49 protein-coding genes (2 of these 49 only partly in view) are annotated in these 57,671 nt (G+C 61.4%); 25 read left to right on the top strand and 24 right to left on the bottom strand.

Going from position 1 to position 57,671, the window contains the following annotated elements:
• The 7 genes from ACQZ6J_RS23920 to ACQZ6J_RS23890 form a co-directional block, all read left to right on the top strand.
• Window positions 1-491, top strand: partial view of a 2Fe-2S iron-sulfur cluster-binding protein gene (locus tag ACQZ6J_RS23920; protein ID WP_449085882.1) — the 3' end only. 2,317 nt of this gene lie to the left of the window's left edge; 491 of the gene's 2,808 nt are visible here — the last part of the coding sequence; its start codon lies off the left edge, out of view; its stop codon occupies window positions 489-491.
• A complete protein-coding gene (locus ACQZ6J_RS23915; protein WP_449085881.1) occupies window positions 484-1,032 on the top strand; it encodes a hypothetical protein in 549 nt (182 codons plus the stop codon). Before ACQZ6J_RS23920 ends, ACQZ6J_RS23915 begins: the two co-directional genes overlap by 8 nt.
• Window positions 1,033-1,091: 59 nt before the next feature.
• Entirely contained in the window at window positions 1,092-2,207 is a 1,116-nt protein-coding gene (locus ACQZ6J_RS23910; protein WP_163989004.1) for a branched-chain amino acid ABC transporter substrate-binding protein, read from the top strand.
• Between the two features lie 242 nt (window positions 2,208-2,449).
• Window positions 2,450-2,797: a hypothetical protein gene (locus ACQZ6J_RS23905; RefSeq protein WP_163989007.1), complete on the top strand. Its 348-nt coding sequence runs from the start codon at window positions 2,450-2,452 to the stop codon at window positions 2,795-2,797.
• A 317-nt stretch (window positions 2,798-3,114) separates the two neighbouring features.
• On the top strand, window positions 3,115-4,629 hold the full coding sequence (locus ACQZ6J_RS23900; protein ID WP_449085880.1) for a sensor histidine kinase: 1,515 nt from the start codon (window positions 3,115-3,117) through the stop codon (window positions 4,627-4,629).
• Window positions 4,626-5,207 (top strand): response regulator transcription factor, encoded by a 582-nt coding sequence (locus ACQZ6J_RS23895; protein WP_449085879.1) that lies wholly within the window; start codon window positions 4,626-4,628, stop codon window positions 5,205-5,207. Before ACQZ6J_RS23900 ends, ACQZ6J_RS23895 begins: the two co-directional genes overlap by 4 nt.
• Before the next feature lie 97 nt (window positions 5,208-5,304).
• A complete protein-coding gene (locus ACQZ6J_RS23890; protein WP_449085878.1) occupies window positions 5,305-5,793 on the top strand; it encodes a GlcG/HbpS family heme-binding protein in 489 nt (162 codons plus the stop codon).
• Between the two features lie 62 nt (window positions 5,794-5,855).
• Here ACQZ6J_RS23890 and ACQZ6J_RS23885 read toward each other — a convergent pair whose 3' ends face one another.
• From ACQZ6J_RS23885 to ACQZ6J_RS23835, 11 genes are all read right to left on the bottom strand, one after another.
• Window positions 5,856-8,042, bottom strand: coding sequence for a malate synthase G (locus ACQZ6J_RS23885; RefSeq protein WP_449085877.1), 2,187 nt, complete (start codon window positions 8,040-8,042; stop codon window positions 5,856-5,858).
• 641 nt (window positions 8,043-8,683) lie between these two features.
• Window positions 8,684-9,391 carry a GntR family transcriptional regulator gene (locus ACQZ6J_RS23880; protein WP_449085876.1) on the bottom strand — a complete coding sequence of 236 codons (708 nt, stop codon included), beginning with the start codon at window positions 9,389-9,391 and terminating at the stop codon, window positions 8,684-8,686.
• Between the two features lie 683 nt (window positions 9,392-10,074).
• Window positions 10,075-11,451, bottom strand: coding sequence for a serine hydrolase domain-containing protein (locus tag ACQZ6J_RS23875; protein ID WP_449085875.1), 1,377 nt, complete (start codon window positions 11,449-11,451; stop codon window positions 10,075-10,077).
• Between the two features lie 114 nt (window positions 11,452-11,565).
• On the bottom strand, window positions 11,566-12,888 hold the full coding sequence (locus ACQZ6J_RS23870; protein ID WP_449085874.1) for an amidase family protein: 1,323 nt from the start codon (window positions 12,886-12,888) through the stop codon (window positions 11,566-11,568).
• A gap of 279 nt (window positions 12,889-13,167) precedes the next feature.
• Window positions 13,168-14,106: a transporter substrate-binding domain-containing protein gene (locus tag ACQZ6J_RS23865; protein WP_449085873.1), complete on the bottom strand. Its 939-nt coding sequence runs from the start codon at window positions 14,104-14,106 to the stop codon at window positions 13,168-13,170.
• Between the two features lie 22 nt (window positions 14,107-14,128).
• Window positions 14,129-14,896, bottom strand: a complete 768-nt coding sequence (locus ACQZ6J_RS23860) for an amino acid ABC transporter ATP-binding protein (RefSeq protein ID WP_449085872.1) — start codon at window positions 14,894-14,896, stop codon at window positions 14,129-14,131.
• Window positions 14,897-14,898: 2 nt separating this feature from the next.
• On the bottom strand, window positions 14,899-15,864 hold the full coding sequence (locus tag ACQZ6J_RS23855) for an amino acid ABC transporter permease (protein WP_163989027.1): 966 nt from the start codon (window positions 15,862-15,864) through the stop codon (window positions 14,899-14,901).
• A 273-nt stretch (window positions 15,865-16,137) separates the two neighbouring features.
• The gene (locus tag ACQZ6J_RS23850) at window positions 16,138-16,665 is read right to left on the bottom strand and encodes a 2-oxo-4-hydroxy-4-carboxy-5-ureidoimidazoline decarboxylase (RefSeq protein WP_449085871.1); all 528 of its coding nucleotides are present in this window, start codon (window positions 16,663-16,665) and stop codon (window positions 16,138-16,140) included.
• A 253-nt stretch (window positions 16,666-16,918) separates the two neighbouring features.
• Complete coding sequence (gene hydA, locus ACQZ6J_RS23845; RefSeq protein WP_449085870.1) at window positions 16,919-18,379, bottom strand: dihydropyrimidinase; 1,461 nt, start codon at window positions 18,377-18,379, stop codon at window positions 16,919-16,921.
• Between the two features lie 7 nt (window positions 18,380-18,386).
• Entirely contained in the window at window positions 18,387-19,160 is a 774-nt protein-coding gene (locus ACQZ6J_RS23840; protein ID WP_449085869.1) for a GntR family transcriptional regulator, read from the bottom strand.
• Window positions 19,161-19,189: 29 nt separating this feature from the next.
• A complete protein-coding gene (locus ACQZ6J_RS23835) occupies window positions 19,190-20,260 on the bottom strand; it encodes an NAD/NADP octopine/nopaline dehydrogenase family protein (RefSeq protein ID WP_449085868.1) in 1,071 nt (356 codons plus the stop codon).
• A 522-nt stretch (window positions 20,261-20,782) separates the two neighbouring features.
• Here ACQZ6J_RS23835 and ACQZ6J_RS23830 point away from each other — a divergent pair.
• The 10 genes from ACQZ6J_RS23830 to ACQZ6J_RS23785 all read left to right on the top strand — a co-directional run bounded on the left by ACQZ6J_RS23830 (window position 20,783) and on the right by ACQZ6J_RS23785 (window position 33,499).
• Window positions 20,783-21,709, top strand: coding sequence for a transporter substrate-binding domain-containing protein (locus ACQZ6J_RS23830; protein ID WP_449085867.1), 927 nt, complete (start codon window positions 20,783-20,785; stop codon window positions 21,707-21,709).
• A gap of 87 nt (window positions 21,710-21,796) precedes the next feature.
• Window positions 21,797-22,663: an ABC transporter substrate-binding protein gene (locus ACQZ6J_RS23825; protein WP_449085866.1), complete on the top strand. Its 867-nt coding sequence runs from the start codon at window positions 21,797-21,799 to the stop codon at window positions 22,661-22,663.
• A gap of 81 nt (window positions 22,664-22,744) precedes the next feature.
• Complete coding sequence (locus tag ACQZ6J_RS23820; RefSeq protein WP_449085865.1) at window positions 22,745-24,088, top strand: serine hydrolase domain-containing protein; 1,344 nt, start codon at window positions 22,745-22,747, stop codon at window positions 24,086-24,088.
• A 426-nt stretch (window positions 24,089-24,514) separates the two neighbouring features.
• Window positions 24,515-26,239: a peptidoglycan D,D-transpeptidase FtsI family protein gene (locus tag ACQZ6J_RS23815; RefSeq protein ID WP_163989042.1), complete on the top strand. Its 1,725-nt coding sequence runs from the start codon at window positions 24,515-24,517 to the stop codon at window positions 26,237-26,239.
• Between the two features lie 249 nt (window positions 26,240-26,488).
• Entirely contained in the window at window positions 26,489-27,487 is a 999-nt protein-coding gene (locus tag ACQZ6J_RS23810; RefSeq protein ID WP_449085864.1) for a LacI family DNA-binding transcriptional regulator, read from the top strand.
• Window positions 27,488-27,529: 42 nt separating this feature from the next.
• On the top strand, window positions 27,530-28,822 hold the full coding sequence (locus tag ACQZ6J_RS23805) for an ABC transporter substrate-binding protein (protein WP_449085863.1): 1,293 nt from the start codon (window positions 27,530-27,532) through the stop codon (window positions 28,820-28,822).
• Window positions 28,823-28,902: 80 nt separating this feature from the next.
• Complete coding sequence (locus ACQZ6J_RS23800; RefSeq protein ID WP_163989048.1) at window positions 28,903-29,835, top strand: carbohydrate ABC transporter permease; 933 nt, start codon at window positions 28,903-28,905, stop codon at window positions 29,833-29,835.
• On the top strand, window positions 29,828-30,712 hold the full coding sequence (locus ACQZ6J_RS23795; RefSeq protein WP_449085862.1) for a carbohydrate ABC transporter permease: 885 nt from the start codon (window positions 29,828-29,830) through the stop codon (window positions 30,710-30,712). The genes ACQZ6J_RS23800 and ACQZ6J_RS23795 overlap by 8 nt, the downstream gene beginning before the upstream one ends.
• Before the next feature lie 3 nt (window positions 30,713-30,715).
• Complete coding sequence (locus ACQZ6J_RS23790; protein ID WP_449085861.1) at window positions 30,716-32,428, top strand: GH32 C-terminal domain-containing protein; 1,713 nt, start codon at window positions 30,716-30,718, stop codon at window positions 32,426-32,428.
• Between the two features lie 18 nt (window positions 32,429-32,446).
• Window positions 32,447-33,499 carry an ABC transporter ATP-binding protein gene (locus ACQZ6J_RS23785; protein WP_449085860.1) on the top strand — a complete coding sequence of 351 codons (1,053 nt, stop codon included), beginning with the start codon at window positions 32,447-32,449 and terminating at the stop codon, window positions 33,497-33,499.
• 276 nt (window positions 33,500-33,775) lie between these two features.
• Here ACQZ6J_RS23785 and ACQZ6J_RS23780 read toward each other — a convergent pair whose 3' ends face one another.
• The 4 genes from ACQZ6J_RS23780 to ACQZ6J_RS23765 all read right to left on the bottom strand — a co-directional run bounded on the left by ACQZ6J_RS23780 (window position 33,776) and on the right by ACQZ6J_RS23765 (window position 37,493).
• The gene (locus tag ACQZ6J_RS23780; RefSeq protein WP_112804338.1) at window positions 33,776-33,979 is read right to left on the bottom strand and encodes a cold-shock protein; all 204 of its coding nucleotides are present in this window, start codon (window positions 33,977-33,979) and stop codon (window positions 33,776-33,778) included.
• A gap of 283 nt (window positions 33,980-34,262) precedes the next feature.
• Window positions 34,263-35,663 (bottom strand): APC family permease, encoded by a 1,401-nt coding sequence (locus ACQZ6J_RS23775; RefSeq protein ID WP_449085859.1) that lies wholly within the window; start codon window positions 35,661-35,663, stop codon window positions 34,263-34,265.
• A gap of 59 nt (window positions 35,664-35,722) precedes the next feature.
• Window positions 35,723-36,208 carry a hypothetical protein gene (locus ACQZ6J_RS23770; RefSeq protein WP_449085858.1) on the bottom strand — a complete coding sequence of 162 codons (486 nt, stop codon included), beginning with the start codon at window positions 36,206-36,208 and terminating at the stop codon, window positions 35,723-35,725.
• Window positions 36,209-36,302: 94 nt separating this feature from the next.
• Complete coding sequence (locus ACQZ6J_RS23765) at window positions 36,303-37,493, bottom strand: nitrilase-related carbon-nitrogen hydrolase (protein WP_449085857.1); 1,191 nt, start codon at window positions 37,491-37,493, stop codon at window positions 36,303-36,305.
• 310 nt (window positions 37,494-37,803) lie between these two features.
• Here ACQZ6J_RS23765 and ACQZ6J_RS23760 point away from each other — a divergent pair, with 310 nt between their 5' ends.
• Complete coding sequence (locus ACQZ6J_RS23760) at window positions 37,804-38,445, top strand: response regulator transcription factor (protein ID WP_449085924.1); 642 nt, start codon at window positions 37,804-37,806, stop codon at window positions 38,443-38,445.
• A gap of 63 nt (window positions 38,446-38,508) precedes the next feature.
• Here the strand turns inward: ACQZ6J_RS23760 and ACQZ6J_RS23755 are convergent, their stop codons facing one another.
• Window positions 38,509-39,489, bottom strand: a complete 981-nt coding sequence (locus ACQZ6J_RS23755; RefSeq protein ID WP_449085856.1) for an AraC family transcriptional regulator — start codon at window positions 39,487-39,489, stop codon at window positions 38,509-38,511.
• Between the two features lie 149 nt (window positions 39,490-39,638).
• On the opposite strand from ACQZ6J_RS23755, the gene ACQZ6J_RS23750 reads away from it, so the two are divergent.
• Genes ACQZ6J_RS23750 through ACQZ6J_RS23740 form a run of 3 tightly spaced genes read left to right on the top strand, consistent with a single transcriptional unit; the run spans window position 39,639 to window position 42,244 of the window.
• Window positions 39,639-40,142 (top strand): flavin reductase family protein, encoded by a 504-nt coding sequence (locus tag ACQZ6J_RS23750; protein WP_449085855.1) that lies wholly within the window; start codon window positions 39,639-39,641, stop codon window positions 40,140-40,142.
• Between the two features lie 53 nt (window positions 40,143-40,195).
• The gene (locus ACQZ6J_RS23745) at window positions 40,196-40,981 is read left to right on the top strand and encodes an SDR family oxidoreductase (RefSeq protein ID WP_163989068.1); all 786 of its coding nucleotides are present in this window, start codon (window positions 40,196-40,198) and stop codon (window positions 40,979-40,981) included.
• A 27-nt stretch (window positions 40,982-41,008) separates the two neighbouring features.
• Window positions 41,009-42,244, top strand: coding sequence for a styrene monooxygenase/indole monooxygenase family protein (locus ACQZ6J_RS23740; protein ID WP_449085854.1), 1,236 nt, complete (start codon window positions 41,009-41,011; stop codon window positions 42,242-42,244).
• A gap of 497 nt (window positions 42,245-42,741) precedes the next feature.
• Here the strand turns inward: ACQZ6J_RS23740 and ACQZ6J_RS23735 are convergent, their stop codons facing one another.
• The 4 genes from ACQZ6J_RS23735 to ACQZ6J_RS23720 form a co-directional block, all read right to left on the bottom strand.
• Complete coding sequence (locus tag ACQZ6J_RS23735; protein ID WP_449085853.1) at window positions 42,742-44,025, bottom strand: NAD(P)/FAD-dependent oxidoreductase; 1,284 nt, start codon at window positions 44,023-44,025, stop codon at window positions 42,742-42,744.
• 316 nt (window positions 44,026-44,341) lie between these two features.
• A complete protein-coding gene (locus tag ACQZ6J_RS23730; protein WP_449085852.1) occupies window positions 44,342-45,463 on the bottom strand; it encodes a DUF2218 domain-containing protein in 1,122 nt (373 codons plus the stop codon).
• Window positions 45,464-45,481: 18 nt separating this feature from the next.
• Entirely contained in the window at window positions 45,482-46,603 is a 1,122-nt protein-coding gene (locus ACQZ6J_RS23725) for an ABC transporter substrate-binding protein (RefSeq protein WP_449085851.1), read from the bottom strand.
• 10 nt (window positions 46,604-46,613) lie between these two features.
• Window positions 46,614-48,764, bottom strand: a complete 2,151-nt coding sequence (locus tag ACQZ6J_RS23720; RefSeq protein WP_449085850.1) for a TonB-dependent siderophore receptor — start codon at window positions 48,762-48,764, stop codon at window positions 46,614-46,616.
• A 158-nt stretch (window positions 48,765-48,922) separates the two neighbouring features.
• On the opposite strand from ACQZ6J_RS23720, the gene ACQZ6J_RS23715 reads away from it, so the two are divergent.
• Complete coding sequence (locus ACQZ6J_RS23715; RefSeq protein ID WP_449085849.1) at window positions 48,923-49,573, top strand: TetR/AcrR family transcriptional regulator; 651 nt, start codon at window positions 48,923-48,925, stop codon at window positions 49,571-49,573.
• Between the two features lie 354 nt (window positions 49,574-49,927).
• On the opposite strand, the gene ACQZ6J_RS23710 is transcribed toward ACQZ6J_RS23715, so the two are convergent.
• From ACQZ6J_RS23710 to ACQZ6J_RS23695, 4 genes are all read right to left on the bottom strand, one after another.
• Window positions 49,928-50,761, bottom strand: a complete 834-nt coding sequence (locus ACQZ6J_RS23710; protein WP_449085848.1) for a ChaN family lipoprotein — start codon at window positions 50,759-50,761, stop codon at window positions 49,928-49,930.
• A complete protein-coding gene (locus ACQZ6J_RS23705; protein ID WP_449085847.1) occupies window positions 50,758-51,510 on the bottom strand; it encodes a hypothetical protein in 753 nt (250 codons plus the stop codon). The genes ACQZ6J_RS23710 and ACQZ6J_RS23705 overlap by 4 nt, the downstream gene beginning before the upstream one ends.
• A 23-nt stretch (window positions 51,511-51,533) precedes the next feature.
• On the bottom strand, window positions 51,534-53,249 hold the full coding sequence (locus tag ACQZ6J_RS23700) for an ABC transporter ATP-binding protein/permease (RefSeq protein WP_449085846.1): 1,716 nt from the start codon (window positions 53,247-53,249) through the stop codon (window positions 51,534-51,536).
• 62 nt (window positions 53,250-53,311) lie between these two features.
• Window positions 53,312-55,567, bottom strand: a complete 2,256-nt coding sequence (locus ACQZ6J_RS23695; RefSeq protein WP_449085845.1) for a TonB-dependent hemoglobin/transferrin/lactoferrin family receptor — start codon at window positions 55,565-55,567, stop codon at window positions 53,312-53,314.
• Between the two features lie 161 nt (window positions 55,568-55,728).
• Here ACQZ6J_RS23695 and ACQZ6J_RS23690 point away from each other — a divergent pair, with 161 nt between their 5' ends.
• The 3 genes in view from ACQZ6J_RS23690 to ACQZ6J_RS23680 are tightly spaced (at most 22 nt apart) and all read left to right on the top strand, a layout consistent with a single transcriptional unit that may run on beyond the window.
• Window positions 55,729-56,142, top strand: a complete 414-nt coding sequence (locus ACQZ6J_RS23690; RefSeq protein ID WP_449085844.1) for a hypothetical protein — start codon at window positions 55,729-55,731, stop codon at window positions 56,140-56,142.
• A 22-nt stretch (window positions 56,143-56,164) separates the two neighbouring features.
• Window positions 56,165-57,253, top strand: coding sequence for an ABC transporter substrate-binding protein (locus ACQZ6J_RS23685; protein ID WP_163989087.1), 1,089 nt, complete (start codon window positions 56,165-56,167; stop codon window positions 57,251-57,253).
• 1 nt (window position 57,254) lies between these two features.
• A protein-coding gene (locus ACQZ6J_RS23680; RefSeq protein ID WP_449085843.1) for a FecCD family ABC transporter permease crosses the window boundary here: on the top strand, window positions 57,255-57,671 show its 5' end (the start). The gene runs 636 nt beyond the window's last position; the window shows 417 of its 1,053 coding nt (coding positions 1-417); the start codon lies at window positions 57,255-57,257; its stop codon lies beyond the right edge, outside the window.

Raw genomic sequence — 57,671 nt, 5'->3', positions numbered from 1 at the left:
GGCGGGAAGGCGAGGTTTTCGGCGTGACGCCACTCGGCCTCGAGGCGCTCATGATCCTGCGTGCGGAAAAGGGTTACATCGTCATCGGCAAGGATACCGACGGCACCAGCCGGCCGATGGATTTCGGCCTGACCGCGCCGCTGGAAAGGAAAAAGACTGAGTTCATCGGTCGCCGCTCGCTGATTACGGAAGATGCCATGCGGCCTGACCGCCGGCAGTTCGTCGGGCTTGAGGCGGCGGACGGCAAGGGCCACCTGCCGACCGGCGCGCATGGTATCGAGCGCGGCGCGGGCGGTTTGCGCAGCACAGGCTATGTCACGTCGAGCTATTTCAGCCCGACCCTCCAGAAGCCGATCGCGCTCGGTCTTATCGAACGCGGTCTCACGCGCATGGGCGACGTCATCGAACTACAGCACCTTAGGGAGGTGCGGCATGCCCGCATCGTCGCCCCGTGCGCCTTCGATCCGGAAGGAACCCGTCTTCATGCTTGACAATTCCTGCAAGTGGCAGCCGGAGCCGGATTGGGCGAATGCGCGTCTTGCCGCGCCGGGCCTGCACGTCAGCGCCATCATCGGCCTGCCGCAGCGCCTCGTCAGTGGCGACATCGGCGGCTTCCTTGTCCGACATGAGCTTGCGGAGGTCGGCGCGTTGGGACTTGCCTCCGGCGAACGCTATGCTGTGCGTGTTGCCCGTGACCGGCTGCTCGCCGTTGGCATTCCGGCTTCGGCCTGCGCCGACGGCTGGCATGACGACGGCTATGGCGTGACGACGGTCGGTTCGGCATTTCGCGTCCTTCAAGCGCGCGGAGAAGGCGTGCCCGATCTTGTCGCGCGGGCAACGACGATCGATCCGAACAATCCCGGACCTTGTGCTGCAATGCTCTTTTGCGGCGTTATGGCCACCGTGTACCGATACAACGACATCGAGACCCTGCGCATTCATGTGGACCGGGGGCTTGGCGTCTATCTCTGGGAATGGCTCGAAACGCAGCCGCTCTTTTCGAGAGCGGCTGCCGGCGTTTCCGGCCGGTAAAGATTTTATTCTGGAAGGAGCGACCCGCGCTGGTGCGGGCAAAAAAGGGAGTTGAGACAATGAGAAAAATTCTAATCATCGGCACGGCAATCGGCCTGCTCATGGGCACCGCCGCACGGGCCGAAGACCTGACTTTCGCTGTTGCCGGTCCATTGACCGGTCCGCTCGCCACGATTGGCGACCAGTTCAGGCAGGGTGCGCAAGCGGCGGCCGACGCGATCAACGCCAAGGGTGGCGTGATGGGCCGCCAGATCAAGCTGCAGTTCGAGGATGACCAGTGCGATCCGAAGCAGGCCGTCTCGGTCGCAAACCGCATCGCTGCAAGCGGCATCAACTTTGTCGACGGTCACGCCTGCTCCGGCTCGAGTATCCCCGCTTCCGCGGTCTATGCCGAAAATGGCACGCTGATGATGAGCCCGGCTTCCTCCAACCCGGCAATGACGGACGATGCTGCCGCCAAGGGCTGGACCAATATCATGCGTCTCTACACGCGTGACGACGCGCAGGGCGCTTTCATCGGCCCGTGGATCGCCAAGCAATATGCCGGCAAGAACGTCGCTGTCCTGCACGACAAGACGGCCTATGGCCAGGGTGTTGCGGATGCCGTGCGCGCCACCATGAACGCGAATGGCCTCAAGGAGATCCTCTTCGAAGGTATCAACCCAGGTGAAAAGGACTACAATGCCCTCGTGCTGAAGCTGAAGAACGCCAAAGTCGATGTCGTTTATTTCGGCGGATACCATCCGGAGGCCGGCCTGATCCTGCGGCAGGCGGCCGAGCAGAACTACAAGTTCCAGCTGATCATGCCCGATTCGATTGCATCGCCGGAATTCTGGCAGGTTGCCGGTTCCGCTGGCGAGGGCACGATGTTCGTCTTCCCGTCCGATCCACAGGCCAAGCCCGAGGCGAAGGAAGCCGTCCAGAAGATCCAGGCGGGCGGCTTCAAGCCGGAAGGCTTCACGCTCTTCTCCTATGCCGTGATCCAGGCTTTCGCCCAGGGCATCGAACGTGCCGGTTCGGACGATCCGACCAAGGTTGCCGAGGCGCTGAAGGATGGCAAGCCGATCGATACGGTCGTCGGCAGCGTCACCTTCGACCAGAAGGGCGACTTGAAGAACGCCAGCTACGACATCAACCGCTGGAGCAATGGCAGCTACGCCCCGATCGCAAAGTAACGAATGCGGGATAACCAAGAAGGAGGTCCGGCTCATGGCCGGGCCTCTTCATCCCACGAGGAAACATCAATGCTTCGGTGCGTGTCGAGAAAGTCAAGCAGGGCGAGATTTCGGTTGGCCCGTCCGTTCCGATGCAGAGTCTTTATCGTCATCGGTGCCAGCAATCGTTGAAAGCAAGATGAATTGCCTGTCCCGCCTATGCTAGGCTGTCATCATTGATGGCCTTGAACCGGACAATCGCGATGCCAGAGCCTGATCCAGAGGAAAAGATCGATTCGACGTTCCGCAACGGCTCGCTGACGGCTGCGGGGATCATTCTCGGCTTCTCGCTGAACTTCATCGGCCGCTGGCTCTCGAACCCCAACGACTGGAGTCGCATCGACATCGCCCCGATGGCATTGCTGACGATCGGTATCGCCCTCCAGGTGAAGGTATTTGCCGACCTGCTTGCGCGCGATTCCCTGATCGCCGCGAAATACGACCGCTCGCGGCGGCTGTTTCTAATCGGCCTCATCATCGTGGCGGCAGGGATAGCGCTCGCCTTGCTGAACGATATTCTGGGGCTTGGGTCGATGCAGATGTTGGGGTGACGCGCCAAGGTCGGCAGTTTGAGTGGCAAGGAACGGTCGAGTTCTTTCTTGCCGCCGGAATGACCCGACCGGGCGGTAGCGATGGGCCTGGCATCAGCCAAGCCGAAGATGCGACCTCGCCGCCTTAGGACAGCTGCAATCTGTGCGAACCTCTTGACGATCAGCAGTCCCCAACTCCCTCATGCTTTAGCCGGCTGACCGGATACCGTCCGAGATCTGACTGGTCGTCATTTCGAGGTTGCGGCTATCCCCTATGTCATGATGAATAAGCGCTCCGAGAACCAACAGGATGCGCCGCCGCCTTGACGCTGCCCACGATGAGACGATTTTCAATCTCGCGGATCATCCCTTTCGGCTCTCTTGTGATCTGGCTGTCGGCGGGAGTGCTTGTTGTCGCTCTTCTGGCCGCTTTTCAATATAGATCCGGGCTTTCCGAGCTTTCCGACTGGACGCGGGAGACCGGGACGTTTCTGGCCGAGAAGCTGGCGCAGCACGATGCGCACATGACGGCGCTTGCCGCGGTGATCCGCATGTCCCCAGCAGAGCCATCGGCGAGTGTTCAGGGCCTCGCCGAGTCGGTAACGGCCTTCTATCCCCGCATCACCGACATAGCGACGATCCACGTCGACGGAGCGAGCGCCCGCGTGATTGCCTACGGCAGGCCCGGCGGCCCCGTCTTCGAAGCGGAACATTCGGCCGGCGATCTGCCCGTGCTCGGCAAACCGGGCGAAACGGCTCTCCGGCCAATCCCGGAGCAGCATGCCTACGACATATACAAGCTCGTCGAAACCGGGCTGCTGCTGCGGTTGCGTATCAGCGCCGGCGGGCTTCTGGATATGGATCGCATTCCCCCGGGATATTCGGTCAGCCTGCTGCTCGGCGATACCGTGCTCTTTACCCATGCGGCACGCGCCACATCCATCCTGAACGTGAAGACCGGCCTTCTCGCCAGCAATCCGGGACAGCCGCTGCATCTGTTGATCAGCAGGGGGTTCAGCCTTGGCGAGCTCCTTCCCTTAAGGTTGCTGATGCCGCTGCTGATCGGAGCGGCGCTATTGGTCTGGCTGGGCGCGCAATATCGCAATGCGAGCCGGGAGAGGCGGAGGCAGGAGCTGCGTGCCACGCTGCTGGAGCAGGAGGCACGACTCGCCCATGCCGGCCGTGTCAATGCGCTGGGCGAAATGGCCTCGGGCATCGCCCATGAACTGACCCAGCCCATCGCCGCCATGCTGAGCCAGAGCCAGGCGGCGCGGCGGGCGTTGACCTTGGAACGCGCGGACATTCTCGAACAGGCGCTGGACGGCAACATCCGCGAGGCGAAGCGGGCGGGCGATATCCTTGGCCGCATGCGTGCCTATATCTCCGGTGCGGAGGCGCGGATCGAGAACGTAGCGCTGGCCGAGGCGCTGAACGATGCGTTGCGTCTCATTGAAGCGGATCTGGCGCAACAGGGCATCGCGCTCGACGTTACGATCGCCCAAGCGCCCTGCGTCGTTGCGGTCGATGTCATTTCGTTTCAGCAGGTCATCCACAATCTGATCCGCAATGCCGCCGATGCTGTCGTTGGCCAGCCGGGCGGGCGCGTTGTCCTCACGGCCGGTCCCGAGGGCGGACAGGCGATCGTTACGATCGCCGACAACGGACCGGGGATCGAACCCGCCTTGCTCGACCGCATCTTCGAGCCATTCTTCACCACCAAGCCGGACGGCATGGGGCTCGGTCTGCCGCTCTGTGTCCGGCTGATCGAAAAGATGGACGGCACGATCGAGGCACGAAACGACGCCGGCGGCGCCCGCTTTACCATTCGTTTGCCATCCGGAGGGGCGACATGATCTATCTCGTCGATGACGACGCCTCGGTGCGCGAGGCGCTGAAGCTGCTGCTTTCCACTTACGGGAAGGACGTGACGGCATTTCCGGATGCGGCGCATCTGCTCGCCCATATGGACAAGGCAAGGCCCGGCATATTGATCCTCGATCTGCGCATGCCGGCAATCAGCGGATTGCAGCTTCTGAAGAAATTGGCGGAGATGAACGTCGATTGGCCGGCAATCATGATCACCGGTCATGGCGACGTCGAAGCCTGCCGCCGCGCATTCAAGGCGGGCGTGGCGGATTTCCTTGCCAAGCCCGTCGACGAGCATGTGCTGATGGAAGCGATCGCATCCTGCGAAGCGCAGCTTGTCGAGCTTCTGGCGCGCAACGAAACCGGCCGCCTGCTGGACCAGCTCACCGCCCGGGAACGGGAGGTCATCGAACTTGTCTCGAAGGGCCTGGGTAGCAAGGAGATCGCGGCAGCGCTCGACGTTTCCGTCCGTACAGTGGATAGCCATCGGGCGAGCATCGCCATGAAGCTCGGCACGCCGGCAGTAGCCGAACAAACGCGCATCTGGCTCGCTGCCCATCGGTAATCCTACCGATATGCCTCCGTGGCGGTGCGAATTTCCGGCAGGCGATGCCCCGGCTAGACAGGCCTCCAGGAAACACAACGCCTTGGAGACTCCCGAAATGAAAAATGTCCTGCTTTCGCTCGCCCTCGCCGCCTCCTTCGCCGCTCCGGCGCTTGCGGACAACACCGTCAGGCAGACCAGCCTTGGAACCGCGCTTGCGGTCGATCTTGCCCAGGCTGCCGTTACCGCTTGCGCAGCCGATGGCTATAACGTCGCAGCCGCCGTCACCGACCGTTCCGGCATCCTGCTGGCACTGGTGCGCGCCGAGAATGCCGGCGCCCACACGGCAAATGCCGCTACCGCCAAGGCCTACACCTCCGCTTCCTCGCGCAACCCGACCAGCGGCATGGCCGAGACTGTTCAGAAGAACCCGGGCGCCGCGGGCCTGGCCGATATCCCGGGCTTCCTGGTGCTTGCCGGCGGCGTGCCGCTGAAGATCGGCAAGGACACGGTCGGCGCCATCGGCGTCGGCGGCGCTCCGGGCGGCACCTTCGACGAAGCATGCGCCATCAAGGCAATCGACAAGTTCGCCGATCGTCTGAAATAGGTTCTTGCCTTATGGAGATGAACGGGCCTGCCATACGGCAGGCCGGTTCATACGGTTAGTCGCTAGTGTCGGCGTGCCTTGGCCTCGCGGCGGCGGGCATGCAGGATTGCCTCGGTATAGCCATTGGGTTGCGTGCGGCCCTCGAATACCAGATCCTCGGCCGCTCTGAAGGCCGGGCCGTCGAAGGCCGGCGCCATCGGCAGGTAGTCCTTGTCACCGGCGTTCTGGCGGTCCACCAACTCCGCCATGCGACGCATCGCCTGCCGCACCTGCTTTTGGGTGACGATGCCATGCAGCAGCCAGTTGGCGACATGCTGGCTCGAAATGCGCAGCGTTGCGCGGTCCTCCATGAGCCGGACGTCATGAATGTCCGGAACGGTTGAGCATCCGATGCCCTGATCGACCCAGCGCACCACATAGCCGAGAATACCCTGGAGATTGTTCTCCAGCTCTTCCTCGATCTCCTCGGCAGAATAGGGGCGGGTGGCGAGCGGAAGGGTCAAAAGCCCCTCCAGCGTGCCGGCGCGCGGGCGGCCACGCAGGCCGTTCTGCACCGCTGACACGTCGGCCGCATGGTAGTGCAGCGCATGCAGCGTGGCCGCGGTCGGCGAGGGAACCCAGGCCACAGTCGCGCCCGAGCGCGGATGGCCGATCTTTTCCGAAATCAGGTCTGCCATCCGGTCCGGCGCGGCCCACATGCCCTTGCCGATCTGAGCGCGGCCGGGCAGGTTGCGGGCAATGCCGACATCGACATTGTTGTTCTCATAGGCCTCGATCCAGGCAGCCTGCTTCATTTCCGCCTTGCGCACAACGGGGCCTGCTTCCATCGCAGTGTGGATCTCGTCGCCGGTGCGGTCGAGAAAGCCGGTGTTGATGAAGACGGTACGGTCGCGCACGCGGGACAGGCAGCCGGCGAGGTTGAGCGAGGTGCGGCGCTCCTCGTCCATGGTCCCGATCTTCATCGTGTATTTGGGAAGGCGGACCAGCTCTTCGATGCGCTTGAACAGAAGGTCGGCAAGGCCGACCTCGTCGGAACCGTGCATCTTCGGCTTGACGATGTAGACCGAGCCGGTGCGGCTGTTGCGGATCCTGTTTTCGCCGCGGATGTCCTGCACGGCGCTGGCGACGGTGATGGCGCAGTCGAGGATCGCCTCGGGCACCTCCTCGCCGTTCTCGTCGAGGATTGCGTCGGTGAACATGTGGTGGCCGACATTGCGCACCAGCAGCAGCGAGCGGCCATGCAGGGTCAGGTTGCCGCCGGCAGGGGTCGTGTAGCTGCGGTCGCCTTCCAGCGTCCGTTCGATCTCCGTGCCGTTCTTCTCGATCCGGGCAGTCAAGGTGCCGCTCATCAGGCCGAGCCAGTTGCGGTAGGCGGCCACCTTGTCATCGGCATCGACGGCGGCAACGGCATCTTCCAGGTCCATGATGGTCGAGACGGCGGATTCGACGATCACGTCGGCAATGCCTGCCTTGTCTGACCGGCCGATCGCACTTTCGGGATCGATGACGAGTTCGATGTGAAGATTGTTGTTCGCGATCAGGATGGCGGTCGGCGCATGCCGCGGGCCGCGGAAGCCGGCAAGCTTGTCCGGGCTCTTCAAGCCATACCTGCCGCCGTTCTCGGATATTGCCAGCAGCCGGCCGCATTCGATGAGGTAGGCGGTCGCTTCGCTGTGGCTCATGCCGTCGAGCGGTGCGGCCTCGTCGAGGAAGCTGCGGGCGCGTGCGGCGACGGCGGCGCCGCGCACGGGATTATAGGCGGTGCCGCGCGCAGCACCGTCCGTTTCCGGAATGGCGTCGGTGGCATAGAGTGCGTCGTAGAGGCTGCCCCAGCGGGCGTTGGCGGCGTTCAGCGCATAGCGGGCATTGGAGAGCGGCACGACGAGTTGCGGGCCGGCGAGCGTGCCGATCTCCGCGTCGACGTTCTTGGTCGCGACCTGGTAGGCGTCGGGCGCCGGCGGATCACGCAGGTAGTCGATCTCGCGCAGGAAAGCCTCGTAGGCGGCCGCGTCGTGCGGGTTGCTTCTGTTCTGCCGGTGCCAGGCGTCGATCTTGTCCTGCATCTCGCCACGAACGGCGAGCAGTTCACGGTGCTTCGGAGCGAGGTCGCGAATGATCGAGGCAAGCTCCTGCCAGAATGGGCCGGGCTCGAGCCGGGCGCTGGGTAGAACCTCCTTCTCGACGAAGGCATGCAGGACGGGATGGACGGCGAGACCTGCGACGCGGTGATAGCTGTCGGGAATGGTCACGGAAGGAACTCCTCTGGTGGTTGCGGATGTCAATATCTGGCGCGCTGGAAGCGGGCCTACATCTGCTCCCGCGAAGTATGGCGCCCGCCGTTTGTGATCCATCTCATTGCAGATTTTGTATCCATTGACAATATAATCTCGATACAATATCGTATCCAAAATCGAAAACGGACGAGCTTCTCATTGTTTGCTGTGGAGGGTGAAAAAGGGCAAGCGAAGGAAGCGGACGAGGGTTGATGTCGGATCGACATGGACTTCGACGAGTGTGAGGCCAGCGCAGGTTAGGGCAGGCCGAGTCGCAGCTTGATACGGCCAGTTGTTTCGACCGCACCGTCGGAACTCCAGGATTTTCCCAGCCTCTCCCGACGCTCCTCGGTCGGGGGATGTTTCTATCCTGAGCGTTTTCTTATTCCCGCCGGAGTTTTATTTCCGTCGGACAAGGAAACGCTCAGGAGCTTTTCTGCGCCCGTAGGATTCATTAAAAAACAAAGAGATAAAGCAGCCGGTCCGCTCCGGCGCCAGACGAGATCCAAATGAGCTTGGACTTAGAGGCTGGACAGGCTCAACAGCGCCACCCCACGCAGGCTCTCAACCCGAGCTTCCGGCGGTCGCCGAACCAACCCCCATTTGATCGGTGCAAGTCACGCATAGCGCGACAGGATCTCGCTCAGATTGCGCTCGGCCCTCTTCCGCTGGCCAATATTGGCGCGGTCGAACACCTGCCCCAGATGCTTGACGATAGCGGCGGCAGCGGCTGCCGGATTGCGGTCGCGCAGCGCGTCTATGATTTCGGCATGTTCGTCCACGCTGCAGTCAGGCTCCTGATGCGTGCTGTGCTGGGCGAGAATCAGCGAGGTGCGGGAGATCAGCGTCTTCAGGAAACCGGCCAGCACCTCGTTGCCGGCCATGCGCGCCGCGAGAAGATGAAACTCCCCTGACAGCAAGATGGCGCGGGCATGGTCGTCGCCGTCGACCTTATGTTCGTCCTCGAGATGCTGCTGCAGCGTTCGGAGTTGTTTGTCGGTGATTTGGGCAGCCAGCTTGTGGAAAACCTCACGCTCGATGGCGTTGCGTGCCTCGAACACCTGGCGCGCTTCTTCCGGCGTGGTGGAAGCGACGAACGCGCCGCGGTTCTGGCGGAACTCGACCAGGGCTTCCGTGTGCAAGCGGTTGAGGGCCGCCCGCACGATCGTGCGGCTGACGGAAAAGAGCGTGCCGATGGTCTCTTCGCTCAGTTTCGTGCCGGGCACCAACTCCTGAGCCAGGATGGCTTGGAACAGGGCATTATAAACGGCATCGATCCTGGAGCCGCCTTTCTCATCCAGATCGGGGGCATTTGGGTTGTTCATCGTCGCATATCCTGCCGCGGCACCGCCATCGTGAATCTTTCTCTGTTCCCAATTGCCTTGGTGTTTTGAGAAAGACAAGGAAAATACGATAACGCAGGAGTTGTGGCCCGCATTGGCGCAAAAATGTGTCAGTTCGGCAGCAGCGCCGATACTGGAATGTATCCATCCGGCGCCTTGTGCGTTGCGCCTCGGCCAGCAGGGACGCGAAGGTGCCTGCGATACGGCTCGCTGCTCTATGATAAACCGCCCGTTATCCTCCCGGGCGGCTGATGGGGTGGGTTCACTTGGGAATCATGGTTCTCGGCTTGCCCGAAAGGGTGCCGCCTCGATGGGCGTTGCCGGTCGATGGCGAAAACGGACATTTCGGATCAGTGATAAGCAGGCGCATCATGAAATATTCGAGAAAGATCGCTCAGCAGGGTGGCAAGCGAGCATACACCGAGCCAGCTTGCCCATTCGCTACCGCCTTTCTCGCCAATCTGAAATAGTCGCGTTGCACGCCAACTAAATTCGTATCCATTTAGTAGAATATTTGGATACATATTGGTGCGACATCGGCTTGAAATCCACCTGCACGATACTGCGCAGTTTTCGCAGGATCATCGATGTCCCGTCTTGCGATCGTGACTATGCGGCGCCGGTGTTCAATGCCGGGGCAGCCATTCGTGGAGCACAGCTCGATCTCAGGCCCATGGTCGCGGCGTGCGCACATTGACGCGCATGCCGTTATGGACATAGAGGCGGGTGGAGTCGTCCGGATGCGACATGAAATGAAGCTGCCTGGATGCGGACTCATAGGAATGTTGTCCGGCGCGCCGCAATTCGTCCCTGATGGGGCCGGTGCCATGTGGCGGTCTTCCCCCGAACCAGTTCTCTTCATCCTGGGGGGACGCGATTTCCTCGACGACGAGGCTGTCTTCCGAACCTGCCCGGACCTGCATGGTGGCGTTGAGGCGAAGGTAAGTTCCGGCGATATCGGTGCCGGCCGGCAGGCGCCATGCGGTGTAGCTGGAAAGGGCATCCGTCCGCCCGGCGGCGGGCTGCAAACGAGCGGGATCGCCCAGGAGACCGGCGAGCACGTCCTCCGCCAGTTTTCCGAGCCGGCTGGCGGCCCAGACGGCATTGGTGGCGACGGACACCACTTGCCCGCGGCCCTCTGCGAGGCGAACGGCATAGGCTTGACCGGATGTCGTGCCATCATGTCCCCAACAGGCAAGGTCCGTGAATGTCGGGTACTTTGCCATGCCGAGACCCCAGCCGTCGTATCGCCAGCCGATCGTCGGTATCGTCGAGGAAGGTGACGGGTCCGCCGCGCTGGCATCGAGCCCGAACCGATGTCGCATGGCACGCGTCAGCCGGGCGAGATCGGCCGTCGTCGCGACCAGGCCGCCGCCGGGCGAAAGTGCCAGCGGGGCATACCACCGCGCTGCTGCAACCGGCGCTCGACCGGCTTCGGGAGCAGCGACATAGCCTGTGGCCGACGGCTGCATCAGCACCTCCTCCGGCCGGGCGGTTATGGAGTGATCTCCGATGTGGGCGGCGACGGTCATGCGCATCTGTTCTTCCCAGCATCTGCCGCAGAGCACTTCGGTCAGATAGCCGGCCAGGATGAAGGCCGGCCCGGAATAGGAAAACAGCTCGCCGGGCCGGGCAAGGAGAGGGGTCGCGGCGATAGCGCGGGCAGCCATCTTTCGCGCGCAGTCGCCGCGCCCGAGATCCACCCACCATTGCGACTCCAGTCCGCTGGTGTGATTGAGGAGATGGCGGACCGTCATGTCGTGAAAGGCGCGCTCGTTGCTTGCCTTGAGGTCGGGGGCGATGGCGATCACGGGCGTATCGACCGAAAGGCCGCGGGCAGCCATCACCTCGAGCAGGACGAAGGCGGTAATCACCTTGGAGACCGAGCCGAGCTGAAACGTGGTTTCCTCGCCGACCGCGAAGCCGGTGCGCACATCCGCCACGCCTGCGTTGAAAGAGCGAATGCTGTTGCCGTCATCGATGGCGAGCGAAATGCCGGGGGCCTTGGTCTCTTCCAGCCAGCTTGTCAAAACATCCTGCATGGTGGTGCGGTCTCCTTGGTTGGTTTCGCAAGGTTGCGATGGATTTGCCCTTTCCCCGGCCGCCTCCTGCCCGCTGGGGACGGGAGGCAGAAGGCGGCCGCCCTGCGAGCCCGGCTATGCTGCGTCGGCGCGGCGCAGGTCGACGATGCTCGCGGTCGTCAGAAGGCGAGACAGGGGAACAGTGAGTCCTTGCAGCATGACGGAGCGTGCCCATCCGCCAGGCTCCCGCTCCGCCGGTACGGAGAGGCTGTCGAGGTCATAGATGTTCGAAAGCGCCGTAAAACGCCCGCCTTCGGCCGATAATGCCCGTGGCGGGCCGGCGTCACTGCGGATATCGGGCCAGGGGATGCTCGGTGTGAGCAGGATGTCGAGGCCTTCCGCCTTGGCGCTGTCGAGGAAACGCTGCCGGTGTTCGGCCAACCGCCGCCGCGCCGCGCCGGCCTCCTGCGGCTCTATCGACGCCCCGGCCTGCATCACGCGATAAACGTCGGGATGATAGATGTCGGCATGCTCGACCATCAGACGGCGATGGAAGAGCCAATTCTCGAAATTCATGACGAGGAAAAAATCCTCCATGGCCTCCGGCGTCAGCCAAAGCGAAGTCGGCACGACCTTATGGCCCGCATCTGCAAGCCGCGAGGCGGCGAGACGCAAGGCCGAGGCAGCTGCCGGATCGATATTCATCCAGCCGATCTCCGGAACGCCGATGGTCGGTCGATCCCGGTCGACGATCGCCCGGTCCTGTGGGGTGGCAAATAGCGACGGACATTGCTCGAAGACGGTGACGAGGTCTTCGGCGCTGCGTGCAAGCAGACCGGTGCTCTGTCCGGAGAGCGCGCCATTGACCTGACCTTCGTCGGAAAGCACGCCCTCGCGCGGCCGCAGCCCCGCGACGCCGGCAAGCGCTGCGGGATGGCGGATCGAGCCGGCGGCGTCGCTGCCGAGGGCAAGGCGGGTAAAGCCGGCGGCAACCGCCCACGCCCCGCCAACCGTCGAGCCGCCGGCAAAGAATTCCGCGCCGCGCAGGGATTGCGTCGCCGCCGGGCCGGCGCTGGAACAGAACTGATGCGTCGCCTGCTTGCCGACGATCACCGCGCCCGCCTCCTGCAGCCGCGTCACGGCCGGGCTTTGAGAAAGCCCGAGAATGTGCCCGACATCGGCTGACGTACCGGCTTTCGTGGGCAGGCCGGATACGACGATCGTGTCCTTGACCCCGACCGGCACGCCGAACAGGCCCGCCTTCGGCGGCGAAACCGAAATCTTGCCGATCCGGTCGAGTTCGCTTGCCAGCCACTCCCGATTGATGGCGCAGAAGGATTTCAGCGTAGCGTCCCGGCGTTCGATTTCGGCCAGCAGCGAGGTGTAGTGCGCTTGCAGCATATCCGGTCGGGATACCGCTTCCTGGATGAGTGCTGTCAGAGCCTGGTCAAAGAACATCGGGATAATCCGTCATCTGTCTCTCGGGAGGGTGGCGATGCCGTGCATGGATTGCGCTTCGTTGGCTCGCCGGGTCAAAACGCGCCGAGCCGGGAGAGGCCGCATCTGCGGCTTGTTATGTGCAGCGCTCATCCGCTCCGGCGAACCGCAGGACATGGATGCAACCGGCGAGGAGAAGATCGGCGCCGTTTTGTCGAAGGCGCCGGTCGTATCCGCATCCGGTTGCAATCCGCCGACCGTCGTGTGGTGAATGACGAGCGGCGGCACACGGTCAGGGCATCATTCGATATTGCCGATATCGCCGGCCGGGGCGGGCATGTTCACGACGATGTCGTCGATGATGACGTCGGGATAGCCGTAGTGAGCGGCGATAGCCTGCAGCGTGCCTTCGGCCTTCATCGACTTCAGCGCGGTTTCGATCGCCTTCGTTAGTTCCGTCTCGCCCTTCAGCACCGCAAAGCCGCCATTGGCGAGCTTCCAGCCGCGCGGGCTGTTGTCCGGGCGGATGATGCGGAACTGACCGGCATTCTCCTTGCTGTTCAGAACGGTCGTAGCCGAGACGAGGCCGGTGATTTCCGAATTCACCGATCCGCTCTTGACGGCCAGCAGCGCGGCGTTCGGATCGGGAAAGGTCCTGACATCGATCTTCTTCTTGCCGAGCGAGGCGCACTTCGGCTGCAGCTGCTCCTCGACCCAGGGGCCGAACACGTCGCCGTTGATGCGGCTCACGGACTTGCCGCAGAGATCCATCAGGCCATTGATCGACGTATCATTGTCGCGGACGAGCACGACGAGGCCAAGCGTGGTGTAGTTGACGAAGTTGAGGAGTTCCTCGCGCTTCGGGTTGTCGCCCATGCCGGCGGCGATCATGTCGTCCTTGCCTGCCTGCAGGCTCGGGATGGTGCCTTCAAACTTAAGGTTGTCGAAGGTGATGCCGACGCCCAGCTTGGCTGCGACGGCCCGTACGACGTCGATCTCGATGCCGGTGAGCTCGTTCTTGTCGTCGAAATACATCCACGGCGCATAGGGTGCCGAGACGGCGAGCCGGAGCTTGCCGTTGAACTTGGCGGGGACGAGGGCTGCCGCCGCCTGGTCCTTGGTGATGGTCTTGTCCAGTACGACCTGATCGGTCGCCTCGGCGCGGGCCACTCCGGCGAAGGCCGCGCAGGACAATGCGGCGGCAACGAACGGGGCGAGAATCGTTTTCGAAATATGCATGCGAGTGCCTTTCCGTGGACTGTTAAAGGAGCCTGCGAAGAAATTCCCGGGTGCGGTCATGCTTCGGATCGAGCAGGACTTCGCCCGGTGGGCCCTGCTCGACGATCTCTCCATCCGCCATGAAGATCACGCGATCGCAGACCTCCCTGGCGAAGCCGATTTCGTGGGTGACGACGATCATGGTCATGCCTTCACGCGCCAGGGTCCGCATGACTTCGAGCACGTCGCCGACAAGTTCGGGGTCGAGCGCGCTGGTCGGCTCGTCGAAAAGCATGACGCGCGGCTTCATCGCCAGCGCTCGGGCAATCGCGATGCGTTGCTGCTGGCCGCCGGAAAGCTGCGCGGGATAATGGTCGGCCCAGTCGCGGAGGCCGACGAGATCGAGCAGGCGCCGCGCCTCCCGCTCCACCTCGGCGCGCGGCTGCTTGAGGACGAGGGTCGGCCCTTCCATGATGTTTTCGAGCACGGTCATGTGCTGGAACAGATTGAAGCCCTGGAACACCATGCCGATCGAGCGGCGCTGGAAGGAGAGGAGCTTGTCCGAAACCTCGTGCAACTCGCCGTCCCGCAGCGTGTAGCCGACAGGCTCGCCGGCAACGAGCACGCAGCCGCTGTCCTGGCCCTCCAGCCGGTTCATGCAGCGCAGAAGCGTGCTCTTGCCCGAGCCGCTCGGCCCGATCAGCGCGACGACCTCGCCTTCGAGCACATCGAGATCTATGCGCTTGAGAACGACCTTGTGGCCGTAGGATTTCGTGAGGGTTTTCACCCGAACGAGAGGATGAACGGTCATGGTCAAGCCTTTCCGGCGATGGCAGCGAGGCGCAGGCCCTGGCGGCGGCCCGGCAGGCGGCGGACGCGAGGGCGGGCGACGGACTGGCCGAAGCGGCGCTCGAGCCACGACTGGGGAATGGTGAGAAGCGAGACCAGGGCCAGGTACCAGATGCTGGCCACGATCAGCAGCGGGATGATCTGGAATGTCTGCGAATAGACGTTCTGCAGGTTGGTCATCAGGTCGTTACCCGCAATGACCGAGACCAGCGAGGTGCCCTTCAGCATGGCGATCACCTCATTGCCCATCGGCGGGATGATGACCCGCAGCGCCTGCGGCATCACAACCCGGCGGAAAGCCTGCGACCGCGTCATGCCGACGGAGCGCGCCGCTTCGAGCTGCCCCCGAGGCACGGAAAGGATGCCGCTGCGCACAATCTCCGCCGAATAGGCGGCCGCATTGAGCGAGAGAGCCAGGACCGCAGCCACCATGGGCGTGACGACATCGGAAGTCGGGACGGAGAATATGGTGCCGAGCCACGGCAGGCTCAGCGAGATATCCGGGGTGAAGATGCCGAGATAGCCCCAGAAGATGAGCTGTACGAGCAGCGGCGTACCACGGAAGATCGAGATGTAGAGCCGCGCCAGGCTCGACAGAACGATATTGTCGGACAGGTTCATGACGGCAAGCAGGATCGCGCCGGCGATGCCGGCGACCATGGAGATCGCCGTCAGATAGAGCGTGACGCCGACGCCCCTCAGGGTCACGTCCTTGAAGAGGTACTCCCAGATGACCGCCCGGTCGACCACCGGATTCTCCAGGAAGCGCCACAGGATGAATGCGAACAGAAGGATGCAGACGACGGCCGCCACCGGTGTCCACGGCTGCGGCCGGGGGATGACGGGTGCGTCGTCGGGCAGGTCGGGAACATCCCAGCTCCGGGTGTCTGCGGGGGTGCCGCTTGGGCTGCCTTGAGCCGGTCCTATCATTGATGCGGCCTCCCCGATGCGTGAAGATTTGGATGTGGCCGTTCCATCCGGGCGGCTTTACTGGGGCATTGAAGCATCGGTATCCTCCAGATCGTCTCTGCGATATTGAACGCATTCAGCTTTTCCAATGAATGCAATTTTCAATATTTTTGTGTACAATACTTGTGCGTGGCAGACGCGCTTATCCAGGCGACGCAATCCGATATGGATGCGGCGCGTTCGCATGGTGTGTTGAAAGTCACATTGGAAGGCGGGCCGGTGTGCCGGCTGCGATTACGAGAGCCGCGACCTGACGAGGATCTCCGCCAGTTGCTCGACTTCCCGGTACGTCGTTCTCAATTCCGTCTCGTAACTATCGAGTATGCGCTCTTCGAGCGAGGCGAGCAGAGAAGCGGTAGAGTAGTTGCGCACCACGAAGATAACGTCGAAGCCGAATTTTTCGGCATAGCGGGGCAGGAGATCGAGCAGCCTCGCCTGCTGGCCTGCCGTCATGGCACGCAAGCCGGAGGATTGCTGTTCGTTTTCGACGATTTGCACCGCTTTTACGGCCGGATCGAGTGGCGTGTAAGCCTTCAGGACCTCCAGGCGCTCCGCAACGCTGGCCGCGTGAAACTGGTCCCGCAGGGCTGCATAGATGCTGTCCGGCTCCGTGAGCGGTACCGTCGCGCTATCGAAGGCTCGCCCGGCGAGAAATGCTCCGTTGCGAAAGCAGGCTCCGAAGGCTTCGATGAAGCCCGCCCGGTCGAAACCCGGGTTTTGCGACGCCTTGCCGGCGTCCGGCGCAGTCTGATCTATTGGCATCATGTCTCCTCCCTCGGCTGTAGCGCCCGTTGGGCTACCCCGATCCCTTCCTCTCACTGCAGCTCATGGCGCCGCGCATTGCACCCACCTCAGCCAGAAGTGTCGATGCACAATGCTCCCAAAGAGCCGCCAATATCGTATTCGGGTGTGACAGCCTCCTCAAGCTTGTCGACAATTATGTATACGATATTTGAAAGAAAATGTATAGTCATTATATTCGTAGTGGATACGATTTCTGTCGTCAGAGAGCCGGCTATCCATATAGGGGCGATACGCCCAGGTTCGACAGCTCGACCTCGGTCGGCGTCGGGGTTTTCGCACGGCTGCGCTTTTCGGCGGGCAGGAACTGGCCTGCGTCCGTCCTGCCGCAGAAAGAATGGTATTCCGCAATGACTTCGCCGCGCAGGATAGTGATCGCCGGCCAGCCCTTTATGAGCATCCCCTCGTAGGGCGTATAATCGACCGCGTGGTGGAGGCGGCTGTTGGCGATCGTCGTCTCGTACTGGTCGTCCCAGATGCAGAGATCGGCGTCGCTTCCGATGGCGATGGTGCCCTTGCGTGGATAGAGGCCGTATATCTTGGCGGCGTTGGTCGAATTGAGCGCCACGAACCGGTTGATGTCGATCCGTCCCTTGATGACACCTTCGGAGAAGAGGATGGGCGAGCGGGTCTCCACGCCGGGCACGCCGCTTGAGATGCGGTTGAATGGCACGTCGCTGCCATGCGGAAATTTTCCCGAGGAGTCGAAGCGGTAGGGGCTGTGATCGGAAGAGAAGACGTCGAAGAAGCCGTTCTCCAGTCCTTCCCAGATCGCCGCTTCATTGCCGGGCCAGCGCGGCGGCGGGCTGCACTGCGCCTTGGCGCCCTCCAGGCCGGGCCGATCGAGATCGGTCGAATCGAGCGCGATATATTGCGGGCAGGTTTCGGCGTAGACTTGAACGCCGCGGCGGCGTGCGCTCTCTATCAGGCCGATGGAGTCGCCGGCTGAGACGTGGACGACCATCAGCGGAACGCCGGTCAGTTCTGCAAAGGCGGTCATCCGGTAGATGGCCTCCTGCTCGATGATGGCGGGTCGGGCGGCCGGATGGTATTTCGGCGCATGAAGATTGCGCTCCAGCAGCTGCTCCGTCATCCAGGCGACACCGGCGGCATTCTCGCAGTGAACCATCACCATTGCACCCTCGCGGCTGGCGGCAGCCATCGCATTCAGCAACTGGTGGTCCTTCAGCATCACGTCGTCATAGACGGTGAAGAATTTCAGCGACGTACAGCCGCCGGCGATGATGCCGGGCAGTTCCTCGCGCAACGCGGCCGTCGTCGGGTCCGCGATAATGAGGTGAAAGTTGTAGTCGATCGCGGTCTTCCCGCCGGCGCGCTCGTGATATTCCTCGATGGCCCAACGCAACGATTGCCCGCGGTTCTGCGTCGCGAACGGGATCATCGTCGTGGTCCCGCCGCAGGCGCCGGCAATGCTGCCCGTCGTGAAGGTGTCGGCCGTCAGTCCGCCGCTCGTCTGGCGCTGGTCGACATGGAGATGGCTGTCGACGCCACCCGGAAGTACCCAACGCCCGCCGGCGTCGATTTCCCGGCGGCCGGGCCCGATCGACTGGCCGAGCGTGTGGATGCGACCGTCAACGATGCCGATATCGGCGACAAAAATATCCGATGCCGTTGCGCAGCGAGCGCCCCGGATGACGAGGTCGAATTGGGACATGGGAAACTTATTTCCGATCTTTTGAAAGAGGAATGATCTGCGGCGCCGTTCCCCCGCGTGGCACGATGTCCGCCGTCAGCTGATAGCGTTCGGGGTGGTAGAAGCCACTGATGAAGGCGACGGGCGCGCCGCGGTCGTCGAAATACAGCCGTTCGACGGCGATCACCGGCGTTGCCGGTGCCAGTTCGAGGTAGGCGGCGAAGTCTTCCGGTATCGCCGCCGCAATGATGTTCTGTTCGCCGGAAGCGATGCGGACGCCGGCGCGCCGCAGGATGCGTTCGGTCGGCTGTTCATGGCTGGCAAAGTCTTCGGGGTGAATGGCGGAGACCAGGCTGGCCGGGAAATGGCCTTCGCCCACCATGAAGGGCTGATCGTTCTGGAGAATGATCGTATTCTCATGGCAGACGCCGGCGCCGACAGGAATGCGCAGGCGCTCGGCGACCTTGGCGGAGGCGGGGATGGTTGCGGTGTTCAGCAGCTTGAAGCTCAGGTGCCGGTCCAGCGCGAGAATGTCCTCCAGATAGGCCCGCAGGCGGACCGACTGGAGCGCATCGCGCAAGGCGGCGACGAAGGTGCCGACGCCTTGGCGCCGCACCACGAACAGATCGGCCACCAACCCGTCGAAGGCCCGGCGCAGCGTGATGCGGCTTACGCCATATTCGCGGCAGAGCTGCTCTTCGGTCGGCAACAATTCACCTGCCTTGAACTCGCCCGACGAAATACGGCGTTGCAGATCGTACTGCACCTGCATGTAGAGCTTTCCGGCTATCGGTGATCCCATCATTCGCCTCGTCCCAGTTTGATGCGGCGCTAGCCGGCAATTGTCTTCGTCACCGTCGGCGCCTGTTCGGCAATCCATTCGATTCCCAGTTTCTCCACGGTGCGCCCGGTCTCGCGAAAATTGCAACGGAATCCTGCGTTGACAAGATCGATCATCGCCGTCGTCAACGGTGTCGGGCAGCCGACGAGCCGCGCCAGACCCTCGAAGGGCACGAGGTCGCAGGGCAGGTCCTCGGTAAGGTAGCGCATCTGCAGTTTCGGTCCGAAGCGCAGCACCTCCTCCAGCCGTGTGCCGGGCGGATAGGCAAGAGCGTCGAAATCGGCGACCGGCAAAGGCGTGAGGCCGAGCGCCCGAACCACCGCCATGCGCTCCTTTTCGAAGGCCTGGGCAAGATTTACGATATGATCCGTATAGGCCTCACTGAAATGCAGCACCCCGCAGGTGAGGTCGCCGTGATCCGAATTCAGCAGGCCGAGATGGCCGAGCATGACCGGCAGGTGGCCGAGGCTGTTCGGATTGTTAAGGCCGCATTGCAGCGCGTTCGGACCGATTTTCAACTCCGGCCACAGGGAGCCGATCCGCTCGATCGCGAATTCCGCATCCCCGCTTGCGAGCCCTGAAAGTTCCAGCCACAGCTTGTGGCTGCGCGCGACGACGTGGGCCGGGCTTGGGCGGCCTGAAAGATGGAGCGAGTTGATCGTCTCGACGATTTTCGGCCGGGCCGTGCAGCCGGCAGTGCGCAGGGCCTGCTGGAAGACGCGTCCTCCGCCGACATAGCCGCAATGCAGGACGACCAGATGACGGTCGGTGAGCACGCTTGCCAGATAGCGCGCGACGTTCTCATGCTGATCCGCCGTCACGGAAACCATGATCGTCGTGGCGCGCGCCAGCTCTCCCGGTTCGCTCGCCATGGGCGGCAGGGCCAGCAGGCCTTCGCCGAAAATACCGGAATAGAGGAAACCTCCTTGAGTGCGCACTGCCGCCTCGACGGCGGGATCAACGTCATACCACGCATCGACGTGCATGCCGCGAAGCGTGGCATGTGCTGCAAGCCCCGCGCCCGAAGCGCCCATTCCAACAAACGACCATCTATCCTGCATCAAATATCCTCTTGCGGCCAGGTTTGATTTGTGATGTCATCATAACAACATGACAACTCGAGCTGTCAAGACTCGAAATAGGAGGAGGAACACGATGCAGCGGCGTCTCGAATAAGCTTGCTGACAGGAGCGCGAGGGAGGGCTCGCACGGCAGCCATGGCGAAAAATCGGGAGAGGCAAGCTGATGAACTGAAAGGTTCATAAGCGGGTCGCTGCTCGCGATGCTATTGCCGCACGGAAAGGAAATAGCCGGCCGACGCTCGGCGGTCTGTTTCCCCGAGCCGCTCCCCCTTCTTCCCCGGCACCAATCCAGTTCTTGCAGCGACCTGCCTCTTTGCCTTCGGCTTGCGCCTTGGGAGGTTCGCGCAGATTCCGGTCATCGACCGGGCTCTTCAATGTCTCTTCATGGCCGATGGGCAGGTGGCCGAAGAAAGTGTGTCAGGCGAGCTTCTCGCCGATCCGAAGCATGAGCCATCCAGGAATTTCTCCGCAGACTTCTCCAACGACCAGAAAGAAGCTCGCATGAAACTGCACAGACACGCATTCCTCGCCGTTGCCTTCGTGGCCGGGACTTCGGCCTTCGGCAGCGCCTTTTCAGCCGCGGCTGCCGATGCCACCGATCAGACCGTGGTCGGCAAGACCATAACGAAGGACGAGGCGATCGCCGCCCTCGTTCCCGCCAAGTTCAAGGGCGCGTTGCGCTTCGTCACTTCTGCCCCCTATCCGCCCTTCGAATATTATGACGAAACGAACAAGCTGGTGGGTATCGATATCGACGTGGCACACGCCATCGCCGCGAAGATGGGCGTAACGATCACCTTCGACAATACACAGTTCGACGGCATTATCCCGGGCATCCAGGCGCGCAAATACGAGGTCATCGCCTCTTCCATGGGCGATACGGTGGAGCGCGAGAAAGTGCTCAACTTCATCGACTACACCACGCTCGGCAATGTCGTGCTCGCACGGGCGCATGACCAGTCGATCAACGATCTCACCGATTTGTGCGGCAAGATCGTCACCCGCCAGAGCGGGGATGTCTTCGCCACCTTCATCGACAAGGTTCAGCCCCAATGCAGCAGCGCGGGCAAGGCGAAGATCACCATCAAGACGCTGCCGGATTCCAACGCCGCGTTGCTTGCAATCAAGAGCGGCTCGGCCGATGCGCAGATCGTCAATATGTCGGCGGCCGAAAGCCTCGTTGCCGCCGAGGAGAATGCCGGTCTGTTCCGCATCGTCAAGTCCGCGAACAGGGCCTATGGCTGGAGCCCGCAGAACGGTGGTTTCGGTGTCCTGAAATCGGAAACCGGCCTTACCGCGGCCATCGAGGCGGCGATGAAGGCGATCAAGGCTGACGGCACGCTGGCGGCTATTGCCGAACATTACGGCCAGCCCAGCGTCATCATCGACAAGGTGGGCGTCAACACGCCGACAGACGGCGAGATGTGACCGGCTGACAGCGCAGCATCCCGCGGGAGGGCGGTTGCTTGCCGCCCTCCCGCAAATGGAAGAACAGGGCATAGAATGATGGATAGTTTGAGAATTTCGTGCGCGCACGATCTTGCCTATGTCCCGCAATATGCGGGTCTGGCGACGGGGCGGTTTGCGGATCGGTCGATCGATCTGGTTTTCTACAAGAGCAACGGCACGGTCGAAGACACGGTCGGCGCGGTCAACAGGGGCGATGTCGATATCTTGCTCGGCAGTTGCGTCTACGGCTTGCGGCTGGCGGAAACCGGCATGAGCCCGGTAATCGTCGCGCAGAGCAACCAGCAGACGCGGCATGTGCTGGCGCAGCGCAAGGACGGGACCAAGGCGTTCGGCTGGTCCGACCTGCGCGGCAAGAGCATCGTCGTCTATCCGGGCGAGGCGCCGACGGCATGGGCTGCCTTTACCTATGCGCTCGCGCAGGCGGGCCTTTCGCTCGGGGACGTCAAGCTGATATTCGGCTTCACCGCCAAGGACGCCGTTGCCGAGTTCACTCGCGGGGTCGGCGATGTGTTCTTCGTCGATGGCGAGGTGGCGCTCCACGATGCGTTGCGCGTGGTTCTGCCCGTCTGCCAGCAGGCGGGGCGTCTTCCCTGGAGCGTCTATATGGCAGATCGCTCGCTGCACGAGCGCAAGGGATCAGTCCTCGACCGCTTTGCCACGGCGTTGGACGATACGCAGAAATGGCTCGCCGCCCAGAGCGCGGATACGGTCGCCCGTGTCGTTGCGCCTTACTTCCCGCAATACACGCCCGAGCGCCTGGAAACGATCGTGGCGTTCTACCAGTCAATCGGCCTGTGGGCCACGACAAGTACGGTGCAGCGCGATCAGCTGGCACGCTGGTCGCAGGCCCTGCAGCTCGGCGGACTTCTGGCATCGGACAGGCAACTGACGGATTATCTCGGTGTTGTCTGATCGACCGTCGCACGACCTTCACTCCTGCGTGCAGCCAATGAAAACCATCGCGCGCCGAGCGCCGGAAGGGAGCATCTTTTCATGTTGAACCTGCTTCAGGATTGGCTTGACGCGACCGGCGCGCCCGGCGTTTCAGTCGCGATCGACGATGGCCAAACAATCCGCTGCTTCTGCGCCGGGACGGCGGATATGCGCACCGGCGCAGCCGTCGTCGAGGAGACCGCCTTCCAGCTCGGTTCCGTTTCCAAATCGATCACCGCTTTTCTCCTGGTGGAAGCCCTGTCGGACAAGGGGATGACGCTCGATACGCCGGTCGTGGACATCGCGCCGGATCTCAGGGCGAGCAATGAATACGCCTTCCACGACACGACGGTCGGTCACCTCCTCAGCCATACCTCGGGTCTGGATTCCCAATGGTGGGTGGATATGGGCCAGGGGGCGGGCGCCCGCCGGGCCGCCGCCCGTGCGATCGTCTCTCTGCCCTTGATCGCGCCACCGGGCGAGCTCTTCTCCTATTCCAACTCGGGGTATGTCCTTGCAGGATATCTTACCGAGAGTCTGTCCGGCCAGCGCTGGGAGGAGTTCGCAGAGGATCGTATCGCCCGGTTCCTCGGGTCGCACTCCATTTCGGCGCGCCCTGACCGTATCCTGATCCGACCGATAGCTGCCGGATACGCCGCGCCGCCGGATGGCGGGGAAGCGCGCCATACGGCACATTGGTATGCACCCGCGGCGCTGTCACCCGGCGGAGGACTTGCCGGGACTCCCGCCGATATTGCGAGGCTGATGCGGCTCATACGAGCGCGTTTGATGGCGCCTCCGTTGCCCATCGTACCAACCGTAGGATGGCGTTACGCGGGCTGGGGACCGGGGTTGGCACGCTATCGGCTTGGTGAAACATCTTATTGCCGGGGGCACGATGGAACCACTGCCGGCCAGGTATGCGCCGTGCGGCTGCGCGAAGATCACCCCGGTACGGTGGTCGTGGCAGCCAATGCCGTCTGGGCAGCGTCACAGATCGGCGCGCTGGCCGAAGATATCCTGCGAGCGACCTGGGGGCTTGCCGATCCGCCGCCGTTGCCGCAGTCCGATCCGCTGTCAGGCTATGCGCATTGGCAGTTGCCCGCGGACACGAATTTGGCGGGTCGATATACCCGCCTGAACGCAACGATGACCATAACGACTGCACCGGACGAGATCGCTGTCGAGGAACTCTATTCGCCGCAGGACGCCATGAACTGGTTCGGTGTAGAAGCCGGCGGCGGGGCGAAGCCGGTCCGCGAGCGGTTGCGGCGAACGGCACCGTATTCCTATGCTTCGACCGGCAAGGAGCTCCATTTCCTCCGTCATCCCGACGACCGCGCGCGGCTTTATGTTCATGATGGAATGCGCGCAAGCGTAAGGACCAATCGGTCCTGGACATAAGGCTCGATCCGAAGCGTGCATTTTTGGCTGGCGACCTGTGACCATCGCAGACCCACCACGAGTCACCTCCGACGATGGTGACTTTCCGGACCGTCACGTCATGGCGGATGGTGCAGCCCCAGGTAAAACCGGCATCGCCGCCCAGATCGAAGACATGGAAGAGCCAGTGCCCGATTGCAGGCGCGTGGACGAGCGCAATGCGAGGCGGCAGCGTCGTTCTTGCGGGGGCGACCGTTGCGCTAAGCGCGGATTTTGCAATCGAAAGACCCCCGTTCCATCGGGGTGAACTCGGGCGGCAAAGCACTTGTTTTTGAAGGTGCTGAAGCTAAGACGAACTTAGCATTAGGTGCTTGTTAACCAACTTAAGTTTAAAGATTCTTAATCGAAGGGCACACCGCTCTTCCCATCTTTGCGAACAAATCGGTAATGTCGATTATTCACGCTCTAAGTGCAAACAGCGGTCGCCTTGTAAGGCTCACCTTTGGTCCCGGAGGCCGCCAACGTCCGCCCGCGCGGGTTACAGGCAAATCCAAGCTTGCCAAGGCACGCATCATGATGCTTGGCGGCGGACTGGTTGTTTGCTATGCGGCGATCTTCGCAAGGCTCACCTATTTCGATCTGGAGCCAAAGGCCGATACCTCATCGATCCCGCCCGATCATGTGACTGCCGCGCGTCCCGACATCGTCGATCGAAATGGCGAGCTGCTCGCGACCGATATCCGCACGGTCTCGATGTTTGCCGAGCCGAACCGTGTGGTTGATCCGGACGAAGCGGTGGAAAAGATCGCCTCGGTTTTCCCCGACATCGATCGCAAGTCGCTGTACAAGAAGCTTGCCGACAGCCGCTCGCACTTCGCCTGGCTGCGGCGCCAGCTGACGCCGAAACAGCAGAGCGATATCCTCGCTCTCGGCATACCGGCGATCGGATTCCGCCCGGAAGTGAAGCGCTTCTATCCGGGCGGCCGCACCGCCGCCCATATCCTCGGCTATGTCGATATCGACAACCACGGCGTTGCCGGCATGGAGAAATATCTCGACATGCAGGGCCTTTCGGATCTCGATTCCACGGGCCTGACGAGCCGCGACACGCTGGAGCCGGTAAAGCTTTCGGTCGATCTGCGCGTCCAGAACGTCGTGCACGACGTCGTCACCAATGCGCTCGATCTCTATAAGGGCAAGGCGGCGGGCGCCGTCGTGCTGGATATCCATACAGGAGAGGTGCTGGCGATGGCCTCGGCTCCTGACTTCGATCCGAACGATCCGCAGGCGACAGGCAGCGACGGCTGGCTCAATCGCATGTCGAACGGTACCTTCGAAATGGGTTCGACGTTCAAGACCTTCTCGATGGCGATGGCCTTTGACGTCGGTGCCGTGAAGATGACGGATACGTTCGATGCGTCTGCGCCGCTGCACTATGGTGGCTTCATCATCCACGACGACCACGACGTGCCGCGCCGATGGCTGACCGTACCGGAAATCTTCCGCTATTCCTCCAATATCGGCACGGCCAAGATGATGGATCGCGTCGGCATGGACAATCAGAAGGCCTATCTCACGCGCTTCGGCCTCTTGAGCAAATTGCAGACGGAATTGCCTGAGGTCAAAATGCCGACCCAACCTCGCGTCTGGAAGAAGATCAACTCCATTACGATTTCCTTCGGCCATGGCGTCGCCACGACACCGTTGCAGACCGCGGTCGCAGGGGCCGCGCTGATGGATGGCGGCGAGCTGATCGAGCCGACCTTCCTGCCCCGGACGATCGAGGAGGCGGAAAAGGTGGAAACCCCGATCGTCAAGCCTGGCACCAGCGATATCATCCGCTCGCTGTTCAAGCTGAACGGCGAGGAGGGTTCCGGCAAGCCGGCTAACGTTCCCGGCTATCATGTCGGCGGCAAGACGGGTACGGCCAACAAGGTCATTCACGGCGTCTATTCCCACAAGCTGAGCTTCAACTCCTTCCTCGGCGCCTTCCCGATCGAGCATCCGAAATATGTCGTGCTCGCCTTTGTGGACCAGCCGCTGACCGGCGAGCATAACCTGACCTTCGCCACGAACACGGCGGCGCCCATGGTGCGCGACATCATCAAGCAGGCTGCCCCCATGCTCGGCGTCGAGCCGGATTTCGGAACGAATGTGATCGCCTCCTATTAAATTCGCGGCGCCCAATTAGTCCTTTGGAAATCGACGTTTCCCCGTATGAAATGCCGGAGCCCGCTTTCGATGAGTGGTCTATAGCGGGCTCCAGGATTTCATCGGATAGCAGCATTCGGCGGTTCGTTGGTTGATACTCTACGCGTCCGGTCGCCGAACGAGGGTAGAGCCGCCCCAAACGACAAAGATGGTTGACAAAGAAGTTCGGGTGAATGTATTGGGTAATCGATAACCCAAGGAGAGGTGCGGTTGGCAGCTTCATTATCGGATATAGCGGAAAGGGCGGGGGTCTCCATCAAGACCGTCTCCGGCGCGCTGCATGGCGGCACCGCCCGCATGTCCGAGGAGACGCGGGCGAGGATCAAGGAGATTGCCGAAGAACTCGGCTACGTCACCAACCTGGCCGCGCGCGGCGTGCGGCAAGGGTGGCTGCCGCTGATCGGCGTCGTTGCCGACGAGCTTATCACTTCACCCTTTGCCACCGAAATCATTCGCGGGCTGGATGGTGCCGCGCGAACGGCGGAAATGGCGGTATTTGCCATGAACCTCAGTGGAAACCGCGATGTCGGATCGGTTCTGGAAGAAGTGCGGAGGTTCCGTCCGCGTGCCATCGCCTATGCCGCAATGTACCACAAGACAGTCGAGCTGCCGCCGGAGCTTTCCAAAAGCGTCGGCGTCATGATCAATTGCCGGGAAGCCAGTGGCCGGGTGATCTCGCTTGTGCCGGACGAAGAGGCGGCCGCGATCGAAGTGACGCGCCATCTGCTTGCGGCGGGCCGGAAGCGTATCGCCTTCATCAATCTGCCCGGTCTTCTGGCCGGCGAGTTGCGTGAGCAGGGCTTTCGAACCGTGTTGAGTGATGCAGGCCTTTCACCGCTTGCCGTTCTTCCCGCTGTCCGGCGGCCGACATACAGCGATCGCGCCCCCAGCCTGGTCCTGGCACATGTCACGGCATTGATGGCCGCGGCCGATCGCCCGGATGCCATTCTCTGCGGCAACGATCGTGTCGCCATGGAGGTCTATGCCGCGCTCCGGCGCGTCGGGGCTGCAATTCCGGATGACGTGGCCGTAGCAAGCTTCGACAACCAGGTCGAAATCGCCTCCCGCCTCGACCCGCCATTGACCACGATGGCGCTGCCGCACCGCGCGATGGGGCGTCTTGCCGCGGAAATTCTACTGACCGGACCAAGCAGTCCGGCCAGACTGCTGAAATTGCCGTTCCAGCTCATGGAACGGTCTTCCGTCTGAAAATTTAGCTGAAACTATACCTGTCAAAAGGAGGAGGGTACTATGGGTAAACGTTTACTTAGATTACTTCTGGCTTCTGCCACGCTGATGGCAACTGCTGCGCTCGCCGATGCAAAGACCGTCATTCACATGATGCATCAGGGCGACCCGGGCTGGGTCAAAACCTATGCGGATGTCGCAAAGCGTTTCGAAGACGCCAATCCCGACGTCGATGTCGAGTTCATCTACGCGCCGCACGATGCCTACAACGAGAAGTTCAGCGCTGCCGTCATGGCCAAACAGCTTCCCGACATCATGGAGATCGACGCTCCCTTTCTCGCCAATTATGTCTGGTCCGGATATTTGCAGCCGATCAAGCCGCTGATCGACAAGGACATCATCGACGACATGACGGCGTCCAATATCTCCCAGGGAACCTATCCGATCGACAAGGCTCTCTATGCGGTTGGCCTGACGGACTCCTCCGTCGTGCTCTACGGCAACAGGAAGTATCTGGAGGCGATCGGCGCCCGCATCCCGAAATCGGTCGATGATGCCTGGACCCGCCCGGAATTCGAAGGCTATCTCGAAAAACTCTCCAAGCTCGATGGCGTGAAATGGCCGATCGATATCTTCCGCGGTTATGGCATCAAGACGGAATGGGTGACTTATGCCTATGGTCCGCTGTTGGAAAGTGCCGGCTGCGATCTGATCGACCGCAAGACCTGGAAGGCGGCGGGCACGCTCGACAGCGATGCATGTGTCGGCGCGCTGACCATGATGCAGAGCTGGGTAAAGAACGGTTGGGTCGTTCCGGGATCGTCGGGGACCAATCAGTTTTATGCCGAAGGTCGGCCGGCCGCGCTCGCGCTCGGTGGTCACTGGTTCTATGCCGAAGCCGCCGCCGCCATGAAGGACGATATCGTCGTCCTGCCGCTGCCGAAGCTCGGCGACAAGGGCGCCAGCCCGAATGGCACCTGGATATGGGGCATTACCAAGACATCCGAACATCCCGACGTCGCCGGAAAGTTCCTGAGTTTCCTGCTGAAAGACAAGGAATACCGAGACTTTGCCAAGCAGGAATCGGCCTTTCCGGGGCTGAGAAGCTTTGCGGCTGACTCGCCGCTCTACGCACCGGGCGGCGCCATGGCGGTCGCCTTCGAGCAGGCTTCGAAGACGGCGGTTGCCCGCCCGCCGCACCCCGCCTACCCGGCGATCACCTCGGCCTTCATGACGGCCGTCGACAAGGCCTTCAACGGCGGCGACGTCAAGGATGCCTTGTCCGAGGCCGCCCGGAAGATCGACGAGGATATCGACGACAATGCCGGCTATCCGCCCTTCGACGCCCAGCAATGATCCCCTACTACCCGGGGCCGGCGCGTCAAGCCGGCCCCGAAGAATGACGCCGTAAACCCGACCATTGCGAGGAGGAGACCATGACATTGCAACAATCGTCCGTTGCCGGTCGATCGCGTCCCGGCACGCGCCGCGATCCCGGACGGCTGACCCAGGAAATACTGATGATTGCGCCGGCGGTTCTGCTGCTGGCCTGCTTTCTGATTGCCCCTTTCCTGTTGTCGTTCTGGACGTCGATGACCAACCAGCCGCTGGTGCCGAGGCCGACGCCGGTCCGCTTCATCGGCTTGCAGAATTTCATCCGCATCTTCAACGACCCGTTGTTCTGGACCTCGCTGTGGAACGTGTCGCGGTTCACTCTTTGGGTGCTTCCGGTTCAGTGCGGCATGGCCTTCGCTACCGCATTGCTGCTGCATCAGAAGATTCCCTGCCGCAATCTGCTTCGCAGCATGTTCTTCCTGCCGGCCATCACCTCCATGGTCGTGGTCTGCGTCGTCTGGAGCACGCTCTTTCAGTATCCGAGCGGACCGCTCAACCAGATCGTCGGCTTTCTCTCCGCCGGTCACATAAAGCCGATCGATTGGCTCGGCGATCCCAGCTGGGCGATGTTTTCCATCGTGCTGTTGTCCGCCTGGCAGGCTTACGGCTTCCAGATGATCATCTATCTCGCCGGGCTGCAGGGCATACCCGACGAACTTTATGATGCCGCAAGGATCGACGGCGCCAACGCTTTGGGCCGCTTCTGGCATGTGACGATGCCCGGCCTCAGGCCAACCCATGTCTTCGTCCTGGTCATCACCACCATCCAGGCCTTCAAGCTCTATACCCAGGTCGCGATCCTGACCCAGGGCGGCCCGAAGGGAAGCACGGAAACGGTGGTCCATTACATGGTGCGATCCGGGTTTGGCGAGCAGAAGCTCGGTTATGCCTCGGCCGTCTCCGTCATCCTCTTTGTCATCGTGCTCGCAATCGCGCTGCTCCAACGCCAACTGCTGAGGCGCTTCGATGTCTGATATCGCTCTTCCCCAGTCCCTGCCCGTCGTGCGTTCCGGCAAGAGATCCCTGCGCATCGTGCAGACCGTCTGTATCTTCATCATCGCGCTCGTGGTGATCTCGCCGCTGTTCATGCTGTTCATAGCCAGCCTCAAGGAGGATCGTTTCCAGATCCTCGCGGACATGGGCAGTTTCCGGGCCTTCTGGGTTTCGAAGCCGACGCTGGCGAACTTCCAGGAGATCGCCCATTTTTCCGGCGAGCTCGCATTCGGGCGTTATCTCGCCAATTCGCTGTTGATCCTCGTGGTCACGGTCGGCTCGGGCCTCGTCATCAATTCCATGGCCGGTTTCGTCCTGGCGTGGGGATCGTTGCGCGGAAAGGCGATATTGCTGTCGCTCGTGGTGGCGCTTTATATCATCCCGCAGGAGAGCATCATCATGCCGCTTGTGGTGATGATGTCGCGCGCCGGGATGACGGATACCTTCGCGGTGCAGATCCTGCCGTGGGTGGCAAGCCCGCTATACATTTTCCTGTTCTACCAGTTCTTCGCCCAGCTCCCGAAGGAGCTCTACGAAGCTGCCGAAATCGATGGCGCGTCGGTTTTTCGCATCTACCGCTCGATCTACCTGCCGCTCAGCCTTCCGGCGCTTGCGACCGTTTCCATCCTGATGGGCATCGAGAGCTGGAACCAGTATCTCTGGCCGACGCTGGTGACGCAGACGGACTATGCGCGGCCCATCTCCGTCGCCATCGCCACGTTCTTCGGCCAGGACAACATCTACTGGGATCGCGCCATGGCGGCCTCCGTCCTGATGATGCTTCCTATTCTTGCTCTCTATCTGGCGTTCCAGCGCTGGTTCGTGAGCTCATTTATCGGCTCCGCCGTAAAAGGTTGATTGATGACTAGCCAGGCAATAACCACACCACCCGCATTGAAGACGATAGACGCCGAACTTGGCGCAGGCTCCGTCATTCATCTTTGGCTGAAGGCGCGCCGATCTGATCGGACGGCCACGCTCTCGATAAATATCGACGGCGTGAGCATTGTCGATATCGTCGTGGTTCGAACGGAGGAGTTCGAATTCCACGAGGTCACGCTGTCTGTCGCAGGACGAGCCGAGCTCGGTTACAACAGTTCGGATGTCGCCATCTCGGTCATCTATGCCTTCCATCCGGCGCGGGTGCTCGAAGAGGGCATCGAGGTTCTCCATCATGCGTCGGAAAACGCTGCGCCCTCCCTGGCAAACGGCTATCATTTCCGACCGCCTTTCGGCTGGATGAACGATCCCAACGGTTTTGGCCGCTTCGGCGGGCGGGCGCATCTCTTCTACCAGCACTACCCGCACAGCCTGCGCTGGAATACCATGCACTGGGGGCATGCGGTTTCGAAGGATTACCTTCGCTGGAAGCACCTGCCGGTCTTCCTGTTTCCATCGGCCGAGCTTTCCGAGCGTGCCGACGGCCGCGGTGGCGCCTTCTCCGGTTCCGCAATCCCTGTTGCCGGACAAGGCGGGGAGGCGATCCGCATCTTCTTCACCGAGCAGATGCGTGACCGCAAGCCTGAGGAGCAGATCCAGCTTTCCGCTCTTTGCGAGGACGAACTTTCCACGCAAACGCCCGCGATCATCCTGCCGGCGCGCCCTGAGGGATTGGGCCTCACGCAAGATTTTCGGGATCCCTATGTGTTCAAGGGGCCGGACGGCCTTTGGAAGATGTTGCTCGGCAGCCGCGACAAGGCAGGCGGCGTCGTGCTCCTCTATGAAACGTCGGACCCGCAGGGGGCGGATGGATGGGTCTTTCTGGGGCCGCTGCACCGCGAGGACCGGTATGGCATGACGGCGGCGGAATGCCCGTGCATGGTGCCGCTGGGCGCCGTGGATGCGGCGCAGACGCGCTGGGCGCTGATTTTCGGGCTTTTGACCAGCCGGGATCCGGCGACGGGCCGGCGCAACATGACGGCCGCAACGGTCGGCCGCTTCGACGGACGCAATTTCCAGCCGGAGCTGGAACAGGAGCTGGATTTCGGCTCCGACGCCTATGCGTTCCAGGCTTTCGTCGACGGGGACGAGCCGGTCGGCATCGCGTGGCTGGCGAACTGGACCGATGTTTCGAAGAGAGAAGACTTTCCAACAGCAATGACCTTGCCGCGCCGCGTCCTGTGGAACGGCGAAGCCGTCCTGACTCCGCCGGTCGAAAGCGCCGAAGGACTTCGCCAATCGCTGCTCGACGATCGTCGGCTGGCCGGCGGCGATCGTCTGGAATTCGAAAACGGCGCAATCGAAATCGAGCTCGACCTGTCCGTTGCCGGCGGGCCGTTCGAACTGCTCTTCGAACATCCGGAGGTCGATCTCGGATTGCGGCTCGGCGCCGATGGCCTGGAAATTCTCTTCGATCGCCGGAATGGCAAGACATCGCCCCGCTATCTGGCGGCCGGTGCGCGCCCTTCGCATCTGCGTATCTTCCTGGATGCCGGATCGATCGAGGTTTTCGCCGATAACGGCCGCTGGACCGGAACGAAGCGCCTGCCGGAATTTGCCGAGATGCGCGCCGCGCGTCTGTCCGCCGCCGAAGGCGTCGTCCTTTCTGCCCGCGTCTGGCAGCTCAAACTTTAACCGGGAGGAGATACTATCATGGCATCCGTCGCAATCGATCAGGTCCATAAACAATATGGCGCCGCATCCGTGATCCACGGCGTCTCCGTCCACATCGAGGATGGCGAGTTCGTCACCCTTGTCGGTCCCTCCGGCTGCGGCAAGTCCACCCTGCTGCGCATGCTGGCGGGACTGGAGGACATTAGCGGTGGCCAGATCATGATCGGGGGCCGCGTCGTCAACGATGTACCGCCCAAGGAGCGCGACATCGCCATGGTTTTTCAGAGCTATGCGCTCTATCCGCATATGACGGTTGAGGAAAACATGGGCTTCGCCCTGAAACTGCAAGGCCAGGGCAAGGCGGCGATTGCGAAACGTGTTCGCGAGGCGGCCGGCATTCTGGCTCTGGAGCCGCTCCTGGGCCGGCTGCCCAAGCAGCTTTCGGGCGGTCAGCGGCAGCGCGTTGCCATGGGACGCGCCATCGTGCGCCACCCGAAGGTATTTCTGTTCGATGAGCCCTTGTCCAACCTCGACGCCAAGCTCCGGGTGACCATGCGCGCCGAGATCAAGCAATTGCACCAGCGTCTGAAGACGACGACGGTCTATGTCACCCACGATCAGGTGGAAGCCATGACGATGGCCGACAAGATCGTCGTCATGCGAGCCGGTCGCATCGAGCAGGTTGGCCGGCCGCTGGAGCTTTACGATCGGCCGGCGAACACCTTTGTCGCAACGTTCATAGGCTCTCCCGCGATGAACCTTTTTGAGGGAAAGGTCGATGACGGGCGCTTCGTGCTCGATGACGGTACGGTATTTCCCTTGCCTGCGGGCACACACAATGCCGCGATCCGCAGCTATGGCATCAGGCCCGAACATCTGGCCATTTCCGATGGCGAACCGGGCGTTGCAGCGACGGTTCAACTCGTTGAGCCAACCGGCGCGGAAACGATGCTGGTCGCGAAAATCGGCAACCAGACCGCGACCATCGTACTTCGCGACCGCATCGACGTCCGGTCGGGGCAGAACATCACGTTGAGCGTCGACCAGACAAAGGTTCATCTGTTCGATGGCGCTGGAGCCAGAATATCATAGGCTATTGGAGCCTATGAGGCGTGAGCGGAGGAGTTTGGGAGAGGCTCCCTGAAATTCAGGAGCATGATCGATGCCTTCCGCAATGCTGAAGGCTGCAGGCCGGATTTGAAGAGTGTGAGTTTCATGCTGGACCGCGACCTGCGCGCGGATCGAGCTGACCGGCATATCTCATCTGCGAGCGCGGTCCTTTGTCGAAGATCCCGGCAGGCGCTCCATGGCCAAGGCGCTTGCCCGAGAGCACTACCCGAGAATCGGGTAGTGCCTTGTCTACGGTAATCAGAGCGGCCTGACGTTTTCCGCCTTGGACTTGCCGGTCTTGCGATCCTGACCCAGATCGTAGGAAACCGACTGTCCCTCTCTCAGCACGTCGCCATATTGCAGTGCGGAGACATGCACAAAAACATCAGCTCCTCCGGTTTCCGGGGTGATGAAGCCAAAGCCTTTGTCGGTGTTGAAAAACTTAACCTTGCCAGTCGGCATGAGAATCCTCTTGTTCTTCTCGTTAATCGCGTCGGCAATCTAGCGGTCAGCTATCGATGGATCAAGCTGATCTGCGGCAGACGCCGGGGGAGATCTTAGGATTTATTGCATGAAATGGGTATTCGAGGGCATTTTTCTCTGTCGCTCCGTTGCGAGGATATTCAGTGCGCAACCCGCGTGACGGCGCTCGCCGCTCCTTTCCAGATCATATAGTGAAGGTCTCGTGTTGCTGCCGGTCGGGAGGATCGAGCCGTATCTTCATCCGTCCCCTCCCATTTTTCCATCAGCCTACGGCCGCCATCTTGCCTGTCTGCTTCGAGCCGCGGGCCACGATCATGCCGATCACTGCCGCGATCGGGATAAGCCAGGGCGCGTAGTCGAGGAAGCCGAGGCTGCCTGTGAGTGTCGAATAGTTGATGATGATCAGCACTGCCGCCGCCACGAGGCCGGCGCTCGCAAGGATGGCGATCAGCAGGTTGAGCGTTGCCCCCGGTTCCTTGCTCGTCCGCCAGGTAAACACGCAGACGGACACGGAGGTGGCTGCCTGCAGCAGGATGATGCCGAGTGCGGCAAGGCCGAAGGTGCTGGATAGCACGGTCATCAGCGGATCGGCCCCGCCGATCGCAAAGAGCGCGACCAGGAGCGATGTGATGACCGTGACCACGACGCTGGCTATATGTGGCGACTGCAGTCGCGGATGCAGGTTGCCGAGCATCCCCGGCAGCATGCCTTCACGACCGAGCGAGAAGAGATAGCGTGAGGCGGCGTTGTGAAGCGCGATCGTCGCAGCCAGCGCGCTGGTCACCATCAGAAATTCGACCGCAACGGTAAACACCGGATAAGTGTATTGGCCGAACGCCCTGAAAACGAGCGTGCCGGGATTTTCGCCGGCCGCGGCCACGACCTTGTCGTCACCGAAAGCGACAATGACGCTCCACATGGCGATAGCATAGAAGACCGCGATGAAGATGACGGCTGCGATCAATGCCCGGCTGACCGTCTTGTGCCCCTCGCGCGCTTCCTCGCTGTAGATGGCAGCGGATTCGAAACCCAGGAACGACACGAAAGCGAACATCAGGCCGACGCCGAAGGAGCCGCTGAAGATGGTGGAGGGGCTGAAGGATGTGTAGGTGACATGCGCCGGGCTGCCGGGAGAAAAGACGGAAACGGTCAGAACCACCAGGATCAGCACTTCGAGCGTGAGGAACACCGCCAGCAGGCGGGCGCCGAGCGTGATCTCGCGATAGCCGATCAGCGCCACCACTGCCAGGGCAAGCGCTGCCCAGACCACCCAGGAAATATCGACATGGAGGTTTTCGGCGAAAAATACATTGGCGAAAAAGCCGAAACCGGCGGCGCTGCCGACCACCATCATGCCGTAGACGACGATGGCGACGAAAGCCGCCGCACCGCCCGCATAGGGACCAAGCCCGTGCCGCACATAGGCGTAAAACGCGCCCGAATGCTGGACGTGCGGGCTCATGCGCACGAAGCCGACTGCAAACAGGATCAGCACCAGACCGGCGATGAGATAGGATCCTGGCATGCCGACGCCGTTCCCGAGCAAGACTCCGAGCGCGCCGTTGCCGGCGACGGCGGCAAGCGGCGCGGCCGCGGCGACGACCAGAAAAAAGATATCAAGCGTGTGCAAGGTGCGCTTGGGCGCAGTTGAAAATGTAGACATGACTTGGTGTCCGAATAGGGGCTTGGGGAACGGTTGGCTGCAGTTGGCGTGACATCTGCTCACGGCAGCGTGACGCGCCTTCCTTCGAGCGCGGTCGGAAAAGGACCGCGCAGCACCTTGTCATTTTCGTCGTAGAACTTGGCCGAGGCGGTTCCGGTCAGCTTGTCGCCGGCAACGTCGATCTCGTAGGAAATCTCGCCGCGGGTGGCAAATTTGTGCGTCGTGCGATCGGCGGTGATCTCGACGAACTTGCCGATCACCTTCTTGTCGTCCTTGCGGACCCATACACCCTTGCCGTCGCTGTCGCTCGTATTCTCGTCGCCGGCGTCGGGGTTGGCCTGCTGCATCGTGCCGTCGGCATTGAAGACGAACATGTGATATTGGAAGGGGGCATCGGGCGCCTTGACGATCCAGGTGCCGACGATGCCGTCGGTGTTGGCCGCGGCGGCCGACGCGACCAGACCGGCGGCCGAAAGAAGTGCGGCGAAGGCCGGCGCGGCCAGCTTTCGCGGAAGCGGCATCGCGGAAAATTGCAAAGCAAACATGGTAGTCTCTCCCAGTTGAGTTTGGTGTTACCAGCGACGGTTTCCGTTCCGAAACCCCTTTTGTTTTCTGTCGGAACGGAGGGCGCCGATGGGATCAGCTGTTGTGCCAGGGTCTCCACATGACCTTGGCTTCATTCCAGTCGTCCTCGCCATCCGGTGAAGACGGCGTGTAGCGCGCGCCCGGCACCTCATGCGCGGGCAATGTCCATGATCCGCGCTCGACAAGCCTGCCGATATTGGCGCGGTAGACCTCGTCCACAGCGGCATGGCGCTCCGGATCCTTGTCGAGCCAGAGGTTGCGCGGATGGATCGGCTTTTCATACATGCGAGCGAAGAGTTCGGTCCTCAGATCCTTCATCCAGTTGGAATTGAGATTCATGGTGCGGAACTGGCGCAGCGCCTCGATGTCGATGAGGCTGGCCACCATCGTGTTGGCGCCGCTGGCGGCATAGGATGCAATGTTGCCGCGATAATCGACGATGTGGCCGTTGCCGCCAGCAATGTCGATCGGGTGTTTCGAGCTTGGCGACAGGTAGACCGGGCCGATATTGGGGCACAGCATATAGACGCTGTTGAACTCCGCATGCGCCCGGTTCTGGATCATCCAGCTGCCGCCGCCGGGATAGCCCGAGCCGGTCATCGGCATGGCTTCCGACGGACGATAGACCACCTCGGCGCCGTTGAAGGCGAGTGCGCGCACCGCCTCCGGATATTCGCCGTCGGAACAGCAGATCGTGCCGATATTGCCGATGTCATTGGTGCGAAGCACCGGGTAGAAGGCCTCGATCCCGTCACCGAAGACTTCGACCCAGCGATCGTAGATATCGTGCGGCGTGCAACTGCGTTCACGGCACCAGAGATGGTTCTTGGCGGCGCGGTGAACGATCTCGCCCTTGCGGTCTATGACGAACAGCGTGTTGAAGAAGCGGTCCTTCATGATATCGGGCCAGCGCGCCTTGCACTGGCCGATGATGTAGGTGTCATAATGCCTTGCCAGCTTGCCTAGGGCTTCCGTTTCTTCGCCCGGAAGGTCGATGAACATTTCCCTGGCGGCCGTTACATGCGGAACATCGAAAATTTCGTCGGTGAAGCCGGTAAGAGCACCCTCGGCAAGCGCGATGACGCGCACCGGTGCATTGATCGAGCAGATCGACACGGATGCATGGATCGCTTCCTCGATCGTTTCGAGATTGTGGCGAATATGCCTCCGTTCGGCGATCCCGGTGACGATCGTCGAGAGACCGATCGCCATATAGGGGGCGACATATTCAGGACGCATGCTCATTTCGAACTCCGCTGGATGCCGGTGCAGAGGGCGGGGTCGATCGAAATCGACCGGTCATGCCCGCCCGCCGTACTCATGACAATTCAAGATCTGCCGGACGTTAGGAAAGTTGTCGGGTCATGGCTATGATACCGAGGTATTATGCCCTGGTGCCGCACAGGAGGCCGCCGCGCCAACGGTTCGGGCAGTTGACAATCGTCCACGGCTGCTGCTTCAATGCAGAAATGTGACATATTCATCGGCTTTTCCCATGGTTGGAGCAGCAAGCTCATTCGGATCGCGCAGCTTCGCGGAACAGTTCTTGGGTGTCGTGGCATCGGTCATGCCGCTGAGCGGTTGTTGCTTTTATCGGGTCAATGACGGCCGCCATGTCATGGACCATCAGCTGTTCAATCTCTCGCCCTACTGGGAGCAGCGCTACTATCATCATTTCTGGCGCATCGATCCGCTGCATCCGCGGCGCGTCACGACCGGGACATCGCGGCTGCGGATGCTGAGCCGGGAAAATGCCGGCCGGGATGAGGGCGGCACGGAATATTTCGAGCAGTTCCTGCGGCCCCAGAACACATCGTTCCAGACGGAGCTCTATTTTTGGACCGGATCGCGGATCGTTGCGGGCGCGTCATTGCTGCGCAGCGATGCCCAGGGCGCGTTCACCGAGCAGAATGCCAGTTTTCTCGACAAGCTCGTCGAGTTCACCGCGAGCAGTTGCATCATCGATGATTGCAACAGCACGGGTTGGAACGGACTGCAGACCATGACGCCCCGCGAGCGCGAGATTGCCTATCTGGTCGGCGAAGCGATCTGCAACAAGGAAATCGGCCGCCGGCTGAACATAGAGCTGCCGACGGTCAAGGCGCATGTCAGCCGGATCCTGGCCAAGACCGGCGCCAGCAGTAGAGCTGAATTCATAAAGAAAATGCAGTCGCGCCAGCTTGATGTCGTGAGCTGAACGCTCGCCCGGCACCTGAGTGTCCCGACATTTGACGGCATCGCGCAGCACCGGCTGCCGCCGTCATTTGCGTCGGCGCAGCGTCTCGGACGGTGTTTCGCCGAAGCAGTCACGATACGCTGCGGCCGCGCGCCCGAGATGGCCAAGGCCAGCGGCAAAGGCGGCTTCGGCGACGGAGCCGGCACCCCCACAGGCAAGCAGATTGCTGCGGAACCGTGTAAGGCGCAGGGCCTGCAATCCATCGCTCAGCGTCATTCCCTTGGCATTGCGGTAGGCATTCTGCAGCGAGCGCAGCGAACCGCCCGACGCTTTTGCTATTTCCGCCATGGCGATCGGCCGTTCGGCATGGGCCTCCATGAAATCCTGCGCGCGCCGCACGGCGACCGGATCGGCCGATGGCGCGGGCCGCGACAACAGCATCGTCTTGTTGCTTGCAAGCCCCGTCAGCAACAACGTCGTTATGCCGTCGCGCAGGGTTGTCTTGTAGGCATCGGCAATGCCGTGGCTTGTTTCTGCGGCGCCAAGCATGAGTTGCGCATGCTGCCAGATCGCCGCTCCGACGGGAATGGTAAGATCGACGGCGGCATCGAACTCTATCGCCCGGCAGGCCTGATGCGTCAGGCTTTCGAACTGCGCCTCCAGGGCCTCGCGCCGGATGAGGATGATGAGCTTCTGGCAGCCTTCGTTCCAGACCATGCGTGAGCCGAGCGTGGGCGATAGCACCGAGCCTCGCAAGCCCGCGCCGACATCCGCGATCTGAGTGCCACAACGCACCGTGGCCGCCCCCGCGATCGGCAACTGCAACAGGAAGAAGCGCGACAGCTCGCCCGGATCGATTTCCACCGCGGAGCCATAGGCAACGAAATTCACCGAATAGTCCGCCTGCTCCACCGTATGGTGGCGGGCATGGAACGAGACCGGATTACGCTCCAGCGGGTTGAGGAAATGCGGGCAGAATATCCGGCCGATCGCTTCGCGCGCCGCTTCGGGCGAGCGCGTATTCACGGCTGCGAAACGGGAAAGCGGCACATGCTCTATCGGCATCGGGTTTCCTTGCGCCTGGTGGAAAGCTTCGGCGCATTCTTGCCGAATCCGGATAATCCTCGCGCGATCCGGATTGTGAAAGCGCCTTTCCGGGCGGAACATCAACTTACTTTAAATCTAAAGCGAATGGAAGTCTGGGGAGTTTGACGATGGACAGGGATGAGTTCCGTTCAGCGATGCGCCAGGTGGTCGGCGCCGTGACAGTGGTGACGACGCGCGGCGTCAATGGCGAACCGCGCGGCGTTACGGCCACCGCCGTCTGTTCGCTCACGGTCGAGCCTCCCTCGGTGATCGCCTGCGTTCATCGTGACACCTGGGTCGGGCAATTCGTTCCCGAGAGCGGCAATTTCTGTGTCAACGTCCTGACGCGCGAGCAGCAGCCGGTCGCCGAAACATTCGCCGGCCGCACCGGTCATGCCGCCGCGGACCGCTTTCAGGTCGGCGCCTGGGCGGATCATGAAACCGGCGCACCCGTCCTTCAGGATGCGGTGGCAAGTTTCGACTGCGACCTGGACCAGGCCGTGGAATTCGCCACGCATGTGATCCTGATCGGCCGCGTCCGAAAGACGGTGAGCGGCGGCGGCAACGCCGAGCCGCTGGTCTATGTCGATGGCGGGTTCACCACGACGCAGATCGCCTCGGCGACGGTTTAGGTGTCGATATACCAGCTTGTGCACAATCCTTAAGAAACGGAGTGGGGACTATCATGCGGGGATTGAACGGAAAAACAGCGATCATCTCGGGTGGCGCGACGCTGATCGGCCAGGCCGTGGCCGAAATATTGATCGGCTACGATACCCGGGTGGTGATTGCCGATATCAACGAGGCGGATGGCGCAGCGGTCGCCGCTCGGCTTGGCGACAAGGCGACCTTCATCAAGACCGATATCACCAGTGACGAAGAGATCGCAGCGCTGGTGGCGAAGACGGTGGAGACGACCGGCAGGCTGGACTTCCTCGTCAACGTCGCCTGCACCTATCTCGACAACGGCGCCGAGACCAACCGATCCGACTGGCTGAAGGCGCTGGACGTCAATATCGTCAGCTCCGTCATGCTGATGCAGGCAGCGCACCCGCATCTCAAGGCCAACAAAGGCGCGATCGTCAATTTCGGGTCGATCTCGGCGCGGGTGGCCCAGACCGGGCGCTGGGTCTATCCGGTCTCAAAGGCGGCGATCCTGCAGCTTACCCGCAACCAGGCGATGGATCTGGCGCCAGACGGTATTCGCGTCAACGCCGTCTCGCCCGGCTGGACCTGGAGCAACATCATGGTGCAGCTCACCCATGGCGACCGGGAGAAGACGAACAGGGTGGCCGCGCCCTTCCATCTGCTCGGCCGCACCGGCAATCCGGAGGAGGTCGCCGAGGCGGTCGCCTTCCTGCTTTCCGACAATGCCAGCTTCGTCACCGGCACCGATATCTGCGTCGACGGTGGCTATACCGCGATGGGGCCGGAGCAGAATGTTCCGGCCATTCCGAAGCTGATGGACTGAACGACAACAAGAACGGGGAACGAAACAATGAGCAAACGCAAGATCACCATCGTCGGCGGAGGCCAATCCGGGCTGCAGCTTGGTTGCGGCCTGCTTTCGAACGGCTACGACGTCGAGATTGTCCAGAACCGGACGGCCGATGAAATTCGAGCTGGCAAGGTCCTGTCCAGCCAGTGCATGTTCGGCGAGGCGCTGGCAAACGAGCGCGAACTGGGCCTGAACTTCTGGGATGCGGAGTGCCCGACGGTCGATTCGATCAATTTCTGCGTTCCGGCTCCGGACGGCTCCGGCAACAAGGCGATCGACTGGAACGGCAAATTGGACCGGGCCGGCCGGAGCGTCGACCAACGCGTGAAGATTCCGCGCTGGTTGACGGAATTCGAGCGGCGCGGCGGCACGATCACCATCCGCGATGTCGGCATCGACGACCTTGAGGCCTACGCGAAATCATCCGACCTCGTCATCGTGGCGGCCGGCAAGGGCGAAATCGCCAGGCTTTTCGAACGCGATGCGGAGAAATCGCCCTTCGACAAGCCGCAGCGGGCGCTGGCGCTGACCTATGTCAAGGGTATGCTGCCGCGCGCCGACCATTCGGCGGTCAGTTTCAACCTCATCCCGACGGTCGGCGAATATTTCGTTTTCCCGGCCCTGACGGTAAACGGCCCCTGCGATATCATGGTGTTCGAGGGAATCCCGGGCGGCCCGATGGATTGCTGGAAGGATGTGAAGACGCCGGCCGAACATCTGGCCAAGTCGCTCTGGATCCTCGACACCTTCCTGCCGTGGGAGGCCGAGCGCAACAGGAACGTGACGCTGACGGACGACAATGGCATTCTCGCCGGCGCCTTTGCTCCAACGGTGCGCAAGCCGATCGGCAGGCTTCCTTCCGGTGCGCCCGTGCTCGGCATGGCCGACGCCGTGGTGCTGAACGATCCGATCACCGGACAAGGCTCCAACAACGCCTCAAAGGCGGCCAGGGCCTATCTCGACGCGATCCTCGCTCATGGCAAGAGGCCCTATGACGCCGCCTTCATGCAGGCAACCTTCGATGGCTACTGGAACTACGCGCAATATGTCACCGGATGGACCAACGCACTCCTTCAGCCGCCGCCACCGCATGTGCTCAATATCATGGGCGCCGCGCAGGCCTATCCGGAACTGGCCAAACGCATCGCCAACGGTTTTGACAACCCACCCGATTTCTTTCCGTGGTTCGCCATCCCGGAAGAGGCCGATGCCTATCTGAAGAAGCTGGCCGCCTAGCTGTTCTCGCCCGGCATTTAGCGGTGTAAAATTGCTTTCGTGAGACCGGAAGAGCCTATGGCACCGGTTCTACACACCGGCACCCCGGCAACACGACGCCATTCGAGAAGGGCCGCAGCGACCAAAAGCTGCGGCCCCCTCAAGATCAGCCGCGCCATCGCTATCCGCTACGATCAAGGCACATTTTGTATAGCCAAATAGCCGGCTCAAATTCGTCCACACGGCCTAGCCGCATCCAAACTTGAATCACTATCCAAAGATGATGATGTGGGTCGGATAGGGAGTGCCTTGAGCGGAGAAAGGTGGCTAATGACCCATCATCCAGATACCTTGGCGTCCAAAGCAGCCGGTGGACTTTGTCGGCGTTGTCGGGCTCTTGCGATGCAAGGTTGGGGGCTGCGGCGGTCAAGCCAGGGGCATTGATCGCAAATGTCGGAAATATCGCAAAACGAGGACATGACGGCAAGGAGCGGCGAGGGGTCTGCCCTCGCCTGTCCTTAGAATCGGGCATCCGCGAGGTGCGCGATTTGTGCGCCGACCTCGTAATATGCCTCCTTTACGGATCTGAACGTCTCGGTCTTCGGCTCGCTGATCGGCAGCGGCAGGCCGGCGTCGTTCATCTCGCCGGAAATGTAGGAGGCGAGAACCTTTCCGAAGGTCGTGCCTGGAGCGATGCCGCGTCCGTTATATCCGCTGAAGCCGATGACGTTCTCGTCGAACTTGTGGAAGCGCGGAACCGCATCCGATGTCATTCCGATCTTTCCATACCAGGCGGTTTCAAATTCGACGTTTCCGAGCTGCGGAAACAAGCGCTTCAGCGATCTTTTCGCCCAGGATTGATGAATGGCGTGGCCTGAATTTCGCAGTGCGCCAACGCTTCCGAAAACCAGCCTGCCGCGCTGATCCATGCGGAATGACGAAAGGATCTCCTTGGTATCCCAGCATCCTTCGCGGTTCGGGAGGATCGTCCTGCGCAAATTGTCGGAAAGAGGGGCTGTCGCGAGATTGAAATAGGGCAGATGAACCTGTTCCTCCCTGACGACTTTCCAAGGACCTGTCGAATAGGCATCGGTGGCGACGATGATCCATTTGCTGGATACGGAGCCGCTGGCGGTCTTGACCAACCATCCGGCGCCGCTCCTGTCCGCGGAGACGACCGGGCTATTGGTGAAAATCTTGACGCCTTCTCTGATCGCCGCAGTCGCGAGGCCGCGAACGTAGGCAAGCGGCTGCAAAGTACCGGCCCGAGGGTCGAAAAGAGCGCCGGAATACGCGTCCGATCCCACGCGGCGGCGCGTCTCGTCCGCGTCGAGCCGCTCCAAAGGTGCGCCGCGCGCAATCCATTGGCGGTGACGGGCATCAAGCTCCTCGACCCCGCCTGCGCCGACGGCAAGATGAAGGGTTCCGTTTCTCTCGAGCTCGCACGGTATGGCGTACTCATCGATGGTGTCGCGCACGACCATCGGGGCATCCGAGAGAAGCTTCAGGCACTTCTCGCCGTATTCGGCCCCCAGCACGCCGGGAATGTCGTCGGGCATCACCCACATGCCGCCATTGATCAGGCCGACGTTTCGGCCAGACGCTCCGAACCCGATTTCCACTGCCTCCAGAACCGTGGAGGTGATGCCTTTCCGCGCCAGGTGAAGTGCGGCGGACAAACCGGTGAACCCGCCGCCGACAATGGTCACTTCCGTCGTCGCTGCCGTAGAAAGCACTGTCGTTTTCGGCGGGGCTGGCGCAGTTTTTTCCCAAAGCCCATGGGACAGCGGATTGTTTTGCATCACGGTTTCTTCCAGGCAGACAGAGGATCAAGCCAAGATAAGCAAAATAGGGGCAATGAGAAATTGCGTGTTCCTCAACACGTTATTCCGAGACGGAATGAAGTGCCGTCCTGCCTTGGCGGCCGCCGTGCGGAGCCGGCGTTGCAAATCCCGATGCGTGTCCCCCGCCTAACGAGGTGCGCGGCCCGTAGAAATGGCCGCCGGCAGCCATGTTCATAAACCAGCACATACCGAGAGGGCTGGTCATGAATGACGGATCAGACCAAAAGTCCACCGTTCCGCCAGAGGAAGCGAGCGGTTGGCTGCACGGGACGATTCATTGCGGCAGGTATGCCTCGGCGCCCGTTGCAATGATCTGCTCTTCGCTGAGGGATCTATGCCAATGCGAGTAGAGCACGAAGCGCTCCTTCGAAAGCTCGATCTCTTTTCGCAGATAGCGGTAGATTGCGCTGAACGCCTTATGCTCGCACCCGCCCCAGAAGAACGCCTCTTCCAGGTTTTTCGGCCATAGCACCGAGCGGACGGCATCCGGCAGCAAGGTCGTCGTACCCGCAGCGGCGCCATTGCGGTGAAGCCAATGAACCGTCACGCCCGAAGGGCATTCCAACGGCAACTCGTCGGCCTTGCCGTCCACCTCGACAAACGCATGGCCCGTGGCGTCGCGGGAAAGAGATTCAAGGATTCTCGCAATCCCCGGCAAGGCCGTTTCGTCTCCGGCGAGCACATGGAATTTTGCGGGCTTCGGTCCGTTGGCGGCAGGTCCCAGAATACCGACCAGGTCTCCCGCACGGGCATCCATTGCCCATTGCGTCGCCGGGCCTGCATGTGCATGGAGCGCGAAGTCTATTGTGATCTCCTGCCGGCCGGTGTCGATGCGCCGGATTGTGTAGACGCGTGTCGGAACGGCGGAATTCCTCGGCCAGACGACATGGCCCAGATGGTCGAGCATCGGCCAATGCGGCGTGGCAATGCCGCGTGGCTGGAAGATGAGCCGACAGTGCAGCTGGTCGTCGCGGTCATAGCGCTCGAGGTTCTCGCCCTTGAAGGTTATCCGGCGGAAACGGGAGGTAATATCTTCGATCGATCTTACATGCAGCAGCCGGAGATCGTCGGGAAGAGTAGGCGCCGTGTGGTCGCCCTCCCACCGGATATCCAGTTTTTCGCGTGCGGCAATGAAACAGATCGGGCCGACCAGCGCGTGCTTCAAACGGTTGATCCCGCCGGGATCTGTGGCTTCGACCGTCAGTTTGAAACCGCCCTGCCTGGCCTCGAATGTGGCTTTCCCGAACGGCGATCGGATGTGGTGGACTGCGCCCCGCTTTTCGATGGTCATGTCGTGGGTTGCGATAGCCTCCACGATCGGATCGACATATTCGTCAATCCTTGCAAATTGCACCGCTGCGCTTGCGCTATAGCGTCTATTGGCAGTTGAACTCATAGAAACCGGCTCCATAAATCAGATCGAGACCCAAAGCGGCCCCTCGATCGGGAACGCCGCGAAGTCCTTGTTGATCGCTTCCAGAATTGCGTCGGGATCGAGGTCGGCGGATAGTTCGGGATGAAGCCATTTGGCGGCCAGGGCGACAAACAGGACATTCAGCGGCAGATTGGAGATCAGCCCCGTCCAAATGCCGTAGACGCGCTTGTTGCGGACGCTCGAAAGCTGGCTGAAACCCGTTCTGCCATCGACCAACCGTTGCAGGCCCTCGCGGCCGAGCTTCGGATCGATACCGGGACCGATGGCGGGACGGCTGCCCGAGGCCCAGCCGCCGCCCGAAGCGATATAGACGTCGTGCGGCGTGGCCAGGACATATTCAAGGGAGAGTTGCTGGAACCATGGTGCTGTCACGCCCGGCAGGAGTTGACCGCCGGCCCGCGCCAGCAACTCGCCCCAGACCTTGCGCCCTGCCGCCCAGCAGCAATCGTCCACTGTGGACTGGACTTCCAGATAGGTCGTCACCGGCGGCCTATTCTTGACGAGAGCAGCGATCTTGGTCAGCTCCTTGTCGAAGAAGGAAATGAAAGCCTCCGCCTTGTCCGGCGCATCGAGAAGCGTACCCCACATGCGCATGGACGCCGTGAGCTCGGCGACCGGGTCGCTTGCCTGTCCGCCGGTTTCGCTATTGCTCGCGGCGTCGCTGTACGCCACCGCAATGCCCAGCTGCCTCAGCCGCTCCACCATAGGATTGTTGTCGCCATCGGGCGTCATGAAGGCATTCGTCACCACGAGATCCGGCGAGAGACCGATCAGTCCTTCCGGGGATATGGTGTCGGGTGTCTGCTTGCCGACGACACTGGGCGAATGACCGTTCAGAAGGCGTGTCTGCAAAAGCTCGCTGTCGATTCTGTCCACAGCGGCCCAGCCGACCACCAGCGAGGCCGGATCGGGATGCAGCAGGGACATGGTCAGCAGATCGTGGGCTTCGAGCAGGATGATCCTTTTCGGCGGAGCGGCGAGCTGCAACTCGCGGCCCGCCAGATCGACGACCTTGAGCGATGGCTGCGCCAGGGCGGGCTCGATCCGCGAAAGGATCGCCGCGGTGGCAATGGATGTGCAGAACCGGCGTCTCGTTATCATCAGGGCCGCCTCACCACTTATACCGCAGGCCAGCCAGAACCGTCCGTCCATTGCCATACTGGCAATAATAGTTGGAGCTGCAGCTGGAGTAATAGTCCTTGTCGAGCAGGTTCGTGACGTTCAGCGTGGCTTCGAGACCCTTGAACTTCGGATTCTTCGCGCCGAAATCATATTTCAATGCCGCGTCGAGCAGGGCATAGCCTTCGGCTTTCACCTTGTTGGCATCATCGGCATAGCTGGAGCCGACGAAGCGGACGCCGCCACCGATGCTCAAACCTTCCAATGCTGCGTAATCGAAGCTGTAGTTTGCCCAGAGCGAGCCGTAGTAACGCGGCACGGCCTGGGGACGATTGCCGATGATCGACGTGTCGGTGGATTTCGAGACCTCCGTGTCGAGCACGGATATCGCGCCGATGAGTTCCAGATTGGCGGTGAGGTTGCCACGCGCTTCGAACTCCAGCCCACGGGAATGAACCTCGCCCTGCTGGACGGAAAAGCCGGGTACGGTGCCGGGAGACAGGGCGTTTTCCTGCCTGATGTCGAAGGCGGAGAGGGTGAAAAGCGCATCGATATCGATGGGCTGGTATTTGATGCCGACCTCGTATTGCCGCGCTTTCGTGGGCGTGAACGGATTGCCGCTGGCATCGGTGCCGATGACCGGCTCGAACGACGTCGAATAACTTGCGTAGGGTGCGATGCCATTGTCGAACAGGTAAAGCAGACCGGCGCGGTAGCTCGTCGCATTGCTCGATTGATCGGACGAGCTATGTGCCAGCAGATTGTCCGAATCCTGATCCGTCCAATCGTGACGCACGCCCAGAACGGCGCGCAGCTGGCCGAATTCGATCTGATCCTGAAGATAGATGCCGGTCTGACGGAGAGATTGATCGCTGTTGATTACGGTCGCGAACGGGCCGACGGGCTGGCCGTAGGCAGGGTTCGTGACATCGATGGAAGTCGCGCCGCCCATCAGGTATTCCCAGCTGCTGGTCGAGTGCTGGAGATCGACGCCGGCAAGTAAGGTATGTTTGGCGGCGCCCGTGTCGAACTTGAACTCGGCCTGGTTGTCGAAGGAAAAGCCCCTGGCATCCTCGATCGAATGGAGGGCATACCGGGGGATGAGGCCTGCGGCGGATATCGGGCCTGCCATCTGGAGCGAGCGCATGTCGACATCCAGGCCGGAATAGCGGAAATTCGAGCGGATCGTGACGTCATCGTTGAAGTTGTGCTCGAACCTGTAGCCGGCGCCATATTGCGTGCGCTCGAAGGAATCGTGTGACGGGTCGCCGATGTTGAAGTCCGGCCCGAGGAACCGGCCCAGGTTTCCCAGAGCGAGGAACTTCGGGTAGACCGAGTTGAAATAGCCGCCTTCCGGATCGCGCTGATAATAGCCGGAAATGACCAGCGACGTATCCTTGTCCGGCTCCCATTTCAGCGATGGCGCAACGCCGATGCGCTTTTCATCGACATGGTCATAACGGGTGCCGGCGGAGCGACCGACGATCGAAACGCCGTATTGCCAGGCGCCGTCGCTCGTCAGCGGCCCCGTCGAGAAAAGCCCGCTTTGAATTCGTCCGTCGGTTCCGCCCTCGACGCGCAGCTCGTTCGAACGGACATCCGACGGTTCACGGCTGACCTGGTTGACGAGGCCGCCTGGGCTGATCTGTCCGTAGAGGAGGGCGGACGGTCCTTTCAGGACTTCGATACGATCGAGAAAGAACGGATCGATCGATGGCGTGCCGAAGGCTTGTCCGCGCGGCAGCTTCAATCCGTCGAGATAGTTGACGAAATTGGTCGAGGTGCCAAATCCGCCAAAGCCGCGCAGGAACACGGAATCGTAGCGGGAGTTCGTATCCCTGTCCGAAAGGACACCGGCCGTATAGCGAAGCGCCTCGCTGACGGTCTGCGGATTTTGCTCATCGATCTGTCTGCGCGTGACCGTCGTGATCGATTGCGGCGTCTCGGCGACTGGCGTGGCGGTCTTTGTTGCGGTTCGAGCCGATTTCGCAACGATTTTCGTGGATGTGTCGCCGGCATTCCCTGCGCCCTGGACGACGATCGGCGCCAGTTGCGTGCTGCTCTCCTGAGCGGCTGCTTGTGTGACTGGAACGAGAAAAGTGGATATCAGCAAAATATGCTTCAATGAAAGGCTGTGCTTCACGAATTATCCCCATGGTCGAAGCTCTCAAGTTTTGATAGTTGATTAAATCAAACGGGTACGTCCTGTCCAGTTAATATGAATGCGTTCGTCAACTTTTATGTTGGCAAGGGCGTGCAACGTTTTAAGACTGGTCGGGAGGCGAAAAGACGGAGGAAATGATGGTTGCAAGAAGCGTGAGCACGGTGGCGAGAATAGGCCGCCCTCCGAAGGCGGACCAGGATACGGCGGCGGAAAGAATCATCGTCGCCGCTACCGAGCTCTTTGCCGGCAGGGGATTCGCCGGGACCTCGATGGAACAGGTCGCTTCACATTGCGGAGCAGGCAAGGATACCGTCTATCGCCGCTTCTCCTCGAAGGTCACGCTGTTTGAAGCGGTCGTGGATCATGCGCACAAGCGGGCCGTTGCAAGACTTGAGAAGCTGCCACCGGTCACCGGAGATTCGCTTGAGCGCCTGAAGTCCCTGATGCTCGAGCTTCTTCGCGTCAACATGGAGCCGGAACTGATCGCATTGAAGCGCATCACCTTCAGCGAGGCCGTTGTTTTTGAGAAGAGCGGGCCGATACCGCCGCAGCCCGACCCGATCATGGCGAAGCTGGTCGAAGCGGTTGCGAACGCGCAGGAAGCGGGGGAGATTTGCGCGGGAGACTCGACGGCGATCGCCAATCATCTGATTCACTGTATGGTCGCGTTGCCGACGGCCGCGGCAATGATGGGCAGCGACGCGTTCAACTCGCGGCAGAGTATAGAAGTGCATTTTGACAGGACATGGCACTGGTTGGTCAATGGATTGAATGGGGAAAAGATCTAGCCGTCAACGTGCCGGCGCCGCGTTTGCATCGAAGTGAGGAGCATAAGACTTACGTCGGGATCGAGGCTGATATCCCGCTTACGGATGTGCGGGTTCGTGCGTGTGGGATCGGGCGCGACAGCAGGCTCAGTCACCCTCGTGGCGCGCCAGTCATGCGGGTCGTCTCAACGTGAGCCCGGTCGGCCAGCGGCTTATCGCTGCGGCTGGCCCCCGGATACGAATCTGATCACACGAGGATCGACAAGACGATTTCATGCCAGCTTGCATGGCGGCATTGTTCAGACGCAGGAACCGACATCTTTCTCCGATACCGGCCAAAGCAGGCAAGCCAGTTTCTCGCCCGTGACAAGCGGGTCAGTCCCTCTCGCGGCCGGTATCAAGCCGAAAGATCGCATCTGCAATCGCGCCGCGCGATGGATCGGCCTCGAATGCGGCGTCGCTGGGAAGCAAAACCGCAACGTCTTCAAGGCCGAGGTCCGCAAGCTGAAACGGTGTGCCGTATCCATATTCCAGATGGCCGCGCCCGATGATCCCGACGACGAGGGGCATATTCGCCGTCCTGTGAGCTTCGGCTATATTGCATGCGAAGGCGCGGTCCCAGGTCTGCTGAGCGCGCACAAAGCGGTCGAACTCCGGATCGTCCGCCGAGGCGGCCTTTCGGTCCGGTCTGGCGCCACCCGTTATGTCGAACAGATACTGGCGATAGGCCGGCGTTGCAGGCCGGGCGGGGGAAACGCCATCGCGATCCGCCAAGGGAATGGCATCCCAGCCAAGTTTTCCAACCTCCGTCACCAGCGCGCGCCGGCAGTTGAGAGCTTTCATCGGCAGCTTGAACTGCCGGCAGAAATGAAAGATCGGCAGGTAGAGCTCCGGAGCGAACCCCCAGACCGATTTCCATTCCACCTCCTCAAGAAAACTCTGCGTATCGAGCCCACCGGCGACCCATTTGTCGAGAATCGGCTGAGACCGGCGCGGAAACATCTCGAAGCCGACGACGATCGCGCTCTTGTGGGCGTGAAGACCGGCAAGGACGTGCTGTTGCCAGCGGTGAATGTCGTATCGGTCATGGCTCTCCCCCAGAAGCACGGCCTGCTTGCCGGCCATGCCGCTCATCAAGGTGCCATGTTCGATGGTCATACCTGTTGCCGGCACCAGCCAGCTTCCCGCCGCATGAAATGATCCGCTCATGCCAATTGCTCCGAGGCCGTCGAATGTGCCGAGAACGCCGCGGCGGTTTCGGAGGAGAGGGTGAGCCCCGTCGGCCTGCCCTCTGGGTCGAGCGCCCGGATGAGGACGCCATCGCCTCGTCTTTCCTCGTGCCAGCGGCCAACCGTCGAACCCAGCAGATGCAGATGAAAATCCTCTGTCATGACGTTGATGAAACCCATGCCGGGACTGACCTTTGGAACCACGCCAGTCCAGCGTTGGGAAAAGCCCGTCGCCTCGAACGCAATCGTAATCGGTGCTCCTGACGAAAGCGCGGCGTTGAGCGGCGCCAATGCCGGATCCTCCGGTAAAACCGGAGCGCGCTCAGGCCGTGGCGGCCTTGCCGGGATGCTTGCGTCTGCAGCCATGACCAGTCCTTCCAGCCCAGCCTCGAACGGCTCCAGCCCGCCGAAGCCGACCACGGCGAAGACGGGCAGTCCGTCCGCGCCGTTGAAATCGATACGGGGATAGACCTTCTCGTTCATGATGCTCGATGTGTCGATTACGATCTTCGTGATCGACGCCGGGTCGATGCAGCTGTCGTGGGCCACGCCGCCGCAGCGCAGCAGGCCATTGTCTTCGGTCACGCTTTCGACAGTTCCGATCCGCTCGTGCGTCGCGCCGTGGCGCTTGCCGATAATCATCAGATTGCCGATCCCCGGCAGTCGAAGGATGACATCTTTCGGGTCGTTGTCGATATAGCGGCGAGCCGGTGTCGGCGTCTCGGTCATGTCAATCGTTCCTGCTGTTCGGTTCATGCGGTTGCAACGAGCTTTTCGGTGTCGTTGTCGAGATTGATCAAACGCGCGGCTGCCAGCTTCTCCGGCAGGCGATGCGTTATGAGGATGAGCGTGGTGTTTTTCAGCCGCTCTCGAACCAGAGAAAGGAGTTCGGTTTCGGCCGCGTCGTCAAGGGCGCTGGTTGCCTCGTCGAGCACCGCCCAGTCCGGCCGATGCAAGAGCAGTCTTGCAATCGCCAATCTCTGCAGCTCTCCGCCGGACAAGCTGTCAGTGCCGTCGCCTTGAGCGCCAGGCTCGAGGCCCTCGCCGACGAGGCGGGACAGGCCGACCGCTCCCAGGACTTCCGCGATCGCATGCCTGTCGAAGCTTGCGACGGGATAGGGATAGGCGGCACCCGCGAAGGGGCCTCCTTCCGGCATATAGGCTTTTTGAGGCAGGAACATCCATCTGCCGGCGGGGAAGGCGACATCGCCGCTGCCGTGGCGCCACAGGCCGGCAAGTGACTTGGTCAGTATCGTCTTGCCAATTCCCGACGCACCGCGAAGGCAGACGGTTTCTCCCGGCCCGATCGTCAGTTCACGCAGTGACAGTAGCGGCTTGCCGTCGGGGGTCTGCAGAAAGACGTTTTTAAGACGGAGCGCGTCGCCGCTCTTCGACCGGCGGAAGCCGGCCCGGTCGTATGCCGCCTCGGCCTGGGCCGCCTGCATGAATCTGTCGAGACGGGACGACGTCGCAACAAGCTCCGACAGATCGCGATATGAGAAGATGAACCAGGAAAGGTCGGTCACGACGTTCGAGAATGCCATGCTCAGCTGCATCAAGCCGCCGAACGCGACATGGCCGGCAATATAGCCCGGCAAGGCGACGAATAGCGGGATGCGCAAGACCGTGTGCTTGAATGGAAAGGTGAATGCTCCAAGCGCGAGCTCACGTCTCATCAGCTTCAGCCAGTTGTCGGCGATATTGTCGAAACGCGCGCGAAGCGTCGCCTTCTCCGCCGTTTCCCCATTCGCGAGCGCAACCTCGTCGAAGGCCGTACGCCATCGGGCCATCGAGAAGCGAAAATTCGCCTCCCGGCGCTGCTGCTCGGAGAGCAGGCGTTTCAAGGGCCGGCCGAGAAAATGCGTGATGGCGGTCGACAGGGCAACGTAGATGAAAGCCGCCCAGATCATGTATCGCGGGATCTGGAGATCGATACCGATGAATCCCAGTGACAGAGGAAAATTCGACAGGCTCCAGAGGATTGCGAGATAGGAAGCCAGACCGACGATCCGGCTGATGAGATCCAGCGCTTCACCGAGGATCCTGTTGATGAAGATGCGGCAATCGTCGGCGATACGCTGATCCGGGTTGTCGATACGGTCGGTCGACGACTGCGCCAGATGCCAGTATGCCTTGTTCGTGGTCCAAAGATCGATGGCGTGATCCGTAAGGGCGCCGCGCCAGGCGATTTCGAGTTTCTTGCGCAGGTAGTCCGCCGTCAGTCCGCGAACGGAGTTCAAGGCGACGATGATCGCGAAAACGCCGATCTGCCGCACCGTTTCCGGCCCGTCGATCTTCTGGATGGCGGCATAGAACTCGCCGGTCCACTGGACAAGACGGACGCCGACATAGACCGAACCGAGTTCCAGGGCGACGATGATGGCAAAAAGCGCCACCTGCGCCTTGCCGCCGGGCGCTCGGATACATATTCCGAGAAGCCTGATGAATTGCCTGACAATATGAAGCATGCGCTCTTCCAGGTTGGAAAGGACATGCGGGCAGGCAGTGCCCGCATGCTGTCGGGCGATGACTAGAACCTAACAGTGGCGCCGACTTTGAAGACACGGCCCGGACCCGTCTGGAGTTCCAGCGGATTGACGTTCGCGGTGATGGCCGATGGTGCAACGGTCGCATATTCCGTGACGCTGCTTGGGAAGTAGCGGCGGTTGAATATGTTCTCGACGCCGACGGTCAGTTCGAAGTTTTTCCGCGGTGTCCATTTTGCGTAGGTATCGAACACCGCGTAGCCGGACGGGAGGAAGTTCGTGGCCACCGCGTTCTCGGTCCGCCCCGCCGCAAAGGTGCCGAACACCTCGAATTGCAGATCGTACTCCGGCATCACATGCTTTAGCCCGATGACCGCATTGATCGGCATCGCTCCGTTGAAGGCCGTCTCCGCGGCCGTCGCCGCGACACGCTGGCGTCCCTTGCTCCAGGACAGGCTTCCGGAAATCGTCGTATCGGTCATGACCTCGTATTCACCGCCGAATTCGATACCCCAAAGACGCACATCCTCGACATTGTCGGAGGTGTATCCAACAACCGGGACCCCGCCGTCATCGATGATCGTCGTTGGCTGCAAGCCGCGAATGAAGTTCTTGTATTTCGAGTAGAACGTGGCGACCGTGAAGTATCCCCTGTCCAATTCGCCCCGGAAACCGACTTCATAGCTGTCGACCGACTCGGGCTTGAGGTTCGGATTCGGAATGATCGACGATCCGGAGAAAGGATCGTCGCTGGACTGGAACAGCTGCGCCGAGGTCGGCATCTTGAAGCCCTCGCCGTAGCTGGCATAGACCGAGTAGCTGTCCGTCAGTTTGTAGATGGCGCCGGCGCGCTTGATCAGTTCGAGATTGTCCTGCTTTTCCGGACGATAGCCCGGCAGCCCCGGGTAGCTCGCATCCCCTGTCGGGTCGATCGAATAGTATGCGAGCCGGACGCCCGGCGTCAGCGTCAACCGGTCATCCAGCAGGCTGATCTCGTCCTGAAGATAGAAGTCGGCGCGTTCCGTGGTAACGCGCGGGAAACTGAAGCCTTGATTGATTGCCTTCGTCGTAACGTTCGTCAGGGAATTGTAGGTGGTGTTTATGCCGGCATAGTCGCCCTTGCTTCGATCGCCATCGAAACCATAGGTCAGGGTGTGCTTGCTGTCGCCGAGGTCAAAGGACGACTGCATCTGGATGTCGAGTGCGAGGAAGTTCTCGGAGTAGTCGCGATACTGGTTCTGCAACTGATAGCGGTTCGAGTAGATCCGGCGCTGGTTGCTGTCGGTTTTGCGGCTCTGGTCGGAATAGGAGAGTTTCCAGTCGATGCTATCAAGCCAATCGGTGCCGACCTGCCATTCATGCTCCAGCGCAACCCGCTTGCGGCTCATTTCGAGGTCCCGCTTGTATGCATCGCTGTTGTATGCCGTCTTCGTCGGCACGCCCGTGGCGGATGCTCCGGAATCGTAGAGCTGCAGAATGTCGGTATCGCGTCCGAACAATTCGCCCGTCAGTTTGACGGTATGGTCGCCATCCGGCGTCCACACGATTTTTCCGAGCGCGTTGTTGACGGTGGTATCGGCTGGGAAAAGACGATCGCAACCGAAGTTGAGGCGGGTGCATCCCCATGCGCCGCCGTCGGCGCGCGCATTGCTCAATCGCGCCTCATGGCCCGATACCTGGCCATAGCTGCCGAGGACTTCCACGTCGCCGAAGTCATAAGCGCCCGTCACCTGCTTGCGCCAGCTTCTATCGAAGCTGTTGAAATCCGTCTTGACCTGCAAAGCCCACGGTCTGCTCGGGTCGGTCAGGAGGTCGGAGGGATCGAGCGTCTGGAACATCACGGCGCCGCCGACGGCGTCCGCGCCCCAAAGCACCGAGTTCGGACCTTTCACGATCTCGACGGCTCTGAAATTGCTCATGTCGAAAAAGTCGCGACTTCCGTCGGTGATTCGCTCCTGCACGCGCGATCCGTCGACGGTCAGCTGAACGCGGTTGCCGCTCATTCCACGAATGCTGAAGCTGTTGAGCTGCCCCCATGGATTGGTAATCGAGGTCGTCCGGTCGACGGTGACGCCGGGTTCGTGGCGGACCAGATCCTGGATGTCGCGAACATCGTGATCCTCCAGTTCCTCGCGTGTGACAACGGAGATGGATTGCGGCACGTCAAGCACGCGCTTCGTCTTGCGCGTCGAGAGAATGACGATTTTGTCGAGAACCGTCTCGCCCTCCCTGGGTTCAATGGGCTGCACGTCCTGAGCGAGCGCAGCGGAGCCGGCGGTGGCCAGAAAGATCGTCGTCAATACCGTTATGTTACTGAAATTGAATGAGAAAGAATTGTTCTTTCTTTGGGTCTCGAATTGCATTTGTTGACATTGCCCCCAAGTCAAAATCGACTGCGGGCAAACCGTTATAAAACATGACTAAAAGAATCAAGTTAAAATGTGGCGAATAATCGGCGGGAATGTTTCTGAACATTGCGCCCCTCCAAAGGAGGGGCAATTTTGGAAAAATCCAGCGACTGCCCTCCTGTTCAGGCTGCTTCCTCGGCTCCCTGAAGGCCGTGAATGCCATGGTCGAGCAACGGCGCATTTCGATTTTCGGGGCAATTGGTCGCAGCCTGCAGACCGGCTCGAACTCCGGGCATCGAGTGATGTTCGCCGACGAAGGAAACCATCGTTTCAGCAGTTGGCCGAATTCCGCCATCACGAAATGGGCGGACGTCTTGTGCGCCTGCCGCCACCCGTCGTTCTCCGGCTCAGGAGTTCGTCATCTTCGCGGCCAAGGCGCGTTCGCGGGTGCTTCGGTGCCGTCTTCAATCGTCGATTTCTTGACAGTTAAACTCATGTTTGAGATGAAGCGTAAACAGGACTATTAAACTCATATTTTAGGATATTTAGATGTCTGCTGTTCGCAACGCCTTTCCAGCCTTCCTGTTGCTTGTCGGTACCTGTGTGGCGGGAGCGGCGTTGGCCGATCCGATCCGAATCACCGATCAGGCGAACCGCGTCGTCAGCCTGAAGGAGCCGGCCGCGCGGATCGCCTCGATCCCGATCCCGATGGCTTCGACCATCATCTCCATGGATGGGGGCACCTCGCGGCTGGTGGGTATGAACCCGACGGCGAAAAGCGCGATCGTCGAGGGCGTTCTCGGCAGGATCTTTCCCGAAGCCAAGGATATTCCATCCGGCATCACCGCCCCGAATTTCATCCCGAATGTCGAGGAACTTGCCGCCACCAATCCGGATCTCGTGGTCCAGTGGGCCGACTATGGCGCTAATATCGTCGATCCGATCACCAATGCCGGCCTGACCGCCATGCTGATTTCCTATGGCACGGAACAGAAGGCGCGCGACTATCAGTCGATGGTCGCCACTGCCATGGGCAAGCCGGAACGGGCCGCGATGCTCAACGGCTGGCGGGCCGATGTCGAGGCCGCGATGCTGGAAAAGGGCAAGGCCATTCCCGCCGAGAAGAAGCCGAAAGTGCTCTATCTCGGCCGGGCGCTCGAAGCACTGTCCGCCTCCGGAAACGAGGGGAACTACAACGCTTATTCCATCGAACTGGCGGGCGGCACTTCCGCTTCGGCCGATGTCGTCGGGCAGGGGACGACGATCAGCCCTGAGCAGGTCGCCGCATGGAACCCGGATGTCATCCTGCTCAACAGCTTCGAGGCCAAGCTTTCGATCAGCCGCATCCACGACGATCCAATCCTGTCGCTCACCAATGCGGCGCGCAACAACAGGGTCTACAAGATGCCGCTTGGCGGCTATCGCTGGGATCCGCCGAGCCAGGAAAGCCCGCTGAGCTGGATGTGGCTTGCCGACCTTCTGCACCCGGACGTCTTCTCCTACGACCTCAGGGCGGAAATGAAGAAGGCCTATGCGACCCTCTACGGCTATCAGCTGACCGACGCCGACATCGACGGCATCCTCTGGATCGGCATGCAGGGCGATACCGCCAACTATGCCCAGTTCAAGGCGAAGTGAGATGAGCCTGGCCGTAGCGGAAGCCGGGCGCCGGGAGATGACAAGCGTCCGTATCGGCGTCTTCGGTGCAATGATCGTCGTGCTCGTTGCCTCCATGCTGTTTTCGATCGGCGCGGGACGCTTCTCCGTCGCCATACCGAGGATCGGCGAAATCCTGCTCGGCGCGCTGAGCAATCCCCACGCCATGCCGGCGCAGATGGATGAGCGGATCGTTCTCCTGGTTCGTTTGCCAAGGGTGTTGCTGGCGGCCTTGTCCGGAGCAGCGCTTGCGGTCGGCGGCGCCGCGCTGCAAGGCGTATTCCGCAGTCCGCTGGTGGCGCCGGAGGTGCTCGGCATCAGCCAGGGAGCGGCCTTCGGCGGCGCGCTTGCCATTCTGTTTGGCTATGCGGGCGTCGAGATGCTCGGCATGGCCTTCGTG

The organism is Rhizobium sp. A37_96 (assembly GCF_053521765.1).
The sequence above is the reverse complement of the archived record's forward strand: the minus strand, read 5'-3'. Positions and strand labels throughout refer to the sequence as shown.

What these genes read in the sequence shown, in the direction of transcription:
- ACQZ6J_RS23685 (WP_163989087.1), top strand. Translation starts at nt 56,165, where the DNA reads ATGTCTGCTGTTCGCAACGCCTTTCCAGCCTTCCTGTTGCTTGTCGGT.
- ACQZ6J_RS23690 (WP_449085844.1), top strand. Translation starts at nt 55,729, where the DNA reads ATGTTTCTGAACATTGCGCCCCTCCAAAGGAGGGGCAATTTTGGAAAA.
- ACQZ6J_RS23715 (WP_449085849.1), top strand. Translation starts at nt 48,923, where the DNA reads ATGGTTGCAAGAAGCGTGAGCACGGTGGCGAGAATAGGCCGCCCTCCG.
- ACQZ6J_RS23785 (WP_449085860.1), top strand. Translation starts at nt 32,447, where the DNA reads ATGGCATCCGTCGCAATCGATCAGGTCCATAAACAATATGGCGCCGCA.
- ACQZ6J_RS23735 (WP_449085853.1), bottom strand. Translation starts at nt 44,025, where the DNA reads ATGCAAAACAATCCGCTGTCCCATGGGCTTTGGGAAAAAACTGCGCCA.
- ACQZ6J_RS23730 (WP_449085852.1), bottom strand. Translation starts at nt 45,463, where the DNA reads ATGAGTTCAACTGCCAATAGACGCTATAGCGCAAGCGCAGCGGTGCAA.
- ACQZ6J_RS23755 (WP_449085856.1), bottom strand. Translation starts at nt 39,489, where the DNA reads ATGCCGATAGAGCATGTGCCGCTTTCCCGTTTCGCAGCCGTGAATACG.
- ACQZ6J_RS23890 (WP_449085878.1), top strand. Translation starts at nt 5,305, where the DNA reads ATGAAAAATGTCCTGCTTTCGCTCGCCCTCGCCGCCTCCTTCGCCGCT.
- ACQZ6J_RS23775 (WP_449085859.1), bottom strand. Translation starts at nt 35,663, where the DNA reads ATGTCTACATTTTCAACTGCGCCCAAGCGCACCTTGCACACGCTTGAT.
- ACQZ6J_RS23780 (WP_112804338.1), bottom strand. Translation starts at nt 33,979, where the DNA reads ATGCCGACTGGCAAGGTTAAGTTTTTCAACACCGACAAAGGCTTTGGC.
- ACQZ6J_RS23850 (WP_449085871.1), bottom strand. Translation starts at nt 16,665, where the DNA reads ATGCCAATAGATCAGACTGCGCCGGACGCCGGCAAGGCGTCGCAAAAC.
- ACQZ6J_RS23815 (WP_163989042.1), top strand. Translation starts at nt 24,515, where the DNA reads ATGTCGATTATTCACGCTCTAAGTGCAAACAGCGGTCGCCTTGTAAGG.
- ACQZ6J_RS23710 (WP_449085848.1), bottom strand. Translation starts at nt 50,761, where the DNA reads ATGAGCGGATCATTTCATGCGGCGGGAAGCTGGCTGGTGCCGGCAACA.
- ACQZ6J_RS23870 (WP_449085874.1), bottom strand. Translation starts at nt 12,888, where the DNA reads ATGTTCTTTGACCAGGCTCTGACAGCACTCATCCAGGAAGCGGTATCC.
- ACQZ6J_RS23895 (WP_449085879.1), top strand. Translation starts at nt 4,626, where the DNA reads ATGATCTATCTCGTCGATGACGACGCCTCGGTGCGCGAGGCGCTGAAG.
- ACQZ6J_RS23830 (WP_449085867.1), top strand. Translation starts at nt 20,783, where the DNA reads ATGAAACTGCACAGACACGCATTCCTCGCCGTTGCCTTCGTGGCCGGG.
- ACQZ6J_RS23800 (WP_163989048.1), top strand. Translation starts at nt 28,903, where the DNA reads ATGACATTGCAACAATCGTCCGTTGCCGGTCGATCGCGTCCCGGCACG.
- ACQZ6J_RS23840 (WP_449085869.1), bottom strand. Translation starts at nt 19,160, where the DNA reads ATGGGATCACCGATAGCCGGAAAGCTCTACATGCAGGTGCAGTACGAT.
- ACQZ6J_RS23705 (WP_449085847.1), bottom strand. Translation starts at nt 51,510, where the DNA reads ATGACCGAGACGCCGACACCGGCTCGCCGCTATATCGACAACGACCCG.
- ACQZ6J_RS23790 (WP_449085861.1), top strand. Translation starts at nt 30,716, where the DNA reads ATGACTAGCCAGGCAATAACCACACCACCCGCATTGAAGACGATAGAC.
- ACQZ6J_RS23820 (WP_449085865.1), top strand. Translation starts at nt 22,745, where the DNA reads ATGTTGAACCTGCTTCAGGATTGGCTTGACGCGACCGGCGCGCCCGGC.
- ACQZ6J_RS23875 (WP_449085875.1), bottom strand. Translation starts at nt 11,451, where the DNA reads ATGCAGGATGTTTTGACAAGCTGGCTGGAAGAGACCAAGGCCCCCGGC.
- ACQZ6J_RS23860 (WP_449085872.1), bottom strand. Translation starts at nt 14,896, where the DNA reads ATGACCGTTCATCCTCTCGTTCGGGTGAAAACCCTCACGAAATCCTAC.
- ACQZ6J_RS23745 (WP_163989068.1), top strand. Translation starts at nt 40,196, where the DNA reads ATGCGGGGATTGAACGGAAAAACAGCGATCATCTCGGGTGGCGCGACG.
- ACQZ6J_RS23865 (WP_449085873.1), bottom strand. Translation starts at nt 14,106, where the DNA reads ATGCATATTTCGAAAACGATTCTCGCCCCGTTCGTTGCCGCCGCATTG.
- ACQZ6J_RS23900 (WP_449085880.1), top strand. Translation starts at nt 3,115, where the DNA reads ATGAGACGATTTTCAATCTCGCGGATCATCCCTTTCGGCTCTCTTGTG.
- ACQZ6J_RS23750 (WP_449085855.1), top strand. Translation starts at nt 39,639, where the DNA reads ATGGACAGGGATGAGTTCCGTTCAGCGATGCGCCAGGTGGTCGGCGCC.
- ACQZ6J_RS23915 (WP_449085881.1), top strand. Translation starts at nt 484, where the DNA reads ATGCTTGACAATTCCTGCAAGTGGCAGCCGGAGCCGGATTGGGCGAAT.
- ACQZ6J_RS23905 (WP_163989007.1), top strand. Translation starts at nt 2,450, where the DNA reads ATGCCAGAGCCTGATCCAGAGGAAAAGATCGATTCGACGTTCCGCAAC.
- ACQZ6J_RS23880 (WP_449085876.1), bottom strand. Translation starts at nt 9,391, where the DNA reads ATGAACAACCCAAATGCCCCCGATCTGGATGAGAAAGGCGGCTCCAGG.
- ACQZ6J_RS23795 (WP_449085862.1), top strand. Translation starts at nt 29,828, where the DNA reads ATGTCTGATATCGCTCTTCCCCAGTCCCTGCCCGTCGTGCGTTCCGGC.
- hydA (WP_449085870.1), bottom strand. Translation starts at nt 18,379, where the DNA reads ATGTCCCAATTCGACCTCGTCATCCGGGGCGCTCGCTGCGCAACGGCA.
- ACQZ6J_RS23805 (WP_449085863.1), top strand. Translation starts at nt 27,530, where the DNA reads ATGGGTAAACGTTTACTTAGATTACTTCTGGCTTCTGCCACGCTGATG.
- ACQZ6J_RS23770 (WP_449085858.1), bottom strand. Translation starts at nt 36,208, where the DNA reads ATGTTTGCTTTGCAATTTTCCGCGATGCCGCTTCCGCGAAAGCTGGCC.
- ACQZ6J_RS23700 (WP_449085846.1), bottom strand. Translation starts at nt 53,249, where the DNA reads ATGCTTCATATTGTCAGGCAATTCATCAGGCTTCTCGGAATATGTATC.
- ACQZ6J_RS23765 (WP_449085857.1), bottom strand. Translation starts at nt 37,493, where the DNA reads ATGAGCATGCGTCCTGAATATGTCGCCCCCTATATGGCGATCGGTCTC.
- ACQZ6J_RS23835 (WP_449085868.1), bottom strand. Translation starts at nt 20,260, where the DNA reads ATGCAGGATAGATGGTCGTTTGTTGGAATGGGCGCTTCGGGCGCGGGG.
- ACQZ6J_RS23740 (WP_449085854.1), top strand. Translation starts at nt 41,009, where the DNA reads ATGAGCAAACGCAAGATCACCATCGTCGGCGGAGGCCAATCCGGGCTG.
- ACQZ6J_RS23855 (WP_163989027.1), bottom strand. Translation starts at nt 15,864, where the DNA reads ATGATAGGACCGGCTCAAGGCAGCCCAAGCGGCACCCCCGCAGACACC.
- ACQZ6J_RS23725 (WP_449085851.1), bottom strand. Translation starts at nt 46,603, where the DNA reads ATGATAACGAGACGCCGGTTCTGCACATCCATTGCCACCGCGGCGATC.
- ACQZ6J_RS23910 (WP_163989004.1), top strand. Translation starts at nt 1,092, where the DNA reads ATGAGAAAAATTCTAATCATCGGCACGGCAATCGGCCTGCTCATGGGC.